General features: G+C 67.6%; 52 protein-coding genes, 1 tRNA gene and 1 pseudogene (1 of these 54 only partly in view). 30 read left to right on the top strand and 24 right to left on the bottom strand.

Annotated elements, in window-relative coordinates; all coding sequences use genetic code 11:
• From BV908_RS15500 to pdeM, 3 genes and pseudogenes are all read left to right on the top strand, one after another.
• A protein-coding gene (locus tag BV908_RS15500; RefSeq protein ID WP_103738588.1) for an ATP-dependent DNA ligase crosses the window boundary here: on the top strand, positions 1–1,341 show its 3' portion. It extends 339 nt beyond the left edge of the window; only the last 1,341 of its 1,680 coding nucleotides appear in the window; its start codon lies beyond the left edge, outside the window; the stop codon is at positions 1,339–1,341.
• Between the two features lie 91 nt (positions 1,342–1,432).
• Positions 1,433–4,345, top strand: a complete 2,913-nt coding sequence (locus BV908_RS15495) for a ligase-associated DNA damage response DEXH box helicase (protein WP_103738592.1) — start codon at positions 1,433–1,435, stop codon at positions 4,343–4,345.
• A gap of 3 nt (positions 4,346–4,348) precedes the next feature.
• Positions 4,349–5,021: pseudogene (pdeM, locus tag BV908_RS15490) on the top strand (ligase-associated DNA damage response endonuclease PdeM).
• 48 nt (positions 5,022–5,069) lie between these two features.
• Here pdeM and BV908_RS15485 read toward each other — a convergent pair.
• Genes BV908_RS15485 through BV908_RS15475 form a run of 3 tightly spaced genes read right to left on the bottom strand, consistent with a single transcriptional unit; the run spans position 5,070 to position 7,176 of the window.
• A complete protein-coding gene (locus BV908_RS15485; RefSeq protein WP_103738587.1) occupies positions 5,070–5,621 on the bottom strand; it encodes a TPM domain-containing protein in 552 nt (183 codons plus the stop codon).
• Positions 5,622–5,646: 25 nt separating this feature from the next.
• A complete protein-coding gene (locus BV908_RS15480) occupies positions 5,647–6,549 on the bottom strand; it encodes a TPM domain-containing protein (protein WP_103738586.1) in 903 nt (300 codons plus the stop codon).
• 21 nt (positions 6,550–6,570) lie between these two features.
• Positions 6,571–7,176, bottom strand: coding sequence for a LemA family protein (locus tag BV908_RS15475; protein ID WP_012655384.1), 606 nt, complete (start codon positions 7,174–7,176; stop codon positions 6,571–6,573).
• A gap of 144 nt (positions 7,177–7,320) precedes the next feature.
• On the opposite strand from BV908_RS15475, the gene BV908_RS15470 reads away from it, so the two are divergent.
• From BV908_RS15470 to BV908_RS15460, 3 genes are all read left to right on the top strand, one after another.
• Positions 7,321–7,770, top strand: a complete 450-nt coding sequence (locus tag BV908_RS15470; protein ID WP_011803781.1) for a nuclear transport factor 2 family protein — start codon at positions 7,321–7,323, stop codon at positions 7,768–7,770.
• Positions 7,771–7,842: 72 nt separating this feature from the next.
• Complete coding sequence (locus tag BV908_RS15465) at positions 7,843–8,847, top strand: alpha/beta fold hydrolase (RefSeq protein WP_103738585.1); 1,005 nt, start codon at positions 7,843–7,845, stop codon at positions 8,845–8,847.
• Between the two features lie 40 nt (positions 8,848–8,887).
• Positions 8,888–9,427: a DUF2946 family protein gene (locus BV908_RS15460; RefSeq protein WP_011803783.1), complete on the top strand. Its 540-nt coding sequence runs from the start codon at positions 8,888–8,890 to the stop codon at positions 9,425–9,427.
• Between the two features lie 75 nt (positions 9,428–9,502).
• Here the strand turns inward: BV908_RS15460 and BV908_RS15455 are convergent, their stop codons facing one another.
• From BV908_RS15455 to BV908_RS15440, 4 genes are all read right to left on the bottom strand, one after another.
• A complete protein-coding gene (locus BV908_RS15455) occupies positions 9,503–10,042 on the bottom strand; it encodes a c-type cytochrome (RefSeq protein WP_012655387.1) in 540 nt (179 codons plus the stop codon).
• Between the two features lie 120 nt (positions 10,043–10,162).
• Positions 10,163–11,608 (bottom strand): efflux transporter outer membrane subunit, encoded by a 1,446-nt coding sequence (locus tag BV908_RS15450; RefSeq protein ID WP_103738584.1) that lies wholly within the window; start codon positions 11,606–11,608, stop codon positions 10,163–10,165.
• Positions 11,609–11,629: 21 nt separating this feature from the next.
• Positions 11,630–14,782, bottom strand: coding sequence for an efflux RND transporter permease subunit (locus tag BV908_RS15445; protein ID WP_103738583.1), 3,153 nt, complete (start codon positions 14,780–14,782; stop codon positions 11,630–11,632).
• 18 nt (positions 14,783–14,800) lie between these two features.
• The gene (locus tag BV908_RS15440) at positions 14,801–16,111 is read right to left on the bottom strand and encodes an efflux RND transporter periplasmic adaptor subunit (RefSeq protein WP_103738582.1); all 1,311 of its coding nucleotides are present in this window, start codon (positions 16,109–16,111) and stop codon (positions 14,801–14,803) included.
• A 171-nt stretch (positions 16,112–16,282) separates the two neighbouring features.
• Here BV908_RS15440 and BV908_RS15435 point away from each other — a divergent pair, with 171 nt between their 5' ends.
• From BV908_RS15435 to BV908_RS15415, 5 genes are all read left to right on the top strand, one after another.
• Positions 16,283–16,903 carry a TetR family transcriptional regulator gene (locus BV908_RS15435; RefSeq protein ID WP_103738581.1) on the top strand — a complete coding sequence of 207 codons (621 nt, stop codon included), beginning with the start codon at positions 16,283–16,285 and terminating at the stop codon, positions 16,901–16,903.
• A gap of 54 nt (positions 16,904–16,957) precedes the next feature.
• Positions 16,958–17,033: transfer RNA gene (locus BV908_RS15430), tRNA-Arg, on the top strand.
• Positions 17,034–17,201: 168 nt separating this feature from the next.
• Entirely contained in the window at positions 17,202–17,531 is a 330-nt protein-coding gene (locus tag BV908_RS15425; RefSeq protein WP_088888622.1) for a KGG domain-containing protein, read from the top strand.
• Positions 17,532–17,743: 212 nt separating this feature from the next.
• Entirely contained in the window at positions 17,744–18,205 is a 462-nt protein-coding gene (locus tag BV908_RS15420) for a hypothetical protein (RefSeq protein WP_012655393.1), read from the top strand.
• 62 nt (positions 18,206–18,267) lie between these two features.
• Positions 18,268–19,431 (top strand): zinc-dependent alcohol dehydrogenase, encoded by a 1,164-nt coding sequence (locus BV908_RS15415; protein ID WP_103738580.1) that lies wholly within the window; start codon positions 18,268–18,270, stop codon positions 19,429–19,431.
• 132 nt (positions 19,432–19,563) lie between these two features.
• Here BV908_RS15415 and BV908_RS15410 read toward each other — a convergent pair whose 3' ends face one another.
• The 5 genes from BV908_RS15410 to BV908_RS15390 form a co-directional block, all read right to left on the bottom strand.
• Positions 19,564–20,073, bottom strand: a complete 510-nt coding sequence (locus BV908_RS15410) for a DUF4142 domain-containing protein (protein WP_103738579.1) — start codon at positions 20,071–20,073, stop codon at positions 19,564–19,566.
• A gap of 126 nt (positions 20,074–20,199) precedes the next feature.
• Complete coding sequence (locus BV908_RS15405; protein ID WP_011803798.1) at positions 20,200–20,967, bottom strand: class II glutamine amidotransferase; 768 nt, start codon at positions 20,965–20,967, stop codon at positions 20,200–20,202.
• Positions 20,968–21,000: 33 nt separating this feature from the next.
• Positions 21,001–21,189, bottom strand: coding sequence for a 4-oxalocrotonate tautomerase (locus BV908_RS15400; RefSeq protein WP_011803799.1), 189 nt, complete (start codon positions 21,187–21,189; stop codon positions 21,001–21,003).
• 23 nt (positions 21,190–21,212) lie between these two features.
• Positions 21,213–21,449: a cysteine-rich CWC family protein gene (locus BV908_RS15395; protein WP_103738578.1), complete on the bottom strand. Its 237-nt coding sequence runs from the start codon at positions 21,447–21,449 to the stop codon at positions 21,213–21,215.
• Positions 21,450–21,555: 106 nt separating this feature from the next.
• The gene (locus BV908_RS15390) at positions 21,556–23,757 is read right to left on the bottom strand and encodes a malate synthase G (RefSeq protein ID WP_103738577.1); all 2,202 of its coding nucleotides are present in this window, start codon (positions 23,755–23,757) and stop codon (positions 21,556–21,558) included.
• A gap of 226 nt (positions 23,758–23,983) precedes the next feature.
• On the opposite strand from BV908_RS15390, the gene BV908_RS15385 reads away from it, so the two are divergent.
• The 3 genes from BV908_RS15385 (at position 23,984) to BV908_RS15375 (ending at position 26,093) form a co-directional block, all read left to right on the top strand.
• Positions 23,984–24,922, top strand: a complete 939-nt coding sequence (locus BV908_RS15385; RefSeq protein ID WP_011803802.1) for a LysR family transcriptional regulator — start codon at positions 23,984–23,986, stop codon at positions 24,920–24,922.
• Positions 24,923–25,013: 91 nt separating this feature from the next.
• On the top strand, positions 25,014–25,598 hold the full coding sequence (locus BV908_RS15380; protein ID WP_103738576.1) for a DUF3016 domain-containing protein: 585 nt from the start codon (positions 25,014–25,016) through the stop codon (positions 25,596–25,598).
• A 39-nt stretch (positions 25,599–25,637) separates the two neighbouring features.
• Positions 25,638–26,093, top strand: coding sequence for a DUF2214 family protein (locus tag BV908_RS15375; protein ID WP_011803804.1), 456 nt, complete (start codon positions 25,638–25,640; stop codon positions 26,091–26,093).
• A gap of 100 nt (positions 26,094–26,193) precedes the next feature.
• On the opposite strand, the gene BV908_RS15370 is transcribed toward BV908_RS15375, so the two are convergent.
• Complete coding sequence (locus BV908_RS15370; protein WP_011803805.1) at positions 26,194–26,526, bottom strand: PsiF family protein; 333 nt, start codon at positions 26,524–26,526, stop codon at positions 26,194–26,196.
• Positions 26,527–26,651: 125 nt separating this feature from the next.
• Between BV908_RS15370 and argS the strand changes: the two genes are divergently transcribed.
• The 11 genes from argS to BV908_RS15315 all read left to right on the top strand — a co-directional run bounded on the left by argS (position 26,652) and on the right by BV908_RS15315 (position 37,785).
• Positions 26,652–28,355: an arginine--tRNA ligase gene (argS, locus tag BV908_RS15365; RefSeq protein WP_041835853.1), complete on the top strand. Its 1,704-nt coding sequence runs from the start codon at positions 26,652–26,654 to the stop codon at positions 28,353–28,355.
• Positions 28,356–28,367: 12 nt separating this feature from the next.
• Positions 28,368–28,994, top strand: coding sequence for an SPOR domain-containing protein (locus BV908_RS15360; protein WP_047349343.1), 627 nt, complete (start codon positions 28,368–28,370; stop codon positions 28,992–28,994).
• Between the two features lie 58 nt (positions 28,995–29,052).
• Positions 29,053–29,703: a thiol:disulfide interchange protein DsbA/DsbL gene (locus BV908_RS15355; protein WP_011803808.1), complete on the top strand. Its 651-nt coding sequence runs from the start codon at positions 29,053–29,055 to the stop codon at positions 29,701–29,703.
• A 173-nt stretch (positions 29,704–29,876) separates the two neighbouring features.
• On the top strand, positions 29,877–30,536 hold the full coding sequence (lptA, locus tag BV908_RS15350) for a lipopolysaccharide transport periplasmic protein LptA (RefSeq protein ID WP_088887807.1): 660 nt from the start codon (positions 29,877–29,879) through the stop codon (positions 30,534–30,536).
• Between the two features lie 23 nt (positions 30,537–30,559).
• Positions 30,560–31,312, top strand: coding sequence for an LPS export ABC transporter ATP-binding protein (gene lptB / locus BV908_RS15345; protein WP_012655406.1), 753 nt, complete (start codon positions 30,560–30,562; stop codon positions 31,310–31,312).
• Between the two features lie 52 nt (positions 31,313–31,364).
• Positions 31,365–32,942, top strand: coding sequence for an RNA polymerase factor sigma-54 (locus BV908_RS15340; RefSeq protein WP_103738575.1), 1,578 nt, complete (start codon positions 31,365–31,367; stop codon positions 32,940–32,942).
• A 3-nt stretch (positions 32,943–32,945) separates the two neighbouring features.
• A complete protein-coding gene (locus BV908_RS15335; protein ID WP_012655408.1) occupies positions 32,946–33,389 on the top strand; it encodes a thioesterase family protein in 444 nt (147 codons plus the stop codon).
• Positions 33,386–34,708 carry a THUMP domain-containing protein gene (locus BV908_RS15330; RefSeq protein ID WP_047349340.1) on the top strand — a complete coding sequence of 441 codons (1,323 nt, stop codon included), beginning with the start codon at positions 33,386–33,388 and terminating at the stop codon, positions 34,706–34,708. The genes BV908_RS15335 and BV908_RS15330 overlap by 4 nt, the downstream gene beginning before the upstream one ends.
• A complete protein-coding gene (locus BV908_RS15325) occupies positions 34,698–35,183 on the top strand; it encodes a putative toxin-antitoxin system toxin component, PIN family (RefSeq protein ID WP_011803814.1) in 486 nt (161 codons plus the stop codon). Before BV908_RS15330 ends, BV908_RS15325 begins: the two co-directional genes overlap by 11 nt.
• Complete coding sequence (locus BV908_RS15320) at positions 35,171–36,472, top strand: UDP-N-acetylglucosamine 1-carboxyvinyltransferase (protein WP_103738574.1); 1,302 nt, start codon at positions 35,171–35,173, stop codon at positions 36,470–36,472. Before BV908_RS15325 ends, BV908_RS15320 begins: the two co-directional genes overlap by 13 nt.
• Before the next feature lie 482 nt (positions 36,473–36,954).
• Complete coding sequence (locus BV908_RS15315) at positions 36,955–37,785, top strand: YecA family protein (protein ID WP_011803816.1); 831 nt, start codon at positions 36,955–36,957, stop codon at positions 37,783–37,785.
• Positions 37,786–38,015: 230 nt separating this feature from the next.
• Here the strand turns inward: BV908_RS15315 and BV908_RS15310 are convergent, their stop codons facing one another.
• The 7 genes from BV908_RS15310 to apaG all read right to left on the bottom strand — a co-directional run bounded on the left by BV908_RS15310 (position 38,016) and on the right by apaG (position 45,092).
• Positions 38,016–38,555 (bottom strand): CinA family protein, encoded by a 540-nt coding sequence (locus BV908_RS15310; RefSeq protein ID WP_103738573.1) that lies wholly within the window; start codon positions 38,553–38,555, stop codon positions 38,016–38,018.
• 5 nt (positions 38,556–38,560) lie between these two features.
• On the bottom strand, positions 38,561–39,091 hold the full coding sequence (locus BV908_RS15305) for a phosphatidylglycerophosphatase A (protein WP_103738572.1): 531 nt from the start codon (positions 39,089–39,091) through the stop codon (positions 38,561–38,563).
• A 63-nt stretch (positions 39,092–39,154) separates the two neighbouring features.
• Positions 39,155–40,129, bottom strand: coding sequence for a thiamine-phosphate kinase (gene thiL / locus BV908_RS15300; protein WP_103738571.1), 975 nt, complete (start codon positions 40,127–40,129; stop codon positions 39,155–39,157).
• Between the two features lie 15 nt (positions 40,130–40,144).
• On the bottom strand, positions 40,145–41,269 hold the full coding sequence (locus tag BV908_RS15295) for a YbdK family carboxylate-amine ligase (RefSeq protein ID WP_012655413.1): 1,125 nt from the start codon (positions 41,267–41,269) through the stop codon (positions 40,145–40,147).
• Positions 41,259–42,524 carry a cation:proton antiporter gene (locus BV908_RS15290; RefSeq protein ID WP_011803821.1) on the bottom strand — a complete coding sequence of 422 codons (1,266 nt, stop codon included), beginning with the start codon at positions 42,522–42,524 and terminating at the stop codon, positions 41,259–41,261. Before BV908_RS15290 ends, BV908_RS15295 begins: the two co-directional genes overlap by 11 nt.
• Positions 42,525–42,705: 181 nt before the next feature.
• A complete protein-coding gene (locus tag BV908_RS15285; protein WP_103738570.1) occupies positions 42,706–44,688 on the bottom strand; it encodes a site-specific recombinase in 1,983 nt (660 codons plus the stop codon).
• On the bottom strand, positions 44,685–45,092 hold the full coding sequence (apaG, locus tag BV908_RS15280) for a Co2+/Mg2+ efflux protein ApaG (RefSeq protein WP_047349333.1): 408 nt from the start codon (positions 45,090–45,092) through the stop codon (positions 44,685–44,687). Before apaG ends, BV908_RS15285 begins: the two co-directional genes overlap by 4 nt.
• Before the next feature lie 121 nt (positions 45,093–45,213).
• Between apaG and rpe the strand changes: the two genes are divergently transcribed.
• Positions 45,214–45,894 carry a ribulose-phosphate 3-epimerase gene (gene rpe, locus BV908_RS15275; RefSeq protein ID WP_011803824.1) on the top strand — a complete coding sequence of 227 codons (681 nt, stop codon included), beginning with the start codon at positions 45,214–45,216 and terminating at the stop codon, positions 45,892–45,894.
• Positions 45,895–45,934: 40 nt separating this feature from the next.
• Here the strand turns inward: rpe and BV908_RS15270 are convergent, their stop codons facing one another.
• Positions 45,935–46,300, bottom strand: a complete 366-nt coding sequence (locus BV908_RS15270) for a hypothetical protein (protein ID WP_011803825.1) — start codon at positions 46,298–46,300, stop codon at positions 45,935–45,937.
• Between the two features lie 166 nt (positions 46,301–46,466).
• Between BV908_RS15270 and gph the strand changes: the two genes are divergently transcribed.
• On the top strand, positions 46,467–47,252 hold the full coding sequence (gene gph / locus BV908_RS15265; RefSeq protein ID WP_011803826.1) for a phosphoglycolate phosphatase: 786 nt from the start codon (positions 46,467–46,469) through the stop codon (positions 47,250–47,252).
• 259 nt (positions 47,253–47,511) lie between these two features.
• On the opposite strand, the gene BV908_RS15260 is transcribed toward gph, so the two are convergent.
• A complete protein-coding gene (locus BV908_RS15260; RefSeq protein WP_103738569.1) occupies positions 47,512–49,254 on the bottom strand; it encodes a methyl-accepting chemotaxis protein in 1,743 nt (580 codons plus the stop codon).
• Between the two features lie 121 nt (positions 49,255–49,375).
• On the bottom strand, positions 49,376–49,978 hold the full coding sequence (locus BV908_RS15255; protein ID WP_011803828.1) for a chalcone isomerase family protein: 603 nt from the start codon (positions 49,976–49,978) through the stop codon (positions 49,376–49,378).
• Between the two features lie 356 nt (positions 49,979–50,334).
• Here BV908_RS15255 and trpE point away from each other — a divergent pair, with 356 nt between their 5' ends.
• From trpE to BV908_RS15240, 3 genes are all read left to right on the top strand, one after another.
• Entirely contained in the window at positions 50,335–51,834 is a 1,500-nt protein-coding gene (gene trpE / locus BV908_RS15250) for an anthranilate synthase component I (RefSeq protein WP_012655421.1), read from the top strand.
• Positions 51,831–52,175 carry a chorismate mutase gene (locus BV908_RS15245; RefSeq protein WP_011803830.1) on the top strand — a complete coding sequence of 115 codons (345 nt, stop codon included), beginning with the start codon at positions 51,831–51,833 and terminating at the stop codon, positions 52,173–52,175. Before trpE ends, BV908_RS15245 begins: the two co-directional genes overlap by 4 nt.
• Positions 52,176–52,360: 185 nt before the next feature.
• Positions 52,361–53,641 (top strand): integrase arm-type DNA-binding domain-containing protein, encoded by a 1,281-nt coding sequence (locus BV908_RS15240; protein WP_003060765.1) that lies wholly within the window; start codon positions 52,361–52,363, stop codon positions 53,639–53,641.
• 195 nt (positions 53,642–53,836) lie between these two features.
• Here BV908_RS15240 and BV908_RS15235 read toward each other — a convergent pair.
• On the bottom strand, positions 53,837–56,328 hold a 2,492-nt coding region (locus tag BV908_RS15235), incomplete at its 5' end, for a Tn3-like element IS1071 family transposase (protein ID WP_103738568.1).

Raw genomic sequence — 56,328 nt, 5'->3', positions numbered from 1 at the left:
GGCCTGGCGCCCGACACCCAGGCTGAACGGCTGGGTGCGCAATGGGCGCGGCTGGCGCCCGAGGAGCGGCTGGTGTACTTCAAGCTCATCACGGGGGCCTTCCGCGTGGGCGTGTCGCGCTTGCAGGTCACGCAGGCGCTCGCGGCCGTGAGCGGCGTGGACGCCAAGCGCATCGCCCAGCGCCTCATGGGCTACACCCACGTGGGCGCGCAGCCCGGGGCGGCCGACTACCAGCGCCTCGTGGCGCCCCAGGGAGATGGTGCGGGCGCGCAGGCTGTGGAAGCCCAGGGCCATCCCTATCCCTTCTTTCTGGCGCACCCGCTGCAGCTGCCGGTGGCGCAGTTTGACGCCGCGCTCGGCCCGCCGGCGGACTGGATCGTGGAATGGAAGTGGGACGGCATCCGCGCCCAGCTCGTGCGGCGTGGGGGCGCCATTTGGCTGTGGTCGCGCGGGGAGGAGCTGGTGACCGATCGCTTCCCCGAGCTGCAGGCGCTGGGCGACGAAGCCCTGCCCGACGGCACGGTGCTCGACGGCGAGATCGTCGTCTGGCAGCCCGCGCGAGCGGCTGCGCCGGCGCAGCCGCGCCCGTTTGCCGACCTGCAAAAGCGCATCGGCCGCAAGTCGCTGGGCGCCAAGCTGCTGCGCGAGGTGCCCGTGGTGCTGCTGGCCTACGATCTGCTGGAGGAACACGGCCAGGACCTGCGAGGCCTGCCGCTGCAGGCGCGGCGCGCGCGGCTGGACGCGCTGCTGGCGCGCGTCGACCACCCGGCGCTGGTGCCCAGCCCGGTGCTGCCGGGACAGAGCTGGGCCGAACTGGCCCGCCTGCGGGACAGCGCGCGTGCCCTGGGCGTGGAGGGCATGATGCTCAAAGGGCGCACGGCGCACTATGGTGTGGGCCGCACCCGGGACGTGGGTATCTGGTGGAAGTGGAAGATCGACCCGATGAGCGTGGACGCCGTGCTCATCTATGCGCAGCGCGGCCATGGGCGCCGCGCCAGCCTGTACAGCGACTACACGTTCGCCGTGTGGAGTGCGCCGCAGGGCACCCAGGGGCGCACTCTGGTGCCGTTTGCCAAGGCGTATTCGGGCCTCACCGATGCCGAGATGGCGCGGGTGGACGCCATCATCCGCAAGACCACGGTGGAGAGCTTCGGCCCGGTGCGCAGCGTGCGGCCCACGCTGGTGTTCGAGCTGGGCTTTGAGGGCATAGCGCGCAGCGCGCGGCACAAGAGCGGCATCGCCGTGCGCTTCCCGCGCATGCTGCGCTGGCGTGAAGACAAGCCGGTGGACGAGGCTGATTCGCTGGATACGCTGGCAGCGCTGTTGCCTGCTACGCCATGATCTGGTGCTATGAATACAAGAGCTGTTGGCGCTGGATGGACGGGCGCTGCAGGCGATTTTCCCTCGAAATGCCATGGCCCGCGCGGCGGCAATGCCTTGGCCGCGCGGTGCAACGGGGGGTGCCGTGACCGCCCCGCGCTTCCCCCTCGCAACCGGCTGGCTGGCCACGCGCGGCTGGGCGCCATTCGCCTTCCAGCGCCAGGTGTGGCGCGCCATCGCGCAGGGACGCTCGGGCCTGCTGCATGCCACCACGGGCGCCGGCAAGACTTATGCGGTGTGGCTCGGGGCGCTGCAGGCCTTTGCGGACTTGGAGTCAAAACGGCCTGTAGCGCCCGTCCATCTGGCGGTACACGCTATAAATAACGAAGCAGCACCGCGCACCGCACCACTCACCGTCGTGTGGATCACGCCCATGCGCGCGCTGGCCGCCGACACGCTGCGTGCGCTGGCGGCGCCGCTGCAGGCCCTGGCCGCACAGCATGCCGGCCTGGCGCACTGGAGCCTGGGCGCACGCACGGGCGATACCGGCAGCGCCGAACGCAGCGCCCAGGCGCGGCGTCTGCCCACGGTGCTCGTCACCACCCCCGAAAGCCTGTCGCTGCTGCTGGCGCGCGCGGACGCGCGCGAGCAACTGGCCCGCGTGCGCCTGGTGGTGGCGGATGAATGGCACGAGCTGCTGGGCAACAAACGCGGCGTGCAGGTCCAGTTGGCGCTGGCGCGGCTCGCGGGCTGGAACCCGCGGCTCATGGTCTGGGGCATGTCGGCCACGCTGGGCAACCTGCCCGAGGCCATGCAGACGCTGCTGGGCCGGGAGGGCGGCACGCTGGTGCGCGGCCGCGTGGAAAAGCGCCTGGTGGTGGACACCCTGCTGCCCGAGCGGCCCGAGCGCTTCACCTGGGCCGGCCACCTGGGCCTGGCCATGCTGCCGGCGGTGGTGCGCGCGCTGGAGGAGTCGCCCGGCACCACGCTGGTGTTCGTCAACGTGCGCTCGCAGGCCGAGCAGTGGTACCAGGCGCTGCTGGATGCGCGGCCGGACTGGGCGGGGCAGATCGCCATCCACCACGGCTCGCTGGACCGTGCTGTGCGCGAATGGGTGGAGGCGGGGCTCAAGAGCGGCAGCCTGCGCGCCGTGGTCTGCACCAGCAGCCTGGACCTGGGTGTGGACTTCCTGCCGGTACAGCGCGTGCTGCAGATCGGCTCGGCCAAGGGCGTGGCGCGCCTGCTGCAGCGCGCCGGCCGCTCGGGCCACGCACCAGGGCGGCCCTCGCGCATCACGCTGGTGCCCACGCACAGCCTGGAGTTGGTGGAGGCCGCCGCCGCGCGCGCCGCGGTGCATGCCGGGCGGGTGGAAAAGCGCGTCTCGCCGCACCAGCCCGTCGACGTGCTGGTGCAGCACCTGGCCACGGTGGCGCTGGGCGGGGGCTTCGAGCCCGAGGCGCTGTATGCCGAGGTGCGCCGCACGGCCGCGTACCGCACGCTGCCGCGCGGCGTGTGGCAGTGGTGCCTGGATTTCGTTGCGCGTGGCGGCAGCGCCCTGGCGGCCTATCCGGACTACCGCCGTGTCGTGCCGGACGAGAACGGTGTGTGGCGCCTGCCCGATGCGCGCCTGGCACGCCGCCACCGCGCCAACATCGGCACCATCGTGAGCGATGCCAGCATGCAGGTGCAGATCCTGCAGGGCGCTCGCCTGGGCGCGGTGGAAGAGGGCTTCATCGCGCGGCTGTCGCCGGGCGATTGCTTCGTGTTCGCCGGGCAGGTGCTGGAACTGGTGCGCACGCGCGAGATGACCGCCTTCGTGCGGCGCGCGCCGGGGCGGCAGCCCACGGTGCCGCGCTGGAACGGCTCGCGCATGCCGCTGTCCACCGTGCTGGCCGACTACGTGGTGCAACAGCTCGCGCAGGCGGGGCGGGGCCGCTACGCCAGCCCCGAGCTGCGCGCCGTGCGCCCGCTGCTGGAGGTGCAGCGCCGCTGGTCCGCCCTGCCCACGCCGGGCACGCTGCTGGCCGAGACGCTGCGCACGCGCGAGGGCTGGCACCTGTTCCTCTACCCGTTCGCCGGCCGGCATGCGCACATCGGGCTGGCCAGCCTGTTCGCCTGGCGCGCGGCCCAGGGGGTGCCGGGCACCTTCTCGATCGCCGTGAACGACTATGGATTGGAGCTGCTGTCCGCCACAGAACGCGACTGGCCGGCCTTGCTGCCCGACCTGCTGCGCACCGACGCCGCCGCGCCGCAGGCCGCCCGGCAGGCGCACGCTCTGGCGCCCGACGAGGCGCTGGCCATCCGCAACACTGCCAACGCCACGGCGCCCGAGTCGGTGCCGCAAGAGCGTGACGCGCGCGCAGCGTTGCTGCACGAGGTGCTGGCCAGCCTCAACGCCACTGAAATGGCGCGCCGGCGCTTTCGCGAGATTGCGCGCGTGGCGGGGCTCATCTTTCAAAGCCACCCGGGCGAGCAGCGCAGTGCGCGCCAGCTGCAGGCGTCTTCACAGTTGTTCTTCGAGGTTTTTCGGCGTTATGACGCGGGCAACCTGCTGCTGCGCCAGGCCGACCAGGAAGTGCTGAGCCAGGAGCTGGACGTGGCACAGCTGCTGGCGGCGCTCACACGCATGCAGGCGCAGCAGCTCATGGTGCAGCCTCTCGTGCGACCCGGGCCGCTGGCCTTTCCGCTGATGGTGGAGCGCTTTCGCGAGCAGCTCAGCAACGAGGCGCTGGCCGACCGCATCGCGCGCATGCTGGGCGACATGGAAGCCGCCGCCAGCGCGCGCAAACCCGTACCCGCCCCGCCGGTGCAGGACGTCGTGCCCCCTGACCCGCCGCGCCGCCGGCGCGCCGCCCCCCCGGCCGCGCCACCGCGGCAGGAAGCATCGTCCGCCGTCACCGACGCACTGCGCGGCACGCTGGACTTTGCCGATGCCTCCGAGGGCACGGGCGCCGCGCCGGCCGCGGCGCGGGGCCGTTCCCCGCGCCGCGCGCGCAAACCTTCGCGCCCGTTGCCGCGCCTGTGACCCATGCATGCGCCTGATCCGCCCGCCGACCTGGCCGTGGACCTGGCCGGCACCACCGTGTGGCTGCTGCCCGAGCGCGCGCTGTGGTGGCCGGAGGGCGCCATGCTGTGCCTGGCCGACCTGCACCTGGGCAAGGCCGCCACCTTCCGCGCGCGCGGCCTGCCCGTGCCCGCGGGCACCACGCGGGGCAACCTGGATCGGTTGGCGCAGTTGCTGGCGCGCCACCCCGGCGTGCAGCGCTTGGTGGTGCTGGGCGACTTCCTGCATGCGGCCGAGGCCCACGCGCCCGCGTTGCTGCGCGCGTTGGCCGTTTGGCGCGAGGACCATGCGGCACTGGAACTGGTGCTGGTGCGCGGCAACCACGACCGCCACGCGGGCGACCCACCGGCGTGGCTGGGCGCGCGCATCGTGGAGGAGCCTTGGTCTCTGGGACCTTTCGCCTGCTGCCACCATCCACAGCACCGCGCGGGGCAGTGGGTGCTGGCCGGACACCTGCACCCCACGGCCGTGCTGTACGGCGGCGGGCGCGATGCGCTGCGCATGCTGTTTCGTGGCGGAGCCGGGACTGCTGGTGTTGCCGGCCTTTGGCGAGTTCACCGGCGGCCATGCCGTGCCCGCCGCGCCGGGGCGCCAGCGCTTCGCGGTGGGGGCGGGGCGCGTCTGGGCGTTGCCCTGAAGGGGTGATCGAAAAGGGAGTTCCGCCTCGCAAGGCGTGCTCTGGTACTCAGTCCACCGTGCCCGGGATGACGGGAGCGTCGGGCAGCTCGTTCGGCCGGTCCACGCCCTCGGTGGCCGGAAAGTGCTCTACGAGCAGCGCAGAGACCTCGCTCAGCGCCTGGGTCAGACCGTCCTCGTACCGGCCTTGGCGGAAAGCCTCGGCCATGTGCGACACCATGCTGCGCCATGTCGCCGGGGGCACGCGGCGCGCTAGAGCGCGGTCGGCCACGATCTCGATGGCATGCTCGGCCAGCATCAGGTAGATGAGCACGCCGTTGTTGTGTTCGGTGTCCCACACACGCAGCTTGCCGAACTGCGTGACCGCGCGCTCGCGCGCCGTGGCGCCGCGCCACAGGTACGACAGCGGCAGGCCGCCTTCCACGCAGATGCGGATCTGACCGGTGTGGCGGCGCTCGCTGGCGGCCACGCGCTGGCCCAGGCGCTCCAGCACCTCGGGTGGCAGGGCCTGGTGCAGGCCGCCGTCGGACCAACGGTGCCGCAGCAGCCGCGCCAGGCGCGCCAGCACGCCGGAAGGTGGGGATGAAGAGGGTGTGACCATGGTGTTTCGCTCTGTGCTTGCCGCCCTACCAGTCGCCCGATGCACCGCCGCCGCCGAAGTCTCCGCCGCCGCCCGAGCCGAATCCACCACCGCCTCCACCGCCCCAGCCACCGCCGTGACCGCCTCCCCAGCCGCCGCCGTGCCACACCACGGGGCCGCCGCGGCCCGCAAAGATCCAGGTGTAGAGCAGCGCCAGCAGCCCCGCGCCACCCGCCAGCAGCAGGCTGGAGGTGACGATGAAGGCCAGGAACCCAGCGCCGCCGCCCATCACCAGGCCGCCCAGGCGCTGGCCGAACAGCCGGCGCACCACGGGGCCCGCCACCATCACGCCGAAGAAGAGGAAGACGGCCAGGTCTGTCCAGTCAAAGCCCGCGGACGTGCCGCGGCCCTGCCAGTCGCCCTGCTGGCTGCTTTGCGGCGCGGGCAGGTTTTCGCCCGCGATGCGCGCGCCGATCTGCTGCACCGCGGCGTCCAGCCCGCCGGCAAAGTCGCCCTCGCGAAAGCGCGGCTTCATCGCGCCATCGATGATGCGCGCGGCGGCGATGTCGGGTATGGCGCCTTCCAGCGCCTTGGCCACCTCGATGCGCATGCGCCGGTCGTCCTTGGCCACGACCACCAGCACACCATCGCCCACGTCCTTGCGGCCGATCTTCCAGGCGTTGCCCACGCGGTTGGCGAAGGCGGCGATGTCCTCGGGCGCGGTGGTGGGCACCATCAGCACCACCACCTGCGAGCCGTGCTGCTGCTCGATGGCGGCCAGCCGCGCCTCCAGCCTCTGGCGCTGCGCGTCGTTCAGCGTGCCGGTCTGGTCGATCACGCGCGCCTGCAGCGCAGGCACCGCGCGCAGCGGCTGCGCGGTGGCGGGGAGGGCTCCGATAGCTACAAGAAATATAGCTATCAGCGCTTGAAGGGCAAGCGCTAGCGGCATATTTTGCTTACAACCCCGATGTCAGGGCTTGGAGGCGGGTGCGGGGCTGGAGAAATCCACCTGGGGCGGCGCAGAGATCTCGGCCTCGTTCGCCACCGTGAAGCTGGGCTTGGGTTCATAGCCGAACACCATGGCCGTGAGGTTGGTGGGGAAGCTGCGTGCGAGCACGTTGTACTCCTGCACGGTCTGGATGTAGCGGTTGCGTGCCACGGTGATGCGGTTCTCGGTGCCCTCCAGCGTCACGCGCAGGTCGCGGAAGGCCTGGTTGGCCTGCAGCTGCGGGTAACGCTCGGCCACCACCATCAGGCGCGACAGCGCGCTGGACAGCTCGCCCTGCGCCTGCTGGAACTTGTTGAACGCCTCGGGGTTGTTGAGGGTTTCGGGCGTCACCTGGATCGAGGTGGCCTTGGCGCGCGCCTCGATCACCTTGGTCAGCGTCTCCTGCTCGAACGCCGCCTCGCCCTTGACGGTGGCCACGATGTTGGGCACCAGGTCGGCGCGGCGCTGGTACTGGTTGAGCACTTCGCTCCACGCGGCCTTGGACTGCTCGTCCAGGCGCTGGAAGTCGTTGTAGCCGCAGCCCGAGAGGGCCAGCACGGCGGAAAGCATGGCGATGAGTCGTTTCATGGTGAAGAGGCCTTTTCAATGCAGAAGAAAGACGGGCGGCACGGCGCCGCGCATGCCGATCATTGTGCATGCATCGGCCAGGCGCATGACAGGGCCATCGAAAGGCACAATACGCGGCTGGGTTGCAACCACCGACACTTCGCCATGCCCCGAACCCCGCTGCGCGCGGCCGCCCTGGCCGGTTCCCCCGACGATCTGGAAGCCGCGTTCTACGACGCCCTGCAAGCCGGCGACGTGGAGCGCGTGATGGCCTGCTGGGCCGACGAGGACGACATCGTCTGTGTGCACCCCGGCGCCGCGCGCCACGTGGGGCCCGCCGCCATCCGCGCGGCGTTCGCCACCTTGCTGCAGCAGGGCGGCCTCAACGTGCATCCCGCGCAGGTGATGCGCGTGCAGGCCCTGGCGAGTGCCGTGCACAGCGTGCTGGAACATGTGCGTGTGATGCTGCCCGACGGTCCGCGCGAGGCCGTGGTACAGGCCACCAACGTCTACCACAAGACCCCGCAAGGCTGGCGCCTGGTGGCGCACCATGCCAGCGCCGCCGGCATGCACGAGGCCGAGGGCGCTGCGCCCGCCGGGCACCTGCTGCATTGATGCCAAGCCTTTGATGGGCTGGTTTATGGGTCAAATGGGCCTTTAGCACAATACCAGCAAGCGCTGCCAGCTATGAAATATGAAGCGCCTTGGTGGCTGCCCGGCGGCCATGCACAGACCATCTGGCCCGCGCTGTGGGCGCGGCGCACGCTGGGGCCGCCGCCGGCCTATGTGCGCGAGCGCTGGCTGGCGCCCGACGGCGACTTCGTGGACGTGGACTTCCTGCGGCCGTGTGCCGCGGCGGGCGCGGCCCCCGCGCCGCTGCTGGTGCTGTTCCATGGACTGGAAGGCTCGTCGCGCAGCCACTATGCGCAGGCCTTCGCCGGCGTGGCCCGCGAGCGCGGCTGGGGTTTTGCCGTGCCGCATTTTCGCGGCTGCAGCGGCGAGATCAACCGCGCGCCGCGCGCCTACCATTCGGGCGACCATGAAGAGATCGACTGGATCCTCCGGCGCCTGGCCGGGTTGCAGCGGACCGGCGGTGGGGCGCGGGCGCCGCTGCTGGCCGTGGGGGTGTCGCTGGGCGGCAATGCGCTGATGCGCTGGGCCGGCGAGCAGGGCGGCAGCGCGCTCGCCAGCGCGGACGCCATCGCCAGCGTGTGCGCTCCGCTGGACCTGGCGGCCGGCGGCCACGCCATCGGGCGGGGCTTCAACCGGCAGGTGTACACGCGCATGTTCCTGCGCACCATGGTGCCCAAGGCGCTGGCCAAGCTGGCGCAGTACCCCGGCCTGTTCGACCGGGCGGCCCTGCTGGCCGCGCGCGACCTGCACGCTTTTGACGACCTCTTCACCGCGCCGCTGCACGGCTTTCGTGATGCAGAGGACTACTGGCGCCGCGCGTCGGCCAAGCCGCTGCTGCCTGCGGTGCGCGTGCCGGCGCTGCTGGTCAATGCGCGCAACGATCCCTTCGTGCCCGGCGCCAGCCTGCCGTGCGACGGTGAGGTGGCGCCCGCGGTCACGCTCTGGCAGCCGGCGCATGGCGGCCACGTCGGCTTTGCGCAGGGCGGCTGGCCCGGCCATGTGCGTGCCCTGCCCGAAGCCGTGGCCGCCTGGCTGGCCGACCACGCGGCGCTGGGGTGAATGCCTGCGGGGGCGCGGACGAGGGCGCACAATCGCTGTCATGGATGACATCGTCAAGCAGGCCATCGCCAAATGGCCCAACGTGCCGGCCTGCTACGGCTGGCTGGGGCTGGATGCGCGCGGCCACTGGTACCTGCGCGATGACGCCGTGCAGTTACAGGGGGGCTTCGCCGTGGCGCGCGGAACGCGGCTGGAGCATGCCAAGCTGATCGAATTCATCCACCGCAACTATGAGGCGGATGGTGAAGGCCGCTGGTTCTTCCAGAACGGACCGCAGCGCGTCTATGTGGAACTGGAGGCCACACCGCTGATTTGGCGTCTGGGCGCTGACGGCGAGCCCGTGGCGCACACCGGCCGGCCGGCCGGTCGGGTGAATGAGTGCCTGGTGGACGAGGCCGGCCGCGTGTACCTGGCCTGCACCGCCGGCCTGGGCCTGGTGCACAGCCTGGATGTGGAGGCGTTGGCGCGCCAGATCGATCAGGGCCGCTGGACGCCACGCGAGGTGCTGGCGGCCGACCTGCCCGGTGCCTACGGCTTTGTGCCGAGCCCGCAGGCGGCTGCGGGCCCACTGCCTGCGTAACGCGCACTGCAGAACCCCCCGGCCAGAAACCAACAAGCCGGCACGCGGCCGGCTTGTGACGAGGCGAAAAGTGCCTTAGTTGGAGGCTGGTGCGCTCGCAGCGGCCGCGCCGCCTTCGGCGCCGGGACGGTTGGGCTCCTCGAACTTGGCGCCGGCGGCATTGGCCATGTAGGCCACGCCGCGCGCGATCTCGGTGTCGTCGAAGTCGCCGCCACCCTGCGGTGCCATGGCGCCCTTGCCCTTGAGGGCCGATTGCACCAGGGCTTCGAAGCCCGTGGCAATGCGCGGCGCCCAGGCGGCGGCGTCGCCCAGCTTAGGCGCGCCCGCGGCGCCGGTGGCGTGACAGGCGGCACACTGCCCCTGGAAGACGGCTTCGCCTGTGCGCAGCGGGCGGTTGGCGTCGCGCACCTCGACGTTGCCAATCTTCTGGATGCGCTGGGCCACGGCCAGTTCGGGGTTGGCGGAGCCGGCCGCCGGCTTCTTGTCGGCCGTGACGAACAGCACCAGGCCGATGATGGCGAACACCGGGAGCACAAACGCAAAAATGACGGTGACCAGGAGTTGCTTGGGGTTCTTGATCGGTCCGGTATGCGCTTCGTCGTGGGTGTCGCTCATGGGATCCTCTGGTGATTCTGTTGTACTGGGGGCTGAAGGGAAAAGACTTTTCGATTATAGGAGCGCGCTCCACGCCCGCCCGTTGGGGAAAAAACGGGCAGGCGCGCGTCCTGACCTATGTCAGGAGCGTGGGGTCTCTTCGGCGGGAGCGGTCCAGCCGCCGCCCAGCACCTTGTAGAGCGTCACCTGGTTCTGCAGTTGCTGCAGGCGTGTCACCACCAGCGACTGCTGGGTGGCGAACAGCGAGCGCTGTGCGTCCAGCAGGTCCAGGTAGCTGGCCACGCCATTGCGATAGCGCAGGTCGGACAGTTCCAGGCGCTTGCTATCGGCCAGCGTCTGGGCGCGTTGGGCATCGATCTGCTCCTGCAGCGTGGCCTGCCCGGCGAGTGCGTCGGACACCTCGCGGAATGCGGCCTGAATGGATTTTTCATACTGTGCCACCGCGATCTCACGGCCGGCACGCGCGGACTCCAGGCTGGCCTGGTTGCGTCCGGCATCGAAAATCGGCAGGGCCAGTTGCGGCGCCAGCGAGAAGGCCCAGGAGCCGCTCTTGAACAGCCCTGACAGTTCGTTGCTGACCGTGCCCACCGAGGCCGTGAGCGCGATGCGCGGGAAGAACGCCGCACGCGCCGCGCCGATATTCGCATTGGCGCCGATCAGCAACTGCTCGGCCTGGCGGATGTCGGGGCGGCGCACGAGCAGGTCCGAGGGCAGGCCCGCCGGCAGTGGCTGCATGGGCGCCGCATTGACCAGGCGCGACGAGGGCAGGCTGGTGCGAATGTCGTCGGGCAGCGGCTGGCCCAGCAGCAGGGCCAGGGCGTTCTCGTCGAGCAGGCGCTGGCGCTGTTGCTGGGCGTAGGTGGCACGCGCGGCCTGGGCCAGACTTTCGGCCTGGCGGTTGTCGAGCTCGGAACTCACGCCATGCTCCAGCCGCAGGCGCGTGAGCTTGACGGACTCCTGGCGCGTTTCCAGCGTGCGGCGGGAAATGTCCAGCAGTTCCTCATCGGCCAGCAACGTGAGCCAGCCCGAGGCCACGGCTGCCACCAGGCTGATCTGCGCCGACTTGCGTGCCTCATCCGTGGCCAGGTACTGGGCCAGTGCCTGCTCCTTCAGCGCGCCGATGCGGCCGAAGAAGTCAATCTCCCAGGCGGAGATGCCCAGGCCTACCTGGAATTGGTTGCCATAGTTGCCGTTGACGATGCTGGGCTGGCGCGTGCCGCTGGCGATGGCGTTTACCGTGGGGAACTGGTTGGAGCGCTGGATCTGGAACTGCGCGCGCGCCTGCTCGACGTTGAGCAGGGCCACGCGCAGATCGCGGTTGTTGTCCAGCGCCGTGGCTATGAGCCGCTGCAGGCGCGGGTCGGTGAAGTAATCCTTCCAGTCGATGTCGGCCGCGGCCTTGGCCGCCGCCGGTTGGTCGTTGCCGGCCAGGGCAAAGGACTGCGGCACGGGTGCGGCCGGGCGGTCGTACTTCGGGATGAAGCTGCAGCCGGCCAGTAGTGCGGCCGCCAGCAGGGGGGGAAGAGCGCGCGCCGGGCGCGCGCGGGACAGGTTGTGCTTGTGCATGTTGTCTTACTCCGGTCGGGCTCAGGCGGCGGCGTCGCTGCGGTGTTGTTCGGCCCTCTTGGCGTCGTGCTCGTGTTGACGCTCGCTGCCCTTGAAGAAACTGCGCACCAGTACGAAGAACACGGGCACGAAGATCACGGCCAGGACGGTGCCGGTGATCATGCCCCCGACGACGCCGGTGCCGATGGCACGCTGGCTGGCCGAGCTGGCGCCCGTGGCCAGGTACAGCGGCACCACGCCCAGGGTGAAGGCCAGCGAGGTCATGAGGATCGGGCGGAAGCGCAGGTGGGCGGCCTCCAGCGCAGCCTCCATCAGGCCCTTGCCCTGGGCCTGCAGGTCCTTGGCAAACTCGACGATCAAGATGGCGTTCTTCGCCGACAGGCCGATGATGGTCACCAGGCCGACCTGGAAATACACGTCGTTGGCCATGCCGCGCAGCAGCACGCCCAGCACCACGCCCAGCACGCCCAGCGGCACCACCAGCATCACCGAGAACGGGATGGACCAGCTCTCATACAGCGCCGCCAGGCACAGGAACACGGCCAGCAGCGAGAACGCATACAGCACCATGGCCTGCGAGCCGGCGAGCTTTTCCTCGCGCGACTGGCCCGTCCACTCGAAGCCGAAGCCTTCGGGCAGCTGGGAGGCCAGGCGTTCCATTTCCTGCATGGCATCACCCGTGCTGTAACCGGGCGCCGCGTCGCCGGCGATCTTCATCGCCGGGTAGCCGTTGTAGCGCACGGTCTGCATGGCGCCGGTGATCCAGCGCGTGGAGGCGAAGGTGGACAGCGGCATCACCTGGCCCTTGTCGTTGAGCACAGGGATGTCGAGCACCGACTCCGGCTGCATGCGCGCCTGCGCATCGGCCTGCACCACCACCCGCTGCAGGCGACCCTGGTTCGGGAAGTCGTTCACATAGGTGGAACCCAGCGCCGTCGATAGCGCAGCGTTGATGCGATCGAAGGACACGCCCAGCGCGTTGGCCTTGTCGCGGTCGATGTCGATCTGCATCTGCGGCGCGTCCTCCATGCCGTCGGGGCGCACGGCGGCGAGCACCTTGCTTTGCGAGGCCATGCCCAGCAGCTGATTGCGTGCCGCCAGTAGCGCATCGTGACCCTTGCTGCCGCGGTCTTGCAGGCGGAAGGTGAAGCCGGACGCCGAGCCCAGTTCGGGGATGGGTGGCGGGCTGAGCGTGAAGATGAACGCATCGCGAAAGCCGCCCAGCGCGCCCATGGCGCGACCGGCCACGGCCTGCGCGGTCTGGTCGGGACCGGGGCGCTCGCTCCAGTCCTTGAGGGTGATGAAGGCCAGGCCGGCGTTTTGCCCCTGACCCGAGAACGAAAAGCCCGAAACGGTGACGATGTCGCGCACTTCAGGCTGTTTGAGCATGAACTCTTCCACCTTGGTCAATGCTGCACGGGTGCGCTCTTGCGAGGCGCCAGGGGGCAGTTGCACGTTGGAGATCAGAAAGCCCTGGTCTTCATTGGGCAGGAACGAGGTCGGCAGACGCATGTACACCACCGCCACCGCGCCCAGCAGCACGGCGTAGATGATCATCATGCGGCCGCTGCGGCGCACGAGCCTGGCCAGAAAGGACTCGTAGCTGTGCGTGGCGTGCTTGAAGGACCGGTTGAACCAGCCAAAGAAGCCTGTTTTGTCGTGGTGTCCCTCGGTCACGGGCTTGAGCAGGGTGGCGCACAGCGCGGGGGTGAGCGACAACGCCAGGAAGGCCGAAAATGCGATGGACGTGGCCATGGTGACCGCGAACTGGCGGTAAATGTTGCCCGTCGAGCCTGCAAAGAAGGCCAGCGGCACGAACACGGACACCAGCACCACGGTCATCCCGATCACGGCGCTGGAGATCTGGCCCATGGCCTTGCGCGTGGCCTGCAGCGGCGGCAGCCCCTCCTCGGCCATGATGCGCTCCACGTTCTCCACCACCACGATGGCGTCGTCCACCACGATGCCGATCACCAGCACCATGCCGAACATGGTCAGCACGTTGATCGAGAAGCCCATGGCCAGCAGTGCGCCAAAGGTGCCCAGCAAGGCCACCGGCACCACGATGGTGGGGATGATGGTGTAACGGAAGTTCTGCAGGAACAGGAACATCACCAGAAACACCAGTCCGATCGCTTCAAGCAGGGTATAGACCACTTTTTCGATGGACACCGAGATGAAGGTGGAGGTGTCGTAAGGGATGGTGTAGGCCACGCCCTGCGGGAAGTACCTTTGCAGCTCGGCCAGCTTGGACTTCACGGCGTCGGCCGTGGCCAGCGCATTGGCGCTGGAGGTGAGCTGCACGCCCATGTCCACCGAAGGCGAGCCATTGAGCCGGCCGCTGAAGTTGTAGGTCTGCGCGCCCAGTTCGATGCGCGCCACGTCTTTCATGCGGACGGTGGAGCCGTCGGTGTTGGCGCGCAGGATGACGTTGCCAAACTCTTCGGGTGTGGACAGCTGGCCCTTCACGACAATGGTGGCCGATATGGTCTGGCCCGCTGGGCTGGGCAGCTCGCCCAGGTTGCCGGCGGACACCTGCACGTTTTGCGCGCGGATGGAGGCATTGACCTGATCCAGCGACAGGTTGAAACCCTTGAGCTTGGCCGGGTCGATCCAGATGCGCATGGCGCGCTCGGAGCCGAACTGCGTCACGCCGCCCACGCCAGGCAGGCGCTGGAGTTCGGGCACCACGTTGCGGGCAGCGTAGTCGTTGAGCGCGTCGATGTTTATGTCCGGGTTGTCGGACGTGAGGCTGGAAAGCAGCAGAAAGTTGGATCGCGATTTCTCGACGCGCACGCCTTGCTGGGTGACGGCCGCCGGCAGGCGCGGCGTGGCCCGCGACAGGCGGTTTTGCACATCCACCTGGGCCAGGTCGTCGTTGGTGCCGGGCTCGAAGCTCAGCACGATGGTGCCGGTGCCGTTGGCCTGGCTGGTGGTCTCCATGTAGGCCAGGCCGGTGGCGCCGTTCATCTCGCGCTCGATGACGGACAGCACGTTGTCTTCCAGTGTCTGCGCCGTTGCGCCGGGGTAGGCCACGGTCACCTGGATGGTGGGGGGAGCCACGGTGGGGTACTGTGCCACGGGCAGCTGGGTGATCGAGACAGCGCCGATCACCATGATGAAAATTGCGATCACCCACGCGAAGATGGGGCGCTCGATGAAGAACTTGGCCATGTGCCGCGCTCCTGTCTTTTATTGCTTTGCCGCCGCAGGGGCCGGCTGACTGGAGGCCGCCGAAGCGGGGGTGGCGGGCGCTGCCGGCGCGGATGCGGGTGCCGCGGCGGGCTGTTGGGCGGCGCCAGCAGCTTGCCAGGCGACGGGCTTGACAACGATGGGGTCGCCAGGCTTGCCGCGTGGCAGCTTCTGGAATCCGTCCACCATCACCTGCTCACCCGACTTCAGGCCCTCAAGCACCACCCAATGGGCGCCCTGGGCGGGCCCCAGCTTGACCACCCGCGGCGTGACGTGGTTGTCGGGGCCCACCACCATCACCGTGTCGGCCTTGCCGGAGCGGGTGACGGCCTGCTGGGGCAGCAGGATGCCGTTGTCCACCTGCGCCTGCTCCAGGCGCACGCGCACGTACAGGCCGGGCAGCAGGGCGCGCTCGGGGTTGGGGACTTCGGCACGCAGGGTCACCTGGCCGCTGGTGGCGTCCACGGTGAGGTCGGTGAACAGCAGGCGGCCGGTCTGCGGATACACGCTGCCGTCTTCCAGCACCACGCGCACGTTGGCCGCATTGGCACTGGACTGCTTGTACTTGCCGCTGGCCATGGCGGCCTTCAGCTTGATGGCCTCCGAGGCGGACTGCGTGAAGTTGATATACAGGGGGTCGATCTGCTGGATCACCGCCAGCTCGGTGGGTGTGCCCTGGCCCACCAGCGCGCCTTCCGTGACGAGGGCGCGGCCAATGCGGCCGGAAATCGGAGCGGTGACCGTCGCATAGCCCAGGTTGATGCGCGACGTGGTCAGCGCGGCCTTGGCGGCGGCAACATTGGCTTCGGCGGTCTTCTGCGCGGCGACAGCATTGTCGTATTCCTGCTTGCTGATGGCGTTGACGGCCACCAGCGGGCGATAGCGCTCGGCCAGCGCACGGCTTTGCGCCAGGCTCGCCTCGGCCTGGGCCACGCTGGCCTCGGCCTGGGCCACACTGGCCTGGTAGGGCGCGCTGTCGATCAGGAACAGTTGCTGGCCGGCCTTCACATCGCTGCCTTCCCTGAAGAGGCGCTTTTGCAGAATGCCCGCGGCCCGAGCGCGCACTTCGGCAACGCGCGAGGCTTCCAGCCGGCCGGGCAATTCGGTGACCAGCCCGATGTCACCCGGCTGCACGGTGACCACGCCCACCTCCGGTGCGCGGGGTGATGCGCCCGCGGCGGGGGAGTCGCTTTTCTGGCCGCAGGCGCCGAGCGCGAGGGCCGCTGCCAGCGCAACCGCGAGGGCTGCGGGGACAGGGGTGCGCTGGAAGGGGCGGATAGCACGGGCTGTTGCGTTGTTCAGGCGAGGCATGGAAATCCTTTGACGGCGGTATGCGTTAGATGTTGTTTGAGACCGGCGGGTGATGCTGACACGGGTGAATGACAGACGCGCAAAGGGGAATGATTATACATACATCCATGAATGTATAATTACGTGGAAAGCGCGGCCGTTGCCGTATCCACGTTTTGGAGGTTCCCATCCATGGCACGACGTACCAAGGAAGATGCAGATGCTACGCGCAACAGCCTTTTGGATGCTGCCGAGCGTGTGTTCTACGAAAAAGGCGTGTCGCGCGCCTCGCTGAGCGACATTGCCCAGGCTGCGGGTGCCACGCGCGGCGCGATCTACTGGCATTTCAAGGACAAAGTGGCCTTGTTCAATGCCATGATGGACCGGGTGACCCACCCGCTGGAGCAGGTGGGCAGCAAGAGCGCCAGCATGGCCACTCTGCCCCCGTTGGAGCGGCTGCGCTCCATGGTGGACTTCGTCCAGCGCACCATCGTCCAGGACGAGCGCACGCGCCGGGTGTTCGAGATCGCGTTGTACCGGGTCGAATACGTCAACGACCTCGCGGCGGTGCGCGACAACCATATCGAAGGCTGTGCAGATTTTTGCGCGCTGATCGAGGGTGAATTGCGTTCGGCGGCAGAAGACCAGAACCTTCAATTGCCGATGGAGCCACACACCGCCGCGATGGGTGTACGGGCGCTGTTCGATGGCCTGCTGCAGTCCTGGTTGCTGACCCATGGACGCTTCGATCTGGTGACCGTCAGCCGAGGCGCCATTGACGCTTATCTGCGGGGGTTGGGTTTTCGTCTGTAGCCACAGCCACGTGCGATAATCCGCCGCTTGTTCGCCATCGGGCGGACTTTCCCAGCGGCTGTAGCTCAGTGGATAGAGTATTGGCCTCCGAAGCCAAGGGTCGTGGGTTCGATCCCCGCCAGCCGCGCCACATTCCCCAGCCCTTGTTCCCAAGGGCTTTTTTGTTCCCACCGTCCATTCGTCAAGCCGCGCCTACGGACGGGTAGTCCCTAGCCTACGGTTGGCCCTTTGCAGTCCCCCGACAGTGAACTTCACACGGCAGTTTCCGTGTGACTTGTTCAACTTACCGGAGATGGAAATGGCAAACACCAATCAGGGCAACCAGAACCAAGGCAACCGCAATCAGAGCCAGGGGAGCCGGGACAACAACCAAGGGCAGTCGGGCTCGGGGCGCGGATTTGCCTCAATGGACCCCGACCGCCAGCGCGAGATCGCCGCAGAGGGGGGCCGTGCAGCGCACGCTTCGGGTAACGCTCACGAGTTCACATCGCAGGAAGCCCGCGCCGCGGGAGCCAAGAGCCATGGCGGCGGGGGCAACAACGCCTCTTCCGGCTCGGGCAATACCCGGGGCGGCAGCAGCGAGCAGCAGGCGCGCGCCGGCAGCCAGAGCCACAAGAACGACCGTTGACGTCTGGCACGGGACCGGAGGCCCGCAGTAGGCAGGGCCTTCGATCCAGCCGGTGTCCCGCGCGGGTCGGCACGCGCGCTTGAGCCCCAAGCTGTCAGCCATATAAGCGTGCTCCTACATCCCGTACGAGGGCATGTCCGCAGGATGAGACGTTTCAAACGTGATCGAACTCTGGTGGATACAGCATCTGGTCCGCACCCATAGGACTACCCATGACCACATCAACTCCCCATCCCTGGGGAACGAATCTGCAAAAAGCCCAGACCTTTCAACCGGACTGGGACAGTTACGTCGTCACGAAGGTCAAGCATGTGCGGGCGGCCTTGCTTTCCGGCATCGACACCTTCAGCGCGGAAGGCTTCACCGTGCCCATGGCCACCGGCTTCATCGAACTGACAGGGATGCGCGCCGGGTCCTTCCGTACGTTTCTGAAGATCGGGTTTTCCGAGTCCAACCGCGTCATGCTGCCGACGTTCCAGCTGGTCGACAACGCGGCGGTGGGAACGCTGATCCTGCCTTCCCCCTGCTTTGGCTCCGCGCTCCAGTTCGTCAACAGTCCCATGGCCCATTTCCGCATCGGCGGCGATGGTCGCCGCAACGCGTTGGCAACGGACGTCACGCTGTTGAACAGCGCATTGATCGAAGCCGGCGAACCCGAAGGCATGGAAATCTGAACCCGGCGCACAGCCCGGCGCGCCGTGCGCCCGGTGACCCCAGCCATTGACGGAGTGATCGCATGAAAGCGCTCACCTACCAAGGCGCCAAGGACGTGCGCGTGGAAAACGTGCCCGACCCCATGCTGCTCGCACAGGACGATGTGCTGCTGCGCGTCACTGCCACGGCCATCTGCGGCTCGGACCTGCACATCTACCGGGGAAAGATCCCTGGCATGAAGGACGGCGACATCCTCGGCCATGAATTCATGGGTATCGTGGAAGAGGTGGGCTCTGCAGTGACGGCGCTGCGCCCTGGTGATCGCGTGGTGGTGCCGTTCGTCATCGCCTGCGGGTCCTGCTTCTATTGCGACAAAACCCTGTTCGCGGCCTGCGAGAACACCAATCCGGGACGCGGCGCCATCCTCAACAAAAAGAACGCCACCGCGGGTGCAGGGCTGTTCGGCTACAGCCACCTCTACGGCGGTTACCCCGGCGGGCAGGCCGAGTACGTGCGGGTGCCGCACGGCAACGTCGGGCCGCTAAAGGTGCCCCAGGTGCTGAGCGACGAGCAGGTGCTTTTCCTGTCCGACATCCTTCCCACCGGCTACCAGGCGGCGGTCAATGCACAGATCGGGGCGGGCTCTTCGGTGGCGATCTTCGGCGCGGGACCGGTGGGGCTGATGAGCGCCCTGGCGGCGCGCTTCCTGGGTGCGGAGCAGATCTTCATGGTGGACCACAACGAATACCGGCTGCAGTTTGCCCAGGCCACGTACGGCGTGGTGCCCATCAACTTCGACAAGGACGAGGACCCGGCCGAAACCATTCTCTCGGCCACGGGTGGGCACGGCGTAGACGCCACGATCGACGCCGTGGGTTTCGAGGCCAAGGGCAGCGCGCTGGAGACGGCGCTCACCGCCGTGCGGCTGGAGGGTTCCAGCGGCAAGGCGCTGCGCCAGTGCATCGCCGCGACACGCCGCGGCGGAGTCCTCAGCGTACCGGGGGTCTATGCCGGCTTCATCCACGGCTTCCTCTTCGGTGACGCCTTCGAGAAGGGGCTGACCTTCCGCATGGGGCAGACGCATGCGCAAAAGTACATGCCCCAGTTGCTGGAACACATCGCCAATGGCCGCATGCGGCCGGAGGTCATCATTTCCCACCGCATGAAGCTTGCCGATGCCGCGCGCGGCTATGAAATCTTCGAGAAGAAGGAAGAGGAGTGCCGCAAGGTGGTGTTGACGCCCTAGCGCGCTGCTACCCGCGCGTGCTGCTGCCCGCGTACGGTGAGGCCGGGCCAGGTTGGGCAGGCCACCGGCCGCCGGAGTCAGTCATCGCCTCCCTCCCATGGGTGGCGATGCGGCTACCCATGGGCCGGGCCTTCATCGCTTGATGGAAACCGCCAGGTCTTCGGCGTGGTCCTTGTGCGCTTTGAGTTTCGGCAGCGCCTTGAGGGCGAAGCTCTGGATCTCCGGATCGTCTGCGTCTTTGCCGGCCGCCTCGAACAGCGCGATATCTTTGCGGTGGTCGTTAAGGCCCACCTGCGAGAGGAATTCCTGGTCGAAGTTCTGGGCCTTGGCGATCTGGTCCAGCTGCTTTTGCTTGTCGCCAGGGAGGGTGGTGGGCAGCGCGACGCCCTTGCGCGCTGCCAAGGCCCGGAGTTCATCGTTGGCGGCGGTGTGGTCCTTCACCAGCATGGCGCCAAACGATTTCACTTCGTTGGCCGTAGCGCGGTTCTGTGCAAGCTTGCCGGCTTGGACCTCGTAGAGCCCGCCGGCGGCGGCCTGCGTCAGGAATTCGCGGTCTTTCGTGCTGGCATCGGCATGGGCCGCTGCGGCGAGCACCAGCCCGCAGGCTGCGGTCACCAGCCTGGCGGTGCAGATCTTTGGCATGGCTGTCCCCCTAGAAAAAAGGGCCAGTATCCGGACGGCACTGCGAAGGGACTGTCGGCCCGTGCAGGAGGGGTGGGTCAGCCGTCTCCTACCGCCACTGCGGGGCGGCTGCGCCGGCAGGGGCGCTCAGGCGGCCTGGCACTGGCCGTCCACGAACACCCGCATCTCCCCCGACTGGAAGGCAGTCCATTGCTCGTTGGAGGTCAGCGGCGCCGTGACGACCACGGCCACCTTGTCGTTGGGCGTGGTGTGGGCGGAAAAGTCCACGCGCAGGTCTTCATCGCACAGCTGGGCTTGCGAGAACGGGTGGCGGCGTTCGATGTAGTACAGGTGGGTGGACGCGTGCGCCCACAGCGCCTGCCCGTTGGACAGCAGGAAGTTGAAGGTGCCGTGGGGCGCAATGCGCGCCGCCAGCTCGCGCAGCGTCAGCGTCAGCTCCTCGATGCTCGGCATGCCGGCGTGGGACTTGCTCAGCTCTTGCATCAGCCAGCAGAACACATGCTCGCTGTCGGTGGTGCCGACCGGGTGGAAGTGCGCGTGCAGGCGCGGACGGAAGTCCTTGAGGTCGCCGTTGTGCGCAAACACCCAGTAGCGCCCCCACAGCTCGCGCACGAAGGGGTGGCAGTTTTCCAGGCTCACCACGCCCTGGGTCGCCTTGCGGATGTGGGCGATGACGTTGCGGCTCTTGATGGGGTAGCGGCGGATCAGCTCCGCCACGGGTGAATCGGTGGCACGCTCATGGTCCACGAAGTGGCGCAGCCCGCGCCCCTCGAAGAAGGCGATGCCCCAGCCGTCCGTGTGGTCGGCCGTGTTGCCGGCGCGTTGCGCAAACCCCGTGAAGCTGAAGGTCACGTCGGTGGGCGTGTTGGCATTCATGCCAAGGAGCTGGCACATGGGCGATCGGCCTGTGGTGCGTTGGAGGGCGGCTTACTGCCGGTCCAGCCAGAGCTTGCCGCCCGTGGCCCAGTTCTCGCGCTTCACGTCCGTGATCAGGATGTCCACCGACTCGGGGGAGCCCCCCAGGATTTCGACGGACACGCGCGTGATCTCCTCGACCAGCTTGCGCTTTTGCTCGACGGTGCGGCCTTCCATCATCTCGATGTGGTACGTGGGCATGGTGTTGCGGTTCCGGTGGGGGTTCAGGGGTTGGGAACGACGGGTGCCGGGGCCTGCGGCGCAGCGGGCTGTTCGCGGGCACACAGCGGGCAGATGCACGCGCGGCCGCGCGCCTCGGCGGGCAGGCGCGCCAGTGCGTCGCGCGAAACGCTCTCGTGCATGCACCAGCATTGCTGCGCCGGCAACCCGGCGGCCACGGCGCAACCGTTGGATTGGCCGCACAGCGGGCAGCGCGTGGTGGAGGGAGCGGTGGTGGGCATGGGGGAGAGTGTACGAAAGCACAACGGCACCCGTGGGTGCCGTTGTGGTCAAAATGGCCCCTGGCGCCCGTCCATCAAGCGCTAGCAGCTATTGTTTGAATAGCAATCAAGCCTTCTTCTGCGCGGCCTTCACCTTCTGGCGCCAGGCGTGCAGCAGCGGCTCGGTGTAGCCGCTGGGCTGCTCTACGCCCTTGAACACCAGGTCGCAGGCGGCTTGGTAGGCCATGGACTCGGCAAAGCGGCCGTGCATGCGCTGGTACAGCGGGTCGCCGCTGTTTTGCTGGTCCACCTTGGCGGCCATGCGCTCGAACGTGGCGCGTACCTGCCCTTCGGTCACCACGCCGTGCAGCAGCCAGTTGGCCACGTGCTGGCTGGAGATGCGCAGCGTGGCGCGGTCTTCCATCAAGCCGATGTCGTTGATGTCCGGCACCTTGGAGCAGCCCACGCCCTGGTCGATCCAGCGCACCACGTAGCCCAGGATGCCCTGGATGTTGTTGTCCAGCTCCTGCTGCTTTTCGGTCTCGCTCCAGTTCGGGTTGCTGCTCACGGGCACGGTGAGCAGGCCGGTCAGCAGGTTGTCGCGCTCGGCATCGGCGTCCACCTTGAGCAGCTCGGCCTGCACGGCGGCCACGTTGACCTGGTGGTAGTGCAGCGCGTGCAGCGTGGCGCCCGTGGGGTTGGGCACCCAGGCAGTGTTGGCGCCGGCCTTGGGATGGGCGATCTTCTGCTCCAGCATGGCCTTCATCAGGTCGGGCGCGGCCCACATGCCCTTGCCGATCTGCGCGCGGCCGGACAGGCCCATGGACAGGCCCACCAGCACGTTGTTGCGCTCGTAGGCCTGGATCCAGGCGCTGCTCTTCATGTCGCCCTTGCGGATCATGGGGCCGGCCTGCATGGCGGTGTGTATCTCGTCGCCGGTGCGGTCCAGGAAGCCGGTGTTGATGAAGGCCACGCGCGCCGTAGCGGCGGCAATGCAGGCCTTCAGGTTCACGCTGGTGCGGCGCTCTTCGTCCATGATGCCCAGCTTCACGGTGTTGGCGGGCAGGCCCAGCACCTGCTCCACGCGGCCGAACAGCTCGTTGGCAAACGCCACTTCGGCAGGGCCGTGCATCTTGGGCTTGACGATGTAGACGCTGCCCGTGCGGCTGTTGCGGATGCCACCCGCGCCACCCTTGAGGTCATGGATGGCGATGGCCGTGGTGACCATGGCGTCCAGGATGCCCTCGGGGATCTCCTTGCCCTCGGCACCCCACAGGATGGCGGGGTTGGTCATCAGATGCCCCACGTTGCGCACGAACATCAGCGAGCGGCCGTGCAGCTTCACGGGCTTGCCGTCGGCGCCGGTGTATTCGCGGTCGGGGTTCAGGCCGCGCGTGACCTGCTTGCCGCCCTTGTCGAAGGTGTCGGTCAGCGTGCCCTTGAGGATGCCCAGCCAGTTGCTGTAGCACAGCACCTTGTCTTCGGCGTCCACGGCGGCCACGGAGTCTTCCAGGTCCAGGATGGTGGACAGCGCAGCTTCCACCACCACGTCGGCCACGCCGGCGGCGTCGCCCTTGCCGATGGGGGTGTTGCGGTCCACACGGATGTCGATGTGCAGGCCGTTGTTCACCAGCAGCACGGACGATGGCTCGGCCGCATTGCCCTGGTAGCCCACGAACTGGGCCGCGTTCTTCAGGCCGGTGGTGGCACCGCCCTGGAGCGTGACGGCCAGCGTGCCGCCCTCGACCTTGTAGGCCGTGGCGTCCTTGTGCGAGCCGCTGGCCAGCGGGGCCGCCTGGTCCAGGAAGTCGCGTGCGAATGCGATGACCTTGGCGCCGCGCACGGGGTTGTAGCCCTTGCCCTTCTCCGCGCCGCCTTCTTCGCCGATCACGTCGGTGCCGTACAGCGCGTCATACAGCGAGCCCCAGCGCGCGTTGGCGGCGTTCAGGGCGTAGCGTGCGTTCAGGATGGGCACCACCAGCTGCGGGCCGGCCTGGATGGCCAGCTCGGCATCCACGTTGGTGGTGGTGGCCTGCGCGCCCTTGGGGGGCTCGACCAGGTAGCCGATCTGGCTCAGGAAGGCGCGGTAGCCTGCCATGTCCTGGATGGGGCCCGGGTTGGCCTTGTGCCAGGTGTCCAGTTCCTTTTGCAGGCGGTCGCGTTCGGCCAGCAGGGCCGCGTTCTTGGGCGCCAGGTCGGCCACGAGGGCATCGAAGCCCTTCCAGAAGGCGGCCGGCTCGACGCCGGTGCCCGGCAGCACCTGCTCGTTGATGAAGGCGTGCAGTTCGTTGGCCACCTGCAGGCCGTGGACGTGGGTACGTGCGGTCATGAGAAACCCCCTAGCGGTAATTGAAAAGCCGTGGCCCATGGCGGAGCCTTGCATGCCACTGTATTGGAAATATTTCCATTAATAAATCGCGCACATATCTCTTAACCAATGACTTTTTTGCAAAGGTTGGCACACTCCGCATGGGGAGTGCGGTGCATGCTTTCATGAAATTGATAGCTGCTTGCGCTTGCTGTATAAGGCTTGAAGCCTGATTTGGCTTGTATTCATGGACAAACTCAAAGCGTTCGAGTCATTCGTGTCGGTGGCCACGCGGGGCAGCCTCACCGCCGCCGCCAAGGCCGAGGGCGTGGCCCCGGCCATCATGGGGCGGCGCCTGGACGCGCTGGAGGAGCACCTGGGCGTGAAGCTGCTGGTGCGCACCACGCGGCGCATCTCGCTCACGCACGAGGGCAGCGCCTTCCTGGAGGACTGCCAGCGCCTGCTGTCCGACGTGGCCAACGCCGAGGCCAGCGTATCCGCCGGCGGCGTGAAGGCCACGGGGCATCTGCGCGTCACCGCACCCGCGGGCTTTGGCCGGCGCCATGTGGCGCCCCTGGTGCCGCGCTTTCATGACCTGCACCCCGAGGTGACCCTCTCGCTGAACCTGAGCGACCGCGTGGTGGACCTGGCGGGCGAGGGCTACGACTGCGCCGTGCGCGTGGGCGACCTGCCCGACTCGTCCCTGGTCAGCGTGCGCATGGCGGACAACCGTCGCCTGTGCGTGGCCACGCCCCAGTACCTGCAGCGGCGCGGCACCCCCACCCACCCGGGCGAGTTGGCGCAGCACGACTGCCTGACCCTCTCCAGCGATGCCTCGCAAACGCGCGGCTGGGCGTTTCGCGTGCCGGTGGCCGGCGGTGGCGGCGCCACCGAGGTCGTGCACTTCAAGCCGGGCGGGCCCCTCGATTGCTCCGACGGCCAGGTACTGCACGACTGGTGCCTGGGCGGCTGGGGCATCGCCTGGCGCAGCACCTGGGAGGTGGAGTCCGAGATCGCGGCCGGCCGCCTGGTGGCGGTGCTGGAGGAGTTCGCCGCGCCGCCCAACGGCATCTATGTCGTCTTTCCCCAGCGCAAGCACCTGCCGCTGCGCGTGCGGCTGTGGATCGAGTACCTGAAGCACCATTACGCGCAGCCCGAATTCTGGGCACGGCCCGCCTCTGTCTGACATGAACGCGGGGCACAATGCCGCGGCATTCCTCCCACCGGGCCGCCATCATGCCGGGGCCGTACGAACGGCCCACCGTACAGGAGCTTTCATGCGCATTCCCGTTCTTTCTGTTCTCCCCGCGTTGCCCGCCGCTCGCTGGATGCTGGCCGTCATGGCGCTGGCCCTGGTCGCCGGCTGCGCCTTGCCCGCCCGGCACGCGGAAACCACGCCGCGCGCCCACGGGGTGCCGGCCGGCATGGTCAGCGTCACCTACGCGGATCCGGCCGGCTTTGCCGAGGCGCGCGAGCAAACCCCGCACGAGCCCGCCGCGGCCCGGCGTGCCTGGATGGATGCGCTGTGCGAACACCTGGCCGAGCGCGTGGCCGCAGCCTTGCCGGAGGGCGAGCGCGCGGAGGTGCACATCACCGACGTGCGCCGCGCCGGTGCATTCGAGCCCGCGGCGCGGGCCACCGCCCAGGCGGTGCGCGTGGTGCGCGACGTGCATCCGCCGCGCATCGCGCTGGAGTTCAAGCGCCTCTCGCCTGACGGCCGTACCTTGGCCGAAGGCAGTCGCACGCTGCCGGGCTTGGCATTCCAGATGCGCGGGGACCGCTATACTGGCGACAAGCTGCGCCACGAAAAGACGCTGATCGACGATTGGGTGGCGCAGGAGTTCTCCGCGCGCCGCCCATGACCTGTGCGCGCCGCGCGTACCTCTGCCGAAAGGAAACCTGTGACCACCGAAGCCCTGCTCGCCTATGCCCACATCTTGGCCTTCCTCATGGCCGCCACCTTCCTCGCCAGCGAAACCGCGCTGTGCCGCAAGGAGTGGATGAACGCGGCCGCAGTCGAGCGGCTGGCGCGGGTGGACATGCTGTACGGTATCTCGGCGCTGCTGGTGCTGGCCACCGGGCTGGCGCGCACCTGGTGGGGCATGAAGGGCGGGGCGTGGTACTGGTCGCAGCCGCTGCTGCATGCCAAGGTCACGTTGTTCGTGGTGATCGGGCTGATGTCCATCGTCCCGACCATGCGTTTCCTGCGCTGGCGCCGCGCGGTGCGCGCCGGCGGCGCGCTGCCCTCGGATGACCAGGTGCGCAGCACGCGCCGTCTGGTGATGATCGAGGCCCATCTGCTGGCGCTGATTCCGCTGTTGGCCGTCTTCCTGGCACGCGGCGTGGGCACGCGCTGAGCGCTGAGGGAAGGGCAAAAAAAGAAACCCCGCGGGCGGCAGGCGCGCGGGGTTTTCTCGTGCAGGCCCGATGGGCGGGCCCGTGCGGTGCGTCGGTCCTTTAGCTGGCCGCGCCGCTCAAGCACTCTTTCATGAAGGCCTTGCGGGCGTCGCCCTTGAGGTTCTTCGCAACGGCGTCCGCGTTACAGCTCTTCATCTTGTCCTGCTGGGTGGACGCCTTGTTGCCGCTCAGGCACTCCTTCATGAAAGCTTTGCGTTCGTCGCCCTTGAGGTTCTTGGCGCCGGCGTCGGCATTGCAGGTCTTCATGCGCGTCTGCTGCGCCGTGGGCGCCTTGGCGGGGGCGGAGGCGCCGGCCGCGGGGGCGTCCGCAGCGTGTGCGGCGAACGAAAGGGCAAAGCCGGCAGCGGCCAACAGGGGAAGCAGTTTCTTCATGTAATGCTCCTGCAAAAAAGGAAAAGGTGAATGCGCCCGCCGGCAACGCAGTGCCCCACGGGCCACCCAGCATAACGCCGGGCGGTCACGAATGGATGACGGGTCGGCCCGTAGAATCCGCCCCCATGCTCTCCGTCAAACAGGAATTGCTCGCGGCGCTGGCCGACGAGCTGGAAAAGGTGTCGCCCGGCGCAGGCAGCCGCGCGGCCTTCGAATCCCCCAAGGTCGCTGCCCATGGCGACCTCGCGTGCACGGCCGCCATGCAACTGGCCAAGCCCCTCAAGCAGAATCCCCGCGCACTGGGCGAACAGCTACAGGCCGCGCTGGAGGCCACGCCCGCGTTCCAAAAATGGGTGCAAGCCATCGAGATCGCCGGCCCCGGTTTTCTGAACATCCGCCTCAAGCCCGCCGCCAAGCAGCAGGTGGTGCACGAGGTGCTGGCGCAAGGCGCGCAATATGGCTACCAGCCGGCGCGCGGCGAGAAAGTCCTGGTGGAGTTCGTCTCCGCCAACCCCACCGGGCCGCTGCACGTCGGTCACGGCCGCCAGGCCGCCATCGGCGACGCCATCAGCCATCTGTACGCCACCCAGGGCTGGAGCGTGCACCGGGAGTTCTATTACAACGACGCGGGCGTGCAGATCGACACCCTCACCAAGAGCACGCAACTGCGCGCCAAGGGCTTCAAGCCGGGGGATGACTGCTGGCCCACCGACGCGGACAACCCGCTGGCCAAGAATTTCTACAACGGCGACTACATCCAGGACATCGCCGACGCCTTCCTCGCCAAGGCCACCGTCCAGGCCGATGACCGCGCGTTCACGGCGAATGGCGATGTCGAGGATTACGAGAACATCCGCCAGTTCGCCGTGGCCTACCTGCGCAATGAGCAGGACAAGGATCTGCAGGCCTTCAACCTCCAATTCGACCAGTACTACCTGGAGTCCAGCCTCTACGCCAACGGCCATGTGGACGCTACCGTGCAGCGCCTCGTCGCCAACGGCAAGACCTACGAGCAGGACGGCGCGCTGTGGCTCAAGTCCACCGACTACGGGGACGACAAGGACCGCGTCATGCGCAAGCAGGACGGCACGTACACCTACTTCGTGCCTGACGTGGCCTACCACATCCAGAAGTTCCAGCGCGGCTTCACCAAGGTGGTGAACATCCAGGGCACGGACCACCACGGCACCATCGCGCGCGTGCGCGCCGGCCTGCAGGCGGCGGACGTGGGCATCCCCCAGGGCTACCCCGACTACGTGCTGCATACCATGGTGCGCGTGGTGCGCAATGGCGAGGAGGTCAAGATCAGCAAGCGCGCCGGCAGCTACGTGACGCTGCGCGACCTGATCGAGTGGACCAGCAAGGACGCGGTGCGTTTCTTCCTGCTGTCGCGCAAGCCCGACACCGAATACACCTTCGACGTCGACCTGGCCGTGGCGCAGAACAACGACAACCCCGTGTATTACGTGCAGTACGCCCATGCGCGCATCTGCTCGGTGCTGCGCGGCTGGCGCGAGGACTACGACGTGGCCGCGCTGCGCGATGTAGACCTGTCGCCGCTGGAAGGCCCGCAGGCCCAGGCGCTGATGCTGCTGCTCGCCAAGTATCCCGAGATGCTCACCGCGGCCGCGGCCGGCAATGCGCCGCACGACGTGACCTTCTACCTGCGCGATCTGGCCGCCGCCTACCATAGCTATTACGACGCCGAACGCATTCTGGTGGACGACGAGGCCGTCAAGCAGGCGCGGCTGGCGCTCGTCGCGGCCACAGCGCAGGTATTGCACAATGGATTGGCGGTGCTGGGCGTGTCTGCGCCAGCCAGAATGTAAGTGACCACTGATATGAAGAAACAGCAACGCGGCGGCACCATCGTGGGCTTCATCCTCGGGGTGATCGTGGGCCTGGGAGCCGCGCTGGCCGTGGCCGTGTATGTGACCAAGGTGCCCGTGCCCTTCCTGAACAAGAGCACGCCGCGTGCGTCCGAGCAGGACGAGGCCACGAAGAACAAGAACTGGGACCCCAACGCGCCGCTGTACGGCAAGAACCCCGTGCGCCCCGCTGCGCCGGCTGCCGCTCCCGCGTCCGACACCGCGACCGCCGCAGCCCAGCCTGCGTCGGGTCCGCGGGCGGCGGCCAGCCGGCCCGGCGCGGCACCGACGTCGGCCGACCCGCTGGGCGACTTGGCCCGCGCCAAGGCCAACGCGGCGCCCGCTCCCGCGACCAGTGCCGATCCTTTCGAATACTTCGTGCAGGCGGGCGCTTTCCGCACCCAGCAGGATGCCGATGCGCAGCGCGCCAAGCTGGCCATGCTGGGCTGGGAGGCGCGCGTCAGCGAGCGTGAGCAGAACGGCCGCACGGTGTTCCGCGTGCGCGTGGGCCCGTTCGGCAAGCGTGACGACGCCGAGTCGCTGAAGGAAAAACTCGATGGCGCGGGGGTGGAGTCCGCGCTGGTCCGGGTGCAGCGCTGAACTTTTGCCCGCGCTGGCGCTCACAACCCTCCATACTGTCCAGGAGTGATCCCAACCTATGAAACGCCGTGAGTTTTCTCTGACCGTCGCCTCCGCGGCCACCGCCCTGAGCCTGCCGCTGGCGGCGCCCGCACTGGCGCAAGGCCGCCAGTTCAAGGAAGGCAAGGACTACGTCAAGCTGGGCAAGCCCGTCGCAACCGAGGCACCTGCCGGGAAGATCGAAGTTATCGAGTTCTTCTGGTACAGCTGCCCGCACTGCAACACGTTCGAGCCTTCGCTGGAGGCCTGGATCAAGTCGGCGCCCAAGGACCTGCACATCCGCCGCGTGCCCGTGGCGTTCAATGCGAGCTTCGTGCCGCAGCAAAAGCTCTACTACGCGCTGGAAGGCATGGGCAAGCTGCCCGAGCTGCATGCGAAGGTGTTCCGTGCGGTGCACGTGGAACGCCTGCCGCTGAACAAGGACGAGCTGATCTTCGACTGGATCGGCAAGCAGGGCGTGGACGTGGCGAAGTTCAAGGAGGTCTACAACTCCTTCACCGTATCCAACCAAGTGCGCAAGGCGTCGCAGCTGCAGGACGGCTACCAGGTCGAAGGCGTGCCCTCCATGGGAGTGGCCGGCCGCTACTACACCGACGGCACCATGGCCGGCAACATGCAAAGCGTGCTGCAGGTGGTGGAGCACTTGGTTGGCGTAGCGCGCAAGGGCTGAAGCTCCCCACCGCCACCAGCGACAAGCGCGCCTATGGGCGCGCTTTTTTCATGCCTGCGCACCGGTTGGCGCGGCGGTATGGCGGCCGGTGGCAGGCCTGTACGGGTTGATGCGATCCACTGCGGCGGCGGCGCGCTTGCGTCAGTACAATGATCGCAAGATTCGTGCCCTCTATGAGAACCCGATTGCCCTTCCTCCTCCTGTCCCGCGCCGCAGCGCTGGCCCTGGCGCTGGCCGCATCGCCGCTGGTGCACGCCGAAAAAGCCGACCGCAACAAGCCCATGAACATCGAGGCGGATGCCCTGCGCCACGATGAGCTCAAGCAGACCAGCGTTTTCACCGGCCGTGTCGTCATGACCAAGGGCACCATCGTGCTGCGCGGCGCGCAGCTGGAGGTGCGCCAGGACCCCGACGGCTTCCAGTACGGTGTGGTGACGGCCGAGCCGGGCAAGCGCGCTTTTTTCCGGCAAAAACGTGACACCGCGCCGGGCGCACCCGACGAGTTCGTCGAGGGCGAGGGCGAGGTCATCGAATACGACGGCCGCGCCGACGTGGTGAAGCTCATCCGCCGCGCCGAGCTGCGCCGCTACCGCGAGGCCACACTGACCGACGAGCTGGCCGGCGCCCTCATCGTCTACAACAACCTCACGGACGTGTTCACCGTGGATGGGCAGAAGACCGCGCCCGCTGGCGCCACTGCCGGCACGCCGGGCGGCCGGGTGCGGGCGGTGCTCGCGCCCAAGGAGCCTGCCTCGGGCACCAGCGCCACGCCGCCTGTGCGCACCGAGCCGCCCGCGCTGCGTACCAGCCCCAGCCTGGACGGCGCGAAGTGAGCGCGGCCTTGGACGATGCGCGCATGAGCGAAGGCGTCAGCCGCCTGGAGGCACTGCACCTGGAGAAGTCCTACGGCAGCCGCAAGGTGGTCAAGGACGTGTCCGTGGTCGTGCAAAAGGGCGAGGTGGTGGGCCTATTGGGCCCCAACGGCGCCGGCAAGACCACGTCGTTCTACATGATCGTCGGCCTGGTGCGCAGCGACGGCGGCCGCATCAGCATCGACGGGCAGGACGTGACGGACATGCCCATCCACCGGCGCTCGCGGCTGGGCCTGTCGTACCTGCCGCAGGAAGCCTCGATCTTTCGCAAGCTCAATGTCGAAGACAACGTGCGCGCGGTGCTGGAGCTGCAGACCGACGAGGCCGGCCGCTCCCTGCCGCGCGCCGAGGTGGAGCGGCGCCTGACCGCGCTGCTGCAGGAACTGCGCGTGGACCACCTGCGCAAGTCGCCTGCACTGGCGCTGTCGGGCGGCGAGCGCCGGCGCGTGGAGATCGCGCGCGCGCTGGCCACGCAGCCGCGCTTCATCCTGCTGGATGAGCCCTTCGCCGGCATCGACCCGATCGCCGTGATCGAGATCCAGCGCATCATTGGCTTTCTCAAGGCGCGCGGCATTGGCGTGCTGATCACCGACCACAACGTGCGTGAGACGCTGGGCATCTGCGACCACGCCTTCATCATCAGCGACGGCCAGGTGCTGGCTCAGGGTACGCCGTCGGACATCGTCGACAACGCGGAAGTGCGCCGGGTGTACCTGGGCGAGCACTTCCGCATGTGAGAGTGATGGGCGACCACGGCGCGATGCAGGACCAGACAGTGGGTTGCAGGCCATGAAGCCCGGCCTGTCGCTGCGCGTCTCGCAGCACCTGGCGCTCACACCGCAGTTGCAGCAGTCGATCCGCCTGCTGCAGCTGTCCACGCTGGAGCTGGCCCAGGAGGTCGAGCAAATGCTCGACGAGAACCCCTTCCTGGAGCGCACGCTGGAAGAGGCCCCGCGCGAGGAGTTCGGCCTGGCCCAGGCCGATGCACCGGTGAGCGAGCAAGACCGAGAAGTCGAAGATGCTATTTATTCAGGAGCTGTCAGCGCAGGGCAGGAAAGCGCTACAAGCCAAAATGATGCAGAAACCTCCACAGCCGAATCCACGGCCGAACCCGCGGACTGGGAAGGCGACGGCTCGGTAGACCTGGCGCCCGACGACAGCGAGTGGGGCGGCGACGCCCCGGCACGCAACGGTGCCGGCGCGGGGAGCGACGACGAGGTGGACGCCACCGAGCTGGCCCGCAGCCAGGAGTCGCTCACGGCCTTCCTGCACCGCCAGGCGCTGGCGCTGCGCCTGTCCGAGCTGGACATGGCCGCGCTGCGCTTCCTCATCGAATCGCTGAACGACGACGGCTACCTGGACGAGTCGCTGCAGGACCTGGCCGCCAGCCTGGCGGGCACCGAAGACCCCGAGCAACTCGATGAATTGGTGCACCGCTTCACAGTCGCGCTGCGCCTGCTGCAAAGCCTGGAGCCCGCGGGCGTGGGCGCGCGCGGACTGGCCGAATGCCTCACGCTGCAGTTGCGTGCGATGGACCAGGACGAAGAGGGCGACCCCGACGTGATCCAGGCCGCGCTGGCCATTTGCGGCCAGCCGCTGGACCTGCTGGCCAAGCGCGACGTGCGCCGCCTGGCGCAGGCCTGCGGCACCAGCGAAGAGCGCACGCGCGCCGCGATGGCCTTGATCGCGCGGCTGGAGCCACGCCCGGGCAGGCGCTTTGCCGACGTGGACCGCAACATCATCGTGCCCGACGTGATCGTCAAGAAAACCGGCCGCGGCGGACAGCAGAACTTCAGCGTGCAGCTCAACCCGGACGTGATGCCGCGCCTGCGCGTGCACGACATCTACGCCGGTGCGTTGCGCGGCGGCCGTGGCGAAGGCCACCAGGCGCTGCAGGCACGGCTGCAGGAGGCGCGTTGGTTCATCAAGAACATCCAGCAGCGTTTTGACACCATCCTGCGCGTGTCGCGCGCCATCGTGGAGCGGCAGAAGAACTTCTTCGTGCATGGCGAACTGGCCATGCGCCCGCTGGTGCTGCGCGACATTGCCGATGAACTGGGCCTGCACGAGTCCACCATCAGCCGCGTGACCACCGCCAAGTACATGGCCACGCCGCAAGGCACCTACGAACTCAAGTATTTCTTCGGCTCGGGGCTGGGCACCGAAACCGGCGGCAACGCCTCCAGCACGGCCGTGCGCGCGCTCATCAAGCAGTTCATCGCGGCCGAGAACCCGCACAAGCCGCTGTCGGACAGCCAGATCGCCGAGATGCTCAAGGAGCAGGGCATTGAATGTGCGCGCCGCACCGTGGCCAAATACCGTGAGGCGCTCAAGATCGCCCCGGCCAACATCCGCAAGGCACTTTGAACCATGGCACGCGTCGTCTTCGACCTTCCCCCGCACTTCGGCTTCAGTACCGAGCTGCAGATCTACATCAGCCATGTCAACCAGGGCGGGCACCTGGACAACGCGCAGTTGCTCAGCCTCGTGTCCGAGGCGCGCGTGCGTTTCTTCAAGTCGCTGGGCTACCCCGAGGCCGACGTGGCGGGCCTGTCCACCGTGGTGGGCGACATCGTGGCGCAGTACAAGTCCGAGGCGTTCCACGGCGAGACGCTGCGCGTGGAGATGACGCCGCAGGACTTCAACCGCTACGGCTTCGACCTCGTCTTCCGGTTGACCGAGAAGAGCCAGGGGCGCGAGATCGCGCGCGGCAAGACCGGCATCGTCTTCATCGACCGTGCGGCCCGCAAGCCCGCACCCATTCCTGAATCCGTGCTCCAGCCATTGCTGCAGCGCGCAGCACAGCCGCAATGAACCAGCTTCAACTCTTTTTGCCCTGCGCCGCTGGCGTGGAGGGCTATCTGGCCGACGAGGTGCACAGCCTCACGGGGCTGGCCGGGCAGGACCTGCTCGTGGGCCGCGCGGGCGTGCTGCTGCGCGCCTCCTGGCGCGACGCGCTGCGCCTGAACCTGCACAGCCGCCTGGCGCAACGCGTGCTGGTGCAACTGGCCGAGCGGCCCTACCGCAACGAGGACGACATCTATGCCGCCGCGGCCGACGTGGCCTGGGAGATCTGGTTCACCCCGCGCCAGAGCTTCAAGGTGGAGGTGACGGCCCAGCACAGCCCGCTCAAGAGCCTGAACTTCGCCGCGCTGCGCGTGAAGGATGCCGTGGCCGACCGCTTCCGCGCCAAGGCCGGCGTGCGTCCCGACGTGCAGACGCAGTGGCCCGACGTGCGCGTGCACCTGCACTTGACCAGCGACCGCGCCCAGATCTACATCGACACCTCGGGCGAGCCGCTGTTCAAACGCGGCTGGCGCGAGGACAAGGGCGACGCGCCGCTCAAGGAAACGCTGGCCGCGGCGATGATCGCCGCCACCGGCTGGGACCCGCATGGCGAGCAGCCGCTGCCGCTGTACGACCCCTGCTGCGGCAGCGGCACCGTGGTCATCGAGGCCGCGCAGATCGCCTGCCGCATCGCGCCGGGCCTGCAGCGGCGCTTTGCCTTCGAGAAGCTATTGCCGCACCAGGCGCATGTCTGGTCTGCTATCAAGGATGAAGCGGCCAGCGCCGTTACCGCGGCTTCGGTGCCGATTTTTGGCAGCGACGTGTCGCACCGCATGGTGGACTTTGCCCAGCGCAATGCCGTGCGCGCCGGCGTGGCCGACGCGGTGCAGCTGCGCGGCGGCGACGCGTTGCAGCGCATGCCGCCCAGTGAACAACCCGGGGTGATGCTGCTGAATCCGCCATATGGCGAGCGCATCGCCGCGGCCGGCACGGCGGGGCGCAATGCGCGTGAGCGCATGTCCACGGTCGAGCGCATGGGCCGCGAGACGGCGCAGACCGAGGACGGCGTGGACTTCTTCGCGCAGTTGGCCGCGCACTGGAAGAAGCACTACGCCGGCTGGCAGGCCTGGATGCTCACGCCCGACCTCAAGCTGCCCGGCAAGATGCGCCTGAAGGAGTCGCGCCGCGTGCCGCTGTGGAACGGCCCCATCGAATGCCGCCTGTTCCGCTTCGACCTCGTGGCGGGCGCCGTGCGGGATCGGCCGCGCGCCGGCCACGCGGGGGAGGGCGGCGCGGCCAACGGTGCGCCGGGTGCGCCGGCCGGCGGAGCCTCGGATGCGTCCTGAGCTGCGCCTGCCCGCCGTGGCGCCGGCGGGCGAGAGCGCGCGTGCCGTGGTGCTGGACACCAACATCGTGCTCGACCTGTTCATCTTCGCCGACGCGGCCGTGGCCACCGTGCGTGCGCTGCTGCAGGCCCAGCGCCTGGACTGGATTGCCACGCAGCACATGCGGGACGAGCTGGAGCGCGTGCTGCAGTACACCCACCTGCAGCCGCGTATGGCGTATTACGGCGTGGGCGCAGGTGACGTACTGACGGCGTTCGACGCGGGCGTGCGCCTGGTCGAGGTGGCGCCGCGCGCGCCCTGGGCCTGCAAGGACGCGGACGACCAGAAGTTCATCGACCTGGCGGTCGCGCACCGCGCCATTATCGTGTCCAAGGACAAGGCTGTGCTTTGCATGCGAAAACGGCTGTTGACGCAGGACACGCATGCGGTGGCGGCTATTGTTTTTGAAGAGGTTTGCGAACCATGTCCAACCTGATCGTGCATGGCGGCACGCCGCTGCGTGGCCGCGTCACCCCCTCTGCCAACAAGAACGCGGTATTGCCCGTGCTGTGCGCCACGCTGCTCACGCGCGCGCCGCTGCGCCTGGTGGGCGTGCCCGACATCACCGACGTGCGCAAGATCCTGGAGATCTTCCGCACCCTGGGCAGCGAGGTGCGCTGGGACCATGCCAGCGCCACGCTGGAACTGCACCACCAGGCCACGCACTTCGACGCCGCCACGCACCGCCTGCCCGAGGAGATGCGCTCGTCCATCATGCTGGTGCCGCCGCTGCTGGCGCGCTTCGGCGTGGCGCGGCTGGAGGACAACGTGAAGGGCTGCACCCTGGGCGTGCGCGAGATCGACCCGCATGTGGAGGTCTTTCGCAGCTTCGGCGGCCAGGTGGAGCGGGCCGAGGGCTCGCTGCTGGTGCGCCGCGTGGGCATGCTCACGCCGGTGCACCACTGGCTGGACTATGCCTCGGTGACCACCACCGAGAACTTCGTGTTGTGCGCCGTAGCCGCTCAGGGCACCTCCACGCTGACCAACGCAGCGTCCGAGCCGCACGTGCAGGAGTTCTGCCGCTTCATGCAAATGCTGGGCGCGCAGATCGAGGGCGTGGGCACCTCGCGGCTTACGGTGCATGGCGGCGGCGACCTGGGGGGCGGTGAATTCCGCTTTGCCGAGGACTTTCACGAGATCACCACCTTCCTGGCGCTGGGGGCCATCACCGGCGGCGACGTGGTGGTGAAGAACAGCGCGCCGGAGAACTTCCCGCTGATCGACCGCACGTTTGCCAAGTTTGGCGTGCGCGTGGAGCACCGGGACGGCTGGTCGCGCGCCTTCGTGGACGGGCCGCTCACGGTGCAGACGCCCTTCACCCCCAACGTGCTGACCAAGGTGGAGGCCGCGCCCTGGCCCTATTTCCCGGTGGATCTGCTGCCGATCTTCATCGCGCTGGGCGTGCGCGCGCAGGGCAACGCCATGTTCTGGAACAAGGTGTACGACGGCGCTTTAGGCTGGACGGGCGAGCTGTCCAAGTTTGGCGCGCATGTGTACCAGTCCGACCCGCACCGCATCGTCACCTTCGGTGGCGGGCCGCTCGCGCCGGCGGTGGTGGAGAGCCCCTACATCATCCGCGTGGCGATCGCGCTGTTCATGGTGTCGGCCAGTATCCCGGGGCGCTCGGAGATCCGCAACGCCACGCCCATCCGCCGCGCGCACCCGCACTTTGTGGAGAACCTGCGCAGCCTGGGGGCCCGGGTGGAGTGGACGGCAGAGGAGTAGCCGCGCCCTGATCGCCCCAGCCTTCGCTGCGCTGCAGCACAAAAGTGGATTGTGGTTTATACTTACTCTTAAGGGTTAACACTTAGTGGTTAACCCGGTGTTGGTCGGCGTATGAGATGCGCGCCGTTCCGCACCGGATGAGCATCTCAGTCAGGAAACCACACCATGCGCGAAGCCGTCCGTCTGATCCTCGAGTTCATCCAAGAAGCCCGCGAGGCCCATCTGGAAATCGCCAGCCAATAAGGCTGGGTGGGCCGCCCAGGTGGCCCTTTGTTACCGACCGCTGCGCCCCATTGCCTTGGCATGGGGCGTTTCTGTTTTTAAGGCCAAATCAAGCTCTAGCGCTTGTGTAATAAGCGCGAACAGCTATTAATACAATAGCTAACGCGCAACCTACGACGTTACACTGCGCGCCTCAGGCCTCCTGGGGCCCTGTTTCTCCTCCTCCTTAGCCCGCGGGTCCAAGCCCCGCCCGATTCCGCATGAACGCCACCTCCGACACCCCCGCATCCGCCGCCGCCCCCGCCCTGGGGCCGGACGAACTGGACGAACTCGACAGCCTGCTGGACGACCTGCGCACGCGTGAGGAAGATGTGCCGCAGTGGGAGTTCTGCGACGGCTTCCTGACGGCGCTGGTCTGCACGCGCCGCCCCGTGCCCGCGGCGGAATGGCTGCCCATGCTGCTGGGCGACGGCCTGGAGCTGGACGTGGCCGAAGGCGAGCCCCTGCCGCTGGTGCCCACGTTCAAGGACCTGGCGCAGCAGGAGCGCTTTCTTGCCTTGTGGGAGCTGCGCCGCGCCGAAGTGCAGGCGCAACTGGACGAGCAGGCCGAATCGCTGGACGCCGACAACGCCTTCCAGCCCGAGGTGATCGACATGCGCGGCGCCATCGCCAGCCTGCCCGAGGAGGAGCGCGCCGAGATGGCGGGGCAGGAGATTCCTTCCTTCGGCCAGGTCTGGGCACTGGGCTTCATGTTCGCCGTGGAGAACTGGCCCGAGGACTGGGCCACCCCGCGCGACAAGGAAGCCGCCCAGTGGCTGGACGGCGCGCTCGAATCCATCGTCGCCCTCACCGAGGACGACACCGGCAAGCCCGAGATCTGCATGTACGCCGAAGACGGCCCGCCCAGTACCAGCCAGGAGCGCCTGGAGGTCTTTGGCGAGGCCATCTGGGGCGTGTACGACCTGCGCCAGCTCTGGCGCAGCCTGGGTCCGCGCCAGGAAACCATCGTCAAGGGCGAGCAGCCCGGCCGCAACGACCCCTGCCCCTGCGGCAGCGGCAAGAAGTACAAGAAGTGCTGCGGCGCGGCTTGACGCGGCTGTGGCCAGGTGTGGCTCGCCTGGCGCGGCCTTGCCTGGTGTAGCTGGCCTGGCGCGGCCCGGCCTGGCGCGGCCCGGCCTGACGCGGCCCGGCCTGGCGCGGCCCGGCCTGGCGCGGCCCGATTCGACTCGCCGGCATTGAGTGGGCGGCACGCAGCCGGTGGCCCGGTATTGCGCTCTGGGCCTGCCCAGGTGCTACGGCGCCGCCAGGCCCAGTGGGACCGTCAGGAGCGCGAAGGGGCGGGCGCCTGGGCCAGCAACTGCGCCAGCCGTCCCAGCGCGTGGCGCACCGTGGCGGCGCGCACGGCGGCGCGGTCTCCGGCAAAGCGCCGCAGTTCCGAATGGGTGGCGCCAGCCACGCACCAGCCGAACCACACCGTGCCCACCGGCTTGTCGGGGCTGCCGCCCGTGGGGCCGGCCACGCCCGTCACGGCCACGCTGACCTGCGCGGCGCTGTGGCGCACGGCGCCCTCGGCCATGGCGCGGGCCACGGGCTCGCTCACGGCGCCGTGGGCCGTGATGAGATCGGCGGGCACGCCCAGCAGCGCGGTCTTGGCGGCGTTGGAATAGCTGACGAAGCCGCGCTCGAACCATTGGCTCGACCCCGACAGGTCGGTGCAGGCGGCGGCGATCAGGCCGCCGGTGCAGCTCTCGGCCGTGGCCAGCATCCAGCCGCGTGCGAGCAGCGTGGTGGAGATATGAATCAAATCGGCCTCCAGCGCTCGTCCATCAAGCGCTGGCAGCTCTATTTTTGATAGCTCCATGGCATTCACCCGAACCAGTGGCGCCACAGCGCGATCACCAGCAGCGTGCAGAACGCGGCCACCAGGTCGTCCAGCAAGATCCCCAGGCCGCCGCGCCAGCCGAAGCCCTTGAACAACCGGTCGGCCCAGGCCACGGGGCCGGGTTTGGCGGCATCGAAATAACGGAACAGCGCAAAGGCGGCGAGCTGGCCCCAGAAGCCCATGGGCATGGCCAGCCACAGCACGATCCAGATCGCGACGATCTCATCCCACACGATGTGTCCGGGGTCTGCCACGCGCATGTGGCGTGAGGTGACGGTGCAGGCCCACCAGCCCAGCAGCAGCGACAGCGCGATCAGCAGCCCCATGCCGCGCGGCGTGAGCCACAGTTGCAGCACCAGGAACGCCAGCCACCCCCACAGCGTGCCCACCGTGCCCGGTGCCACACGCGACAGTCCGCTGCCAAAGCCCAGCGCGATGCAGTGCGCGGGGTGCACGAACAGAAAGCGGCGCAGGGCGTGGGGCGGCAGCGGGGTGGGGGGCGGCGTATCGGGCATGGGCGGCAAGGATGCAAGTGCCGGCCGATGCTACCAGCGGCGCCGGCCCGGTAGCGGGAGCGGTCAGGCGAAGTGGTCGAACGAGGCGAAGTGCTGCGCCACGGGCTGCCCCTGGCCGTCCACTACACGCAGGCCGGGCGCGGCCTCGACGCGGCCGATGCGCGTGGCGCGCGTACCGCTGGCCTGCGCGGCGGCCTGCACGGCGGCCTGCTGTGCGGGAGGGGCGGTGAAGACCAGTTCGTAGTCGTCGCCGCCGGCCAGCGCGCATTGCATCAGCGTTTGTGCGTCAAAATCGGCTGTAGCGCCCGCCTGCTGGGCGCTAGCAGCTAGTAAATTGGTAGCGACGGTGGCGTCCACGCAGGCGCCCACGCCCGAGGCCTTCAGGATGTGACCCAGGTCGCCCAGCAGGCCATCGCTCACGTCGATGGCGCTGCTGGCTACGCCGCGCAGCGCCAGTCCCAACGCCACGCGCGGTGTGGGCTGCTCCAGCCGTGGGCGCAGCTGCTGCAGTGCGCCGGGCGGCAGCGCCAGGCGCCCGCGCAGCGCATCCAGCGCCAGGCGCGCCTCGCCGGGCGTTCCGCTCACGTAGATGTCGTCGCCCACCCGCGCACCGCTGCGCAGCAGGGCCTGGCCCGTGGGCACTTCGCCGAACACGGTGACGCAGAGGTTCAGCGGCCCCTGCGTGGTGTCGCCACCGACCAGCTCGCACTGGTGCGCGTCGGCCAGCCGCAGCAGGCCGTCCGCAAACGCCTGCAGCCAGGGCGCATCCACGCGCGGCAACGCCAGCGCCAGCGTGAAGGCCAGCGGCCTGGCGCCGCAGGCGGCCAGGTCCGACAGGTTCACCGCCAGCGCCTTGTGGCCCAGGTGCGCGGGGTCCACGTCGGCAAAGAAATGGCGGCCCTCGACCAGCATGTCGCTGGACACGGCCAGCTGCATGCCGGGCGTGACCGACAGCAGCGCGCAGTCGTCGCCCACGCCCAGCGCCGCACGGCGCACCGGGCGCGTGAAATAGCGCGCAATCAGGTCGAACTCACCCATGGGCGGCTGCCGCGTTCAGATGTCGTGCCCGCGAAAGCGCAGCGCGGCCTGGCGGCTGACCTCGGCCAGCAACTGCTCTTCGCGCTGGCGCTCGCGCAGCCAGCGGGCGTCGTTCTGGCCCAGCGCGGTCTCACCGCGCAGCATGTGCAGCGCGCCCGATGCGCCATGCGTGCCGGCGTAGCGCGCCACGTGGTCCAGCGTCTGCAGGATGTGGTCGCGCAGCGGCATGTGGTCGCCGCTGGCGGGGTCCACGTACACCGCGTCCAGTCCGAAGCGGCAGGCCTGGAAGCGGTTGTAGGTGTAGACGAGGTAGTCGTCCTCGGTGGGGGTGAAGGGCTGCTCGGCCAGGAACCACGCGGCCAGCGACTGCACGTAGCCGGCCAGCGCCGCGGCGCGCTCGATGGTGAGCGGCGTGTCGAACACGCGGATCTCGATGGTGCCGTACTCGGGCTTGGGGCGGATGTCCCAGTAAAAGTCCTTCATGCTCTTGACCACGCCGGTGCGCGTCATTTTGTTGAAGTACTGCTCGAACTCGCTCCAGGTGAGTACGCAGGGCGCGCGGCCCGACAGCGGGAACGCGAACACCGAGTTGAGGCGCGCGGAGTCGAACTGCGTGTCCTGCGCCTGCACGTACGGGCTGGAGGCCGACAGCGCAATGAAGTGCGGGATGTAGCGGCTCATGCGGTGCAGCATGAGCAGGGCGGAGTCGGCGTCGGGGCAGCCGATGTGCACGTGCTGCCCGAAGATGGTGAACTGCTTGGACAGGTAGCCGTACAGCTGCGACAGCTCCTGAAAGCGCGGCTTGTCGTAGATGCGCCGCTCGTGCCATTGCTGGAAGGGGTGCGTGCCGCCGCCGACCACGGCGATGTTGAGCTTGTCCGCGCTCTTGACCAGCGCGTCGCGGATCTGCGTGAGTTGGCCCAGCACCTCGGAGCTGCTGTGGCACACGCCGGTGGAGATCTCGATCATGCTGTTGGTCATCTCGGGCACCACGCTGCCGGGCAGCGGCACCTTCTTCATGAGACGCAGCATGTCCTCGGCGTAGGGCGCGAGGTCGTAGTCGTTGGTGCTCACGAGCTGCAGTTCCAGCTCGACGCCCAGCGTCAGGGGCTCGGAATGGTGGAAGGCTTCAAGACTCACGTTGGGTGTCTCCGGTGTTGCTGCCGCGGCTGCTCAGGGGCGCCCAGGGCTTGGAGCTTTCGCCCGCGCGGTAGATGGCCACGGTGGCGATCACTGCGCCCAGCACTTCCATCACCAGGATGGCCGGCAGGGCGATGCGCGCGATCAGGTGGCCCGTGGAGGCCGAGGCCACCACGAACTGCGAGGCCACCAGCAATGCGATGGCCGACATCGGCGCCATGGCGCAGCTCAGCCACAGGGCCTGGCGCCAGCTGGCGCCACTGCCCACGTTGCCCACGCCCACGCCCAGCGCCTTGGCCAGCAGGCGCACGAAGATCAGCGCCAGCACGGCGCCGACCACCGGGCCGCTCCAGTCGGCCTGCGCGGCGACGGTGGAGACGAGCACGAACATCAGCATCGTCAGCAGCGAAGAGGCGGTGCCCATCTGCCGCGGCCAGGCCCAGGGGCGCGGGTGCAGTTGCTTGAGCAGCATGCCGCCCAGCAGCGCGGCCAGCGGGGCCGAGCCGCCCATGTGCGCGGTGACGGCGGTGCTGGCGGCGATCAGGGCCATCAGCAGCATGGAGGTGTTCTCGCTCGTCGGGCTCATCACGCGCAACGCCAGGCGCAGGATGAGCGACAGCAGTGCACCCACGGCCACAGAAACGCCCAGCACCACCAGCGCGGGATACAGCGTGCCCACCAGGCCCACGCCGGGGCGGTTGATGAGCTCGGCCTGCGCGCTGCCCAGCGCCAGCGCATACAGGGACGACAGCGTTGCGAGCACCACGGCACGGTCGGTCACGGGGCCGGCGGCGCGCGTGTCGGACACCACGCGCGTCAGAACCGCCGGTGATGCCGCCATCGCGACCAGGGCCAGCGGGCCGGCGGCGCGCTCGGGTACGTCGAACCACAGCATCGTCCAGTACACCGCGAAATAGGTGAAGGCGGACTCCGCGATGCTCTGCACCAGCACCATGGGGTTATGGCGGAACCAGCGCAGCGGAATGCGACCGCCCGCCTCGAACAGCACCACGGCCACGCCCAGCTCCACCAGGAACAGGCCAATGCCCTGCAGCGGCCACACGGCGCCGCCAAAGCCCAGCAGGCCCACGATGGTGCCCACGAGCGTGTAACCCACGACCTTGGGCAGGCCGCTGTAGCGTTGCACCAGATAGCCCGTGATGGAGGCCACGGCCAGCAGCAGCGACCACTGCACCGTGGGCAACCCCGCCGATGGGCGCAGCCACTGCGCCCAAAAGCTCATCAGCTCATTCATTGTTGTAGATCCTCTGTCTCGTGCGGGCAGGCCCGCTGGATGCCCGGACGCAGCCTGCCCCAAGGGTGCGCGCTGCGGCTGCGTGGAACGTGACTACGTTCCCAGGCTATTAACTGAATGTATCTGCAGCGGTCGCGTTGCTTCTGTAGGACGGCGCGCAGCCTGCGGTGGGCGCACCTTATCAGACGGTGCGGCGCGGGGGCAGGAAAAAGCCCAGCGGCGCGCTGCGCCAGCGCGCCAGCAGCGCGCGGTAGATGCGCGCGCGGTCCACGCTGCCCACATTGTGCGCACGCAATGCCAGGCGGAACGCCAGGTAGAAGCTGACGAGGACGTTGAGCGCACCGTTGAAGGGCACCATGGCCACGGCCCACCAGAAAGCCGGCTGGTGCAGCACGTCCATGCCCAATGTGGCGCTGGCCACGCCGATCTGCCCGGTGGACAGCGTAACGTGGCGCACATCCAGGCCCAGCCCGAAGAACGCGGCAAAGGCCGGCGTGAGCCCCAGCATGAAGCCGAGCGAAATGTTGGCCGCAAAGCCCGAAATGTTGCCCCGCAGAAAGCGCGCCCAGCGGGCGGCGCGTGCAGCACCCAGCATGTGCGTGATGCGCGGGTTGTACTGGATGGCAGAGTCCAGCCGGCGCAATACGAACCAGTTCTCCACCCAGCCAGCGAAAATGCTGGACGCGAACAGCAGCACGCCGGTGAAGGCCGCGAACAGCAGCGAGGGGCCCAGCAGGTGCAGCGACTGCAGCACGTGTTCCGCCTGGGCCGTGCCGATGGCCGGCTGCCCGAGCATCTGCGCGATAAGCAGCGCCAGGGCCAGCGCCGCGGGGAACACCAGCAGCACGTTGCCCAGCACGGCGGCCACCTGCGAGCGCACGAGATGCGCGACCTCGTCCACGAAGGACTCCAGCCCCTGCGCCTCGTCCAGGTCCTTGAGCTTGGCGGCCATGGCGGGTGCCGTCATGGCGGGCTGCTTGGTGGCCACCGTGAAGTGCAGCAGCTGGATCAGCACGAAGCTGACGGCGTAGTTCACGCCCGCCATGAAGCCGCCCCAGAACGCGGACAGCGCCAGCGCGTACAGCCCGAACTTGGCCAGCGTGGTGAAGGCCATCACCAGCCCGCCGCCGGCCGCCTTGCGCACCATGGCCAGGTATTCGCCCGCCGTGCGGGTGATGTAGTGCGCGCCCGTCTCGGCACTGCGCTCGGCGACCTTGGCCGCCAGCATGGACGAGTTGGACGCCACCAGCGCACGCAGGCTGCGCCGCTCGCGCCCCACGGTCACCAGGCGCGCAAGGTACTTGGCCGCCGCCACGGCGGGGCGGGGCGACAGCAGGCATTCCAGCAGCTCGCGCACGCGCAGGATGCGCTCGCGCAGCTGGCGCAGGCGAAACACTAGGCCCACGGAGATGCCGTTGTCCTCGAAGTGCGCATACACCGTGTTGGTGGCGGCGCGGCAGGCGTCCAGGCGCTCGCGCAGGCGCTGCACGGCTTCCTGCAGGCGATCGCCGGTGCGCAGCGGGTGCTCCACCTCCACGCGCAGGCTCTCCACGTCGCGGATCAGCGCATGAAAGGGCTGGGCCTCGCGCGCCTCCTCGCTCATGCGCAGACGCAGCTCGGGCGCAAAGCCGGTGGACAGGATCTGCCCGGCGCAGTAGGTGATGGCGTCCAGCAGCGCGCGCTGCCAATGGCTGGCGCCGCCCTGCTCGCTGGCGGGCACCAGCACGGCCAGCAGGCGGCCCAGCAGGGTTTCGTCCAGCGACGCCAGCCAGCGCGCGTCGAAATCGCCAGGCAGCGCCAGCATGAACAACTCCGACGCATCCAGCGTTTCGGGGCTGGAGGGCAGCAGTTTGTAGCGCACGCGCTCGGCCAGCTCGCTGGCCATGGAGGTGCGCTGGGCAAAGCCGAAGTCCGCCAGCAGCGTGGTGATGTCCACCTGCTGCGTGAGCGCTGCCCACCAGGCCTGCAGCCGCACCTGGATGTCGGGCGAGCGTTCCGCCGCGTCGACCAGCAGGGCCACGCGGCCTGCGGCGCCCTCCGTGGACTGGCCGTCGCCGCGCACCCAATCCAGCACGGCGATGAGTTGCAGGTGCCGCTGTGCCAGCGGTGCGGTCGGGTCGATCCCGGCGAGCAGCTGCGCCAGATCAGGGCCGCTGCGGCTCAATGCAGCACCCTTGCCGCCATGGGCTGGCCCGGTTGGCCGGGCGAGAAGGCCTCCAGCACGAATAGTTCAATCGGACAGGTGAACGGCTCACCATCCTCGGCCACGCAGAAATAGCTGCCGTGCATGCTGCCGCTGGCGGTGCGCAGGCGGCAGCCGCTGGTGTACTGAAATGCCTCACCGGGCTTGAGCAGCGGTTGCTGGCCCACCACGCCCAGGCCCTTGACCTGCTCGGTGTGGCCATTGGCGTCGGAGATGATCCAGTGGCGTGAAATCAGCTGCGCGGTCACGTCGCCCGTGTTGGTGATCGTGATGGTGTAGGCAAAGCTGTATACGCCTTCGTCGGGCGCGGACTGGTCGGGAAGGTACTGCGGCTGCACCTCCACCTGGAACTGGTATTTCGGCATCGTGCAATGGTAGCGGCGATGGTGCGGCCCGCGTCGCACAAGGCCTGCTAATGCCCCGCTCCGGCTGTGCCCGGCATGCGACCGTCGCGCCGCCGCGGCGTCAACTGCGACAATCGCGGCCATGAGCCGCACCTACCGCATCGCCCCCTCCATCCTGTCTGCCGACTTTGCCCGCCTGGGTGAGGAAGTGCGCAACGTCATCGCCGCCGGCGCCGACTGGATCCACTTTGACGTGATGGACAACCACTATGTGCCCAACCTCACCTTCGGCCCCATGGTGTGCCAGGCCCTCAAGCCCCATGCCGTGACGCCCGCAGGGCACGCCGTACCGATCGACGTGCACTTGATGGTGCAGCCCGTGGACGAACTGGCCACGGCGTTTGCCAAGGCGGGGGCGGACCTCATCAGCTTCCACCCCGATGCCTCGGCGCACGTGCACCGCAGCATTCAGAACATCCGCGCGCAGGGCTGCAAGGCGGGCCTGACCTTCAACCCCGCCATGCCGCTTGACGTGCTGGACTGGGTGATCGAGGACATCGACCTGATCCTGTTGATGAGCGTGAACCCCGGCTTTGGCGGACAGAGCTTCATCGACAGCACGCTGCGCAAGATCGAAGCGGCCCGCAGGCGCATCGAGGCCTCGGGCAAGGACATCCGCCTGGAGGTGGACGGTGGCATCAAGGCCGACAACATCCGCCGGGTGGCGGATGCGGGCGCGGACACGTTCGTTGCAGGCAGCGCCATCTTCGGCAAGAGCGACTACAAGGCGGTGATCGACGCCATGCGCGCCGAACTGGCGTGAGGCGCCGCCGCGCGGCTTGATCGCAATCCGCTGAAAAAGCCTATTGCACCGGCGTGGTGGCTTCGCGCAGCACGCCACCGCCTTCCACCGAGCCCGACACCGTGGCGCTGCTGCGCACGCGCGCCTCGCAATCGGACCGGTCCTGTGGAGTCTTGAAGGCCTCGCAGCGGGCCAGCGCGTTGCGCTCATAGATGCTGGTGTCGCTGCTGGACAGCTGGCCCGTGCGCGCGGCCTGGGCGGCCGCCCCTGCCTCGCGTACGCAGGCGGCGCGGCTTTCCGCGGGCACGGACGCGCAGGCGGCACGGTCGCTGCTGTACTGGCTGCGCACTTCGTTGGCAGCCTGCGCCGCGCCGGCGCACAGCAGCAATGCGGCGGGAAGCAGGGCGGTGAATCGATGCAATGCCATGGGATGACCTCCTGAAGGGCGATGGTTTTGACGGTTCCAACAATGGCTGTCCAGCGTAGGGCGCCACCCGGGGGGCGTCTGTCCGCATGCGGCGCCGTGGTGTGTCGGACGGGTCGGACAGCGCATACACTGCCCGCGCTCAATGCATGACTGACAAGGACAAGGGATGGAACGGGTGCAACAAGACCTCGCCGCGCTGCTCGCGCGCACCGACGCCGCGATCGTGGACCTCGACGGCACCATGGTGGATACGTTGGGCGATTTTGCCGAGGCGCTCAATCGCATGCTGCGCGACCTGCAGCTGCCCGCCATCGCGCCGGGGGCGATCGAGCGCATGGTCGGCAAGGGGTCGGAGCATCTCCTGCGTTCAGTGTTAAAACACGTTCTAGCGCCCGACCAGCAAGCGCTGACAGCTATGCAATTGGAAGCAAAGGCCGAGGCCTTGTATCCCCAGGCGTGGGAGCGCTACCAGCACCATTACCTGGCCATCAACGGCCAGTATGCGGCGCTGTACGCCGGCGTGGCCGAAGGGCTTGCGGCGCTGCACCGCACCGGTCGGCCGCTGGTGTGCCTGACCAACAAGCCCACCGACTTCGCCCGGCCTCTGCTGCGCGCCAAAGGGCTGGACGGCTTCTTCACCCACGTGTTCGGCGGCGATGCGTTCGCGCGCAAGAAGCCCGACCCGCTGCCACTGCTCAAGGCCTGCGAGGCGGTGGGAACCTCGCCCGCGCGCACGCTGATGATCGGCGACTCCAGCAACGATGCCCAGGCCGCGCGTGCGGCGGGCTGCCCCGTGGTGCTGGTGACGTACGGCTACAACCACGGCCAGCCCGTGCGCGGCGTGGACGCGGACGGCTACGTGGATGCGCTCACCGAGCTGATCGCTAGGGCCTGTTCACACTATTTTTGCCAGTGCGAATGGCGTGAAAACCGCGCCAATCTAGGCGCGTGACGACGCCAAGGCCGGGGCCTTGGCTAGGAGGGCAACGACGAATGGCGCGGTTTTCACTCCGTTCCCTCCGGGTTGCGATCAAAAAGGGCCATTCGCGGCGTTGCCAAGCCTCGCTGGGGTAGCACCCCAGCTTCGTTTGGCGCCTTGCGCCTGGCCCTTTTTGATCGCAACGCATCTGGCAAAAATAGTGTGAACAGGCCCTAGCTGAATTCCTCCGGCCGCATGCGCGCCATAGGCGCCGCGCGGGGCGCCCGGGTCCTCAGAAGCTCTCCCATTCGTCGTTATCGGCAGTCGTGCGGGCCGCCTGCGCGGGTTGAGGGCGCGCTGCTGCCGGACGTGCCAAGGCGGCCGCCGGCGGCGTGGCGGGCCGGGCAGGGGCGGCGGGTGTCGCGGAGGTGGCGGGTACGGGAGCCGGCGCAGCCGTGGCATGCACGGGCGCCATGCGCGGCAGGGCGGAGGCCTTCTGCGCCAGCTTGAACACGGCGACGGCCTCGACGAGCTCGCGGGCCTGGCCGCTGAGGCTGCTGGCGGCGGCGGCCATCTCCTCGACCAGCGCGGCGTTCTGCTGCGTGGCCTGGTCCATCTGGGTGATGGCCTCGCCCACCTGGGCCACGCCCGCGCTTTGTTCGCTGCTGGCGGCGCTGATCTCTCCCATGATGTCGGTCACGCGGCGAATGGCGGTGACCACCTCGGTCATGGTGGCACCGGCCTTGTCCACCAGCTGCGAGCCCTGCTCCACGCGCTCCACGCTGGCGGTGATGAGCTGCTTGATCTCCTTGGCGGCCTCGGCAGAGCGCTGCGCCAGCGCGCGCACCTCGCCGGCCACCACGGCAAACCCGCGGCCTTGCTCGCCGGCACGCGCGGCTTCCACGGCGGCATTCAGCGCCAGGATGTTGGTCTGGAAGGCAATGCCATCGATCACCCCGATGATGTCGGCGATCTTGCGGCTGGACTCATTGATGCCGCGCATGGTGTCCACCACCTCGGAGACCACCTCGCCGCCCTGCACGGCGACGGTGCTGGCATTCATGGCGAGCTGGTTGGCCTGGCGGGCGTTGTCGGCGTTCTGGCGCACGGTGGCGCCCAGTTGCTCCATGGAGGCGGCCGTTTCTTCCAGGGCGCTGGCCTGGCTCTCGGTGCGGCCGGACAGGTCGTGGTTGCCCTGCGAGATCTCCGCGCTGGCCGACGCGACGCTCTCCGCATTGGCGCGCACGCCGGCCACTACGCGAGCGAGGTTGCCCTGCATGTGGCCCAGTGCCTTCAGCAGCGCCGCGGCTTCGTCGCGGCCGTGGGCTTGGATGGACTGGGTGAGGTCGCCTTCGGCGATCAAGCCTGCGCCGCGCACGGCCAACTGCAGGGGCCCGGTCACGGATCGGCTCAACAAGATGGCGGCGCCCGCGCCCACCAGCAGCGCCACTGCGGTCACGACCATCAGGATGGCGCGACTGAGCGTGGCCTGCTTGGCAGCGTTGTCGCGGGTGCTTTCGTACAGCGCGCGCTGGCGCTGTTCCATGGCGACGATGGACTGTAGGTAAGCATCGGCCAGCGGCTTGAGTTGACTGTCGAGCAACTCACCCACACTCTCGCCGGCAGCCTTGCGCTTGAGCAATTCAGCCCGCGGGCCGCGATAGGCTTCGCGCGTCTTCGCAATGTCGGCGAGCAGGCGGCGCCCTTCGTCGGTGGTCACCAGCCGCTCCACCACCTCCTGCGCCTTGGATGCTTCTTCGGAGGTCTTGGCAATCTCGCTTTGCCAGCTCGAGAGATGGGAGGTGTCCGCATCCAGGATGGCGGCGCGCGTGCGCACCCAGTTCAGGTCAATCGCCTGCCGCCATGTGCTGGCGGCGCGCAGCCGTTCGTTGTCCGTGCTGGTGAGCTGGTGGGTGACGCTTGCCAATTCCTGCAAACGCCATATGCCTACCGCCGCGATGACCACGGTGATGAGCAGAACCAAGCCGAAGGACAAGGCCAGGCGCGTGCCGACCTTGAGGTTGCTGAGATGCATAGAGGCCCCTTGCTGCGCAATTGCAATAAAGTGTATCGCCAAGGTGAGATGGCTGAAAACGCCATCAAAGGGGCAATGGCATGCTTTCTCTGCGCATCGTCACTGCGTGGGTCGATGGGCTTTATTCCTTGCCCAGCAGGGCGTCCTTGAGCTTCCAGTCGGCCGGCTGGCTGCCGAGCCAGATACCCAGCAATGCGTTGAAGAATTCGGGCTCCTTGAACGGTTCGCCCTGCGGGACGCCCTTCACCGTCACCTGCGTGCCCGTGCCGGGCAGCCAGTCCACGACGAACTGTTCGCCCGCCATGAGCTTCTTGTGCTCCGAAAAGATCTGGCTCATGCGCAGCACGCCCGGGATGAGCTTGGAAAAGGCGGCCTTGTCCATGTTGTCTTCCATACCGCGCGAGAACAGCTTGCCGAGTTCCGTGGAGTCGATGTCGCGCAGCATGGTCACGCTGATGCGCTTGGGGCCGCGCAGCGCGTAGACCTCGGCAGGCGTGGACGCCTTCTTCTCGAGGTACAGGCCTGCGGCATACACCTTGAACACGGCCTTGTAGCGCACTCCGGCGCCATTGAGTTGCAGCTTGCTGCCGCCCAGGTCGAGGGTGGGCTCGAATTTGACGCCGGCTGCGGTCGTCGGCTCCGTCGATGCGGGAGCCGGAAGCGCCAGGCACAGGGGAAGGGCCAGAGCACCCCACTGCAGGGTGCGACGACGGGTGAAGGGCATTGCGCAACTCCAAAAAAGAACGATCGTTCGTTTCTAAATGTTGCGCCATCGAGGGGCGGTCGGCAATAGGGTTTTCGCGTGGATGCGCTGCAGCATCCACCGCGCAGGTGACAAAGTGCTTTGCTACACTGCGGGTCCATGTTCATTCACCACACGTTCATCACAGGTTGCAGCGACCGGGGAGCCTGGCCCTGGCGCAAGCCTGCGTCGTTGAACCCCTGACTGCACCTGGGCGCCTCCCCAGCGTGCGCCCGTGGCCCCACACGTGCTGTCCTGCACGGGGCCGACTCCTCTGAATGATCCTGCGGCGCACTGGCGCAGCCAGCGACCGCGCCGCACGAGCTGGGAATCTTCTTGTGATCACTGAACTGGAATTCAAAAGCCTGGCCAGCGAAGGCTACAACCGCATCCCGCTGATGGCGGAAGCCTTTGCGGACCTGGAAACCCCTCTCTCCCTGTACCTCAAGCTGGCCCATGGCAAGGGCGACGGCAAGCACAGCTTCCTGCTGGAGTCGGTCGTCGGCGGCGAGCGCTTCGGGCGCTACAGCTTCATCGGCCTGCCTGCGCGCACCTTGCTGCGGTCCAGCGGCTTCGGCGATGCGGCGCGCACCGAGGTGGTGACCGACGGCCAGGTGGTGGAGACGCACCCGGGCAACCCGCTGGACTTCATTGCCGCCTACCAAAAGCGCTTCAAGGTGGCGCTGCGCCCGGGGCTGCCGCGCTTTTGTGGCGGGCTGGCAGGCTACTTCGGCTACGACGCGGTGCGCTATATCGAGAAGAAGCTAGAGGCCACCTGCCCGCCCGACACGCTGGGCTGCCCCGACATCCTGCTGCTGCAGTGTGAGGAACTGGCGGTCATCGACAACCTCTCGGGCAAGCTGTATCTCATCGTCTACGCCGACCCGGCCCAGCCCGAGGCCTATGCCAAGGGCAAGAAGCGCCTGCGGGAGCTGAAGGACCAGCTCAAGTATTCCGTGAGCGCGCCCGTGGTGCGGCCCACCGAGAGCCACACCGCACAGCGCAGCTTTGCCAAGGCCGACTACTTGGCGGCCGTGGAGCGCGCCAAGGAGCTCATCGCCGCGGGCGACTTCATGCAGGTGCAGGTGGGCCAGCGCATCCACAAGCGCTACACCGAATCGCCGCTGTCGCTGTACCGCGCGCTGCGCTCGCTGAACCCGTCGCCGTACATGTACTACTACAACTTCGGCGATTTCCAGGTGGTGGGCTCCAGCCCCGAGATCCTGGTGCGCCAGGAGAGCACGCCCGAGGGGCAGAAGGTCACCATCCGCCCGCTGGCCGGCACGCGCCCGCGCGGCGCCACGCCCGAGGCCGACAAGGCCACCGAAGTGGAGCTGGTGAACGACCCCAAGGAACGCGCCGAGCACGTGATGCTGATCGACCTGGCGCGCAACGACATCGGCCGCATCGCCAAGACCGGCACCGTGAAGGTGACCGAGGCCTTCGCGGTCGAGCGCTACAGCCACGTGATGCACATCGTGAGCAACGTGGAGGGCATCCTCAACGACGGCATGACCAGCATGGACGTGCTCAAGGCCACCTTCCCGGCCGGCACGCTCACCGGCGCGCCCAAGGTGCACGCCATGGAACTGATCGACCAGTTGGAGCCCAGCAAGCGGGGCCTTTACGGAGGCGCCTGCGGCTACCTGAGCTATGCGGGCGACATGGATGTGGCCATCGCCATCCGCACCGGCATCGTTAAGGACGGCACGCTCTACGTGCAGGCGGCGGCCGGCGTGGTGGCCGACTCGGTGCCCGAGCTCGAATGGAAGGAAACGGAACACAAGGCGCGCGCCCTGCTGCGTGCGGCCGAATTGGTGGAGGAGGGGCTGGAATGACCACCCGTGCAATCGACAAGACCCAGCCCTGCGCCAGCATGGCCGAGGTGCGCGCGCGCATCGACGCGCTGGACGACATCCTGGTGCCGCTGCTCGTGGAGCGCGGCGGCTACATGACCCAGGCTGCCCTCAACAAGCCGCGCGAAGACCAGGTGCGCGACGAAGCGCGCATCGAGGCCATCGTGCAGCGCGTGCGTGCGCGTGCGGCGGCCGAGGGCGGCGAGCCCGACGTGATCGAGGCCATCTACCGCAGCATGATGGAGGCCTACATCGCCTACGAACACCGTGAATTCGCGCGCCTGTGCGCAGAGGGCCGCAAGGGCCAGGAGGTGACGCCATGACGCGCGTGCTGATGGTCGATAACTACGATTGAGGTCTACTGGCGTCTATCAACCTCCATGGAACAACTCTAAGTCTATGTTTTTAAAGGGTTGATCGTCCATCGAGCGATTCTGAAAGCTGGACAAATCCAGTGCTCATGTGTGTAATGGAGTGTGTAACGGGCCAAACTGGAGGCGTTATACACATGGCACTCACAGCACTCAATCTTCTCTCGGCGCGCAAAGTGGAAACGGCGCAGCCCAGGCCCAAGGTGTACCAACTCCGGGACGGAGGCAGCCTCTTTTTGCGCGTTCAGCCCAACGGCTCCAAGCTCTGGTGGTACCGCTACCGGCTGGGCGGCGCTGAACAGGTGTACTCAATCGGGGTGTACCCAAAGGTCACGCTGGAGGCAGCCCGTGCGGAACGGGACCGGGCAAAGGCGTTGGTCAAGAAGGGCCTCGACCCCATCGTGGAGAAAAAGGCGGCGATCGCCCTCCAGGCCGACACATACGAACGCACGTTCGAGACCGTTGCTCGGGAGTGGATCGTCAGCAATGCTCACTGGAGCGAGTACTACACCAACCAGGTCACCAGCTACCTTGAGAAGGATGTTTTCCCCCGGATTGGCAAGTTGCCGATCAGCAGCATCAGGGCTCCACATCTGCGCCCCATCATCAAGGATGTGGCGGCTCGTGGCGCGAAGACTGTGGCGATCCTCATCCGCCAGTGGTGTGGGCAAATCTTCAGTTATGCGGCTGCCCAAGGTCTCTGCGAATACGATCCTGCCGCCTTGCTCAAGGGACTGGTCAAGCGCCCTCAGGTCCGCCACAACCCTCCGTTGACATGGGCAGAGATCCCGGACTTTCTCAATCGTGTGGACAACGAAGGGGGTTACCAGACGACAGTCCTCGCCCTCAAGCTGATGGCTTTGACCTACGTGCGCACCGTAGAACTGCGCAAGGCCTCCTGGGAAGAGTTCGACCTGGACAACGCCATGTGGTCGATTCCGTCCGAGCGCATGAAGATGCGACGCCCCCATCTGGTTCCCCTGTCACGGCAGGCGGTGGCCGCTCTTAGGGAACTACATGCTCTAACTGGCGGCGGCAAAGTATTGTTCCCGAGCTACAGAAAGCCGGGACAAGTGATGTCGGCAACGACGCTCAATCAAGCACTCAAGCGCATGGGTTATGGCGGACGGTTTTCGTCCCATGGCTTCCGCTCGACCGCAACGACGATCCTTGGACTGTTGGGATATCCGGAGAAGCGGGTCGATCTTCAACTCGCTCATTCCAAAAAGAGCAAGGACTCATCGCGCGCGCCCTACGATCACACGAAGTTTGTGGAGTCCCGCAAGGTAATCATGCAGGACTGGGCTGACATCCTTGACTCATTGCAGGCAGGGAAACCCGTTGAAGGGGTCACGAAGGCGTTTGGCCCCATGTCGAAGCGTAGAACGGCGCTGCTCCGTGTCATAGAGCGCGAGTGATGTCTGCTGCTTGGCGAGTGGAATGCCTAATGCACGTGTAGCACCTTGAACTGGGGTCTCCTCGTTTTCAGTGCAATAAGTGACGGTACGAAAAGCTAGCACTGGCGCGGAGGTGGTGTTGGTAGATCGTTGATTTCATTGACTTTCCTGTTCACTTTCAAATCTGCGATTCGTGGCGTCAAACCGTGGTCGGTTTCATCCATTGGTGCCAGTTATCGATGCATTTGGCCGCGAAGGCAGGATTTGGTCAGCATAGCGGTCAACCGGGAAGCGAAACACACCCCGCAAGTTGATGCTCTCCAGCCTGGTGGGCGCAATCTTCCCGATCAGTTCCGGTGGAATGACCTGGCGGCGGTTCGACCAGCGATCCAGGACCGCCTGCATCTGTGAGGTATTCCACGCCATCACGATGTTGGCCATCAGGCTCAACGCATCGGCCACAGCCTGCATTTCATCGACACGTTTGGCCTGCGCCGGGCTGATCCGGCCGGTATAAATGGCGCGCTTGAGGGCGTTAACAGCCTCGCCCCGATTGAGCACCCGGCGCAACTCGTTCCTGAAAGCGTCCTTGACAAAGTAGTCAGCCAAAAACGCCGTACGCAGCAACCGCCCCAATTGCACGCCAGCCTCATAGATTGGATCGCCCTGGGCGGCAGAACCGAACCGCGCAAGAGCTGCCACCGCACTGGCATGTCCGCTCATGACCGAGGCTGCCAGGTGCACCAGACTATCCCAATGCTTTTCGATCAAAGCGACGTCGACATTGGCTTCGCACACCGCAGCGATTTCTGCGGGCACTTTGGTGCCGCGTGGCACAAAGAGGTGGCGCTGTTTGAGTTCCTTCAACCGCGGGCAAAGATCAAAACCAAGCAAACGGGCATGTGACATGGCAAAGTCGGTGTAGCCATGGGTATCCACAGCAAGCTGGCTGGTCTCCAGCTTTTCTTGGCGGATGACACCTTCAATGGCCACGCCCGCCTGGCGCTCATTGAGCACAAAGGGCTGCGCATGGAAGATGCCCCACCGGTCTTTTACATGGGAGTAGATTCCAATGGAAGGTGTGTTGCGCCGAGGATCAAGCCGGGCTTGCCACACCCGTTTGGTGGTCTCCATGGTCATCATGTCAGAAGATGCCAAATCGGACCGCCCCCAGGTGGCGGCAATCGGGTGTCGCTGCATGAATTCCAGCACAGCCTGGCAGGCCTGGCTCAGACGCCGTTCGTCCCGCGCCCAGCGCATGGCCTGGCGAATGCTGGTGGCAGACAATTGCGGAATCATGCGCGCGCATTCGACCGCAGTCAGACTGGTGCCGTGGGCCATGATGCCGGCATAGACCATCAGCAGCTCGTCGGTAGAGCGCGGCTCACGTCCGAGCATGATCCAGCTAAAGCGCACCTGGGCGTCAACGGCCAGAATCACTTCCGGCAATTGAACCTCACCGATGCGGTGATCCAAAGCCGCGCGCAGCTTGGTCACTTCTGGGTCTTCGTCCTCTGCGGGCAATGGCGACAAATGGAGTTCATCATCCACGCGCAGTACGCCACTGCGGGCTGCAGCGGCCACCGCATCGACACCGGCAGTTACTCTGGCCAGCAAAGGCTTCAAGAAAGTGGCAGCCTTGCTGGGTAACGATAGACGGGCATAGTGTTTCTTGGACTCTGCCTGCCAACGCTCGTCCGTGAAGAACAAGCGCGCACGACCCCGAAAGCTCAGGCTGTGCTCAATCCAGACCGAGCCATTGCGCACCGCGCGGCGCAGGGCAAACAGGGTGGCCACCTCCAACGCCTGAAACGCCCGTTCCCGGTCTGGGCTGGAGATCGAAACCTGCCAGATCATTCCCAGACTTGGTGCCACCACTTCAACTGGCAGCTTTCTGGATCCTTTGAGATATAAAGCTTGCAGCTTGGCAAGGTACTCGATGGCAGGATGCTCGCCGGTGGCCTGCCAGGGCAGCTTTGCAATGGCGACGAGCAACGACCGCACGGGGCGAATTCCATCAATCAATCCCTCGCGGACCAGGGAGGCCCTGCTCGGTGGTTTGCGTTTCTGGGTTTCGGTGATCAAGGCTTCAAGACGGGCACGCAACTCAGCATCTGGCACCGCACCTTGCGCGCTCAAGGCAACAAGTTCGCCGAGCAGCGTTTTGTACATTGCGGCCCAATTGACGGTAGCGGGGACATCGGCGGCAGCCTGACGCCACAGATCGGCGATCCGGCGCTGCACCATAAGGATCAACTGGTCTGTGGTGGTGAACAGGCAATACCGAAGAAAGCATGCGACCTCCACGGTGCGCGCTGGCTCTTTGATCTTGGCTCCGGCTGAGGGCGGCCTGGAGACAAGTCGGCGCGCGTAGCGGCGCAAGATGAGATCGGGGATGTCTGCCAGGTGCTTATGAACGTCCAGCGTGTAAAGCAGGTCGATGCGCTCCAGTACCTCGCTGATTTGGCGGGTTGAGTGTTTCGCCGGTGCAGCCCATAGCCAACTCTGCTGGGTTTGTCCATCTGGGCGCAGCTCTGAAACTGAGGCTCGCCAGCGATCAAGTGTTGCTGGATCAACGCTGGCGGCGATGGCGGTGCCTGTTTCAACTTCAAGCTGGGCAAGTGCCGCCGCAATCAGTGTCCGAATTGCCCGCTCGTGCACGATCACCAGCTTGTTCTTGTACAGCCATTGACGCGCCCGCACGAGTA

It is taken from the genome of Diaphorobacter sp. LR2014-1 (assembly GCF_002916785.1).
GTDB lineage: Bacteria > Pseudomonadota > Gammaproteobacteria > Burkholderiales > Burkholderiaceae_C > Diaphorobacter > Diaphorobacter nitroreducens.
This window is presented reverse-complemented; position numbering and strand designations above follow the sequence as displayed.

Bases quoted from the DNA above. Each gene is read 5' to 3' on its own strand.
- BV908_RS15495 (WP_103738592.1), top strand. From the start codon at position 1,433: ATGCCTTGGCCGCGCGGTGCAACGGGGGGTGCCGTGACCGCCCCGCGC.
- BV908_RS15485 (WP_103738587.1), bottom strand. From the start codon at position 5,621: ATGGTCACACCCTCTTCATCCCCACCTTCCGGCGTGCTGGCGCGCCTG.
- BV908_RS15480 (WP_103738586.1), bottom strand. From the start codon at position 6,549: ATGCCGCTAGCGCTTGCCCTTCAAGCGCTGATAGCTATATTTCTTGTA.
- BV908_RS15475 (WP_012655384.1), bottom strand. From the start codon at position 7,176: ATGAAACGACTCATCGCCATGCTTTCCGCCGTGCTGGCCCTCTCGGGC.
- BV908_RS15470 (WP_011803781.1), top strand. From the start codon at position 7,321: ATGCCCCGAACCCCGCTGCGCGCGGCCGCCCTGGCCGGTTCCCCCGAC.
- BV908_RS15465 (WP_103738585.1), top strand. From the start codon at position 7,843: ATGAAATATGAAGCGCCTTGGTGGCTGCCCGGCGGCCATGCACAGACC.
- BV908_RS15460 (WP_011803783.1), top strand. From the start codon at position 8,888: ATGGATGACATCGTCAAGCAGGCCATCGCCAAATGGCCCAACGTGCCG.
- BV908_RS15455 (WP_012655387.1), bottom strand. From the start codon at position 10,042: ATGAGCGACACCCACGACGAAGCGCATACCGGACCGATCAAGAACCCC.
- BV908_RS15450 (WP_103738584.1), bottom strand. From the start codon at position 11,608: ATGCACAAGCACAACCTGTCCCGCGCGCGCCCGGCGCGCGCTCTTCCC.
- BV908_RS15445 (WP_103738583.1), bottom strand. From the start codon at position 14,782: ATGGCCAAGTTCTTCATCGAGCGCCCCATCTTCGCGTGGGTGATCGCA.
- BV908_RS15440 (WP_103738582.1), bottom strand. From the start codon at position 16,111: ATGCCTCGCCTGAACAACGCAACAGCCCGTGCTATCCGCCCCTTCCAG.
- BV908_RS15435 (WP_103738581.1), top strand. From the start codon at position 16,283: ATGGCACGACGTACCAAGGAAGATGCAGATGCTACGCGCAACAGCCTT.
- BV908_RS15425 (WP_088888622.1), top strand. From the start codon at position 17,202: ATGGCAAACACCAATCAGGGCAACCAGAACCAAGGCAACCGCAATCAG.
- BV908_RS15420 (WP_012655393.1), top strand. From the start codon at position 17,744: ATGACCACATCAACTCCCCATCCCTGGGGAACGAATCTGCAAAAAGCC.
- BV908_RS15415 (WP_103738580.1), top strand. From the start codon at position 18,268: ATGAAAGCGCTCACCTACCAAGGCGCCAAGGACGTGCGCGTGGAAAAC.
- BV908_RS15410 (WP_103738579.1), bottom strand. From the start codon at position 20,073: ATGCCAAAGATCTGCACCGCCAGGCTGGTGACCGCAGCCTGCGGGCTG.
- BV908_RS15405 (WP_011803798.1), bottom strand. From the start codon at position 20,967: ATGTGCCAGCTCCTTGGCATGAATGCCAACACGCCCACCGACGTGACC.
- BV908_RS15400 (WP_011803799.1), bottom strand. From the start codon at position 21,189: ATGCCCACGTACCACATCGAGATGATGGAAGGCCGCACCGTCGAGCAA.
- BV908_RS15395 (WP_103738578.1), bottom strand. From the start codon at position 21,449: ATGCCCACCACCGCTCCCTCCACCACGCGCTGCCCGCTGTGCGGCCAA.
- BV908_RS15390 (WP_103738577.1), bottom strand. From the start codon at position 23,757: ATGACCGCACGTACCCACGTCCACGGCCTGCAGGTGGCCAACGAACTG.
- BV908_RS15385 (WP_011803802.1), top strand. From the start codon at position 23,984: ATGGACAAACTCAAAGCGTTCGAGTCATTCGTGTCGGTGGCCACGCGG.
- BV908_RS15380 (WP_103738576.1), top strand. From the start codon at position 25,014: ATGCGCATTCCCGTTCTTTCTGTTCTCCCCGCGTTGCCCGCCGCTCGC.
- BV908_RS15370 (WP_011803805.1), bottom strand. From the start codon at position 26,526: ATGAAGAAACTGCTTCCCCTGTTGGCCGCTGCCGGCTTTGCCCTTTCG.
- argS (WP_041835853.1), top strand. From the start codon at position 26,652: ATGCTCTCCGTCAAACAGGAATTGCTCGCGGCGCTGGCCGACGAGCTG.
- BV908_RS15360 (WP_047349343.1), top strand. From the start codon at position 28,368: ATGAAGAAACAGCAACGCGGCGGCACCATCGTGGGCTTCATCCTCGGG.
- BV908_RS15355 (WP_011803808.1), top strand. From the start codon at position 29,053: ATGAAACGCCGTGAGTTTTCTCTGACCGTCGCCTCCGCGGCCACCGCC.
- lptA (WP_088887807.1), top strand. From the start codon at position 29,877: ATGAGAACCCGATTGCCCTTCCTCCTCCTGTCCCGCGCCGCAGCGCTG.
- lptB (WP_012655406.1), top strand. From the start codon at position 30,560: ATGAGCGAAGGCGTCAGCCGCCTGGAGGCACTGCACCTGGAGAAGTCC.
- BV908_RS15340 (WP_103738575.1), top strand. From the start codon at position 31,365: ATGAAGCCCGGCCTGTCGCTGCGCGTCTCGCAGCACCTGGCGCTCACA.
- BV908_RS15335 (WP_012655408.1), top strand. From the start codon at position 32,946: ATGGCACGCGTCGTCTTCGACCTTCCCCCGCACTTCGGCTTCAGTACC.
- BV908_RS15330 (WP_047349340.1), top strand. From the start codon at position 33,386: ATGAACCAGCTTCAACTCTTTTTGCCCTGCGCCGCTGGCGTGGAGGGC.
- BV908_RS15325 (WP_011803814.1), top strand. From the start codon at position 34,698: ATGCGTCCTGAGCTGCGCCTGCCCGCCGTGGCGCCGGCGGGCGAGAGC.
- BV908_RS15320 (WP_103738574.1), top strand. From the start codon at position 35,171: ATGTCCAACCTGATCGTGCATGGCGGCACGCCGCTGCGTGGCCGCGTC.
- BV908_RS15315 (WP_011803816.1), top strand. From the start codon at position 36,955: ATGAACGCCACCTCCGACACCCCCGCATCCGCCGCCGCCCCCGCCCTG.
- BV908_RS15310 (WP_103738573.1), bottom strand. From the start codon at position 38,555: ATGGAGCTATCAAAAATAGAGCTGCCAGCGCTTGATGGACGAGCGCTG.
- BV908_RS15305 (WP_103738572.1), bottom strand. From the start codon at position 39,091: ATGCCCGATACGCCGCCCCCCACCCCGCTGCCGCCCCACGCCCTGCGC.
- thiL (WP_103738571.1), bottom strand. From the start codon at position 40,129: ATGGGTGAGTTCGACCTGATTGCGCGCTATTTCACGCGCCCGGTGCGC.
- BV908_RS15290 (WP_011803821.1), bottom strand. From the start codon at position 42,524: ATGAATGAGCTGATGAGCTTTTGGGCGCAGTGGCTGCGCCCATCGGCG.
- apaG (WP_047349333.1), bottom strand. From the start codon at position 45,092: ATGCCGAAATACCAGTTCCAGGTGGAGGTGCAGCCGCAGTACCTTCCC.
- rpe (WP_011803824.1), top strand. From the start codon at position 45,214: ATGAGCCGCACCTACCGCATCGCCCCCTCCATCCTGTCTGCCGACTTT.
- BV908_RS15270 (WP_011803825.1), bottom strand. From the start codon at position 46,300: ATGGCATTGCATCGATTCACCGCCCTGCTTCCCGCCGCATTGCTGCTG.
- gph (WP_011803826.1), top strand. From the start codon at position 46,467: ATGGAACGGGTGCAACAAGACCTCGCCGCGCTGCTCGCGCGCACCGAC.
- BV908_RS15260 (WP_103738569.1), bottom strand. From the start codon at position 49,254: ATGCATCTCAGCAACCTCAAGGTCGGCACGCGCCTGGCCTTGTCCTTC.
- BV908_RS15255 (WP_011803828.1), bottom strand. From the start codon at position 49,978: ATGCCCTTCACCCGTCGTCGCACCCTGCAGTGGGGTGCTCTGGCCCTT.
- BV908_RS15245 (WP_011803830.1), top strand. From the start codon at position 51,831: ATGACCACCCGTGCAATCGACAAGACCCAGCCCTGCGCCAGCATGGCC.
- BV908_RS15240 (WP_003060765.1), top strand. From the start codon at position 52,361: ATGGCACTCACAGCACTCAATCTTCTCTCGGCGCGCAAAGTGGAAACG.